Origin of the sequence: Alistipes communis (assembly GCF_006542665.1) — a bacterium.
GTDB classification, from domain to species: Bacteria; Bacteroidota; Bacteroidia; order Bacteroidales; family Rikenellaceae; genus Alistipes; species Alistipes communis.
Genome location: NZ_AP019735.1, coordinates 2,938,730 through 2,996,400 on the forward strand (window position 1 = coordinate 2,938,730; position 57,671 = coordinate 2,996,400).

At 59.8% G+C, this 57,671-nt stretch carries 49 protein-coding genes (2 of these 49 running past the window's edge); 25 read left to right on the plus strand and 24 right to left on the minus strand.

Annotated features, from left to right (window positions below; translation table 11 throughout):
• The 7 genes from FMF02_RS11985 to FMF02_RS12015 form a co-directional block, all read left to right on the plus strand.
• Nucleotides 1–545, plus strand: partial view of a LysM peptidoglycan-binding domain-containing protein gene (locus tag FMF02_RS11985; protein WP_162502308.1) — the 3' end only. Its footprint begins 1,255 nt before the window's first position; the window shows 545 of its 1,800 coding nt (coding positions 1,256–1,800); its start codon lies off the left edge, out of view; it ends in the stop codon at nt 543–545.
• Between the two features lie 7 nt (nt 546–552).
• On the plus strand, nt 553–1,200 hold the full coding sequence (locus FMF02_RS11990) for a redox-sensing transcriptional repressor Rex (protein ID WP_019129522.1): 648 nt from the start codon (nt 553–555) through the stop codon (nt 1,198–1,200).
• Nucleotides 1,201–1,211: 11 nt separating this feature from the next.
• Nucleotides 1,212–1,961: an FAD synthetase gene (locus tag FMF02_RS11995; protein WP_141413307.1), complete on the plus strand. Its 750-nt coding sequence runs from the start codon at nt 1,212–1,214 to the stop codon at nt 1,959–1,961.
• Nucleotides 1,958–2,365, plus strand: coding sequence for an acyl-CoA thioesterase (locus tag FMF02_RS12000; RefSeq protein ID WP_141413308.1), 408 nt, complete (start codon nt 1,958–1,960; stop codon nt 2,363–2,365). The genes FMF02_RS11995 and FMF02_RS12000 overlap by 4 nt, the downstream gene beginning before the upstream one ends.
• Before the next feature lie 95 nt (nt 2,366–2,460).
• Nucleotides 2,461–3,174, plus strand: coding sequence for a hypothetical protein (locus tag FMF02_RS12005; RefSeq protein WP_141413309.1), 714 nt, complete (start codon nt 2,461–2,463; stop codon nt 3,172–3,174).
• Nucleotides 3,175–3,305: 131 nt separating this feature from the next.
• Nucleotides 3,306–5,366 carry a molecular chaperone HtpG gene (gene htpG, locus FMF02_RS12010; RefSeq protein ID WP_141413310.1) on the plus strand — a complete coding sequence of 687 codons (2,061 nt, stop codon included), beginning with the start codon at nt 3,306–3,308 and terminating at the stop codon, nt 5,364–5,366.
• Between the two features lie 241 nt (nt 5,367–5,607).
• Nucleotides 5,608–6,126, plus strand: a complete 519-nt coding sequence (locus FMF02_RS12015) for a GNAT family N-acetyltransferase (RefSeq protein WP_141413311.1) — start codon at nt 5,608–5,610, stop codon at nt 6,124–6,126.
• A 73-nt stretch (nt 6,127–6,199) separates the two neighbouring features.
• Here the strand turns inward: FMF02_RS12015 and FMF02_RS12020 are convergent, their stop codons facing one another.
• Genes FMF02_RS12020 through dnaE form a run of 5 tightly spaced genes read right to left on the minus strand, consistent with a single transcriptional unit; the run spans nt 6,200 to nt 13,215 of the window.
• Nucleotides 6,200–7,423 carry a permease gene (locus FMF02_RS12020; protein WP_141413312.1) on the minus strand — a complete coding sequence of 408 codons (1,224 nt, stop codon included), beginning with the start codon at nt 7,421–7,423 and terminating at the stop codon, nt 6,200–6,202.
• A gap of 13 nt (nt 7,424–7,436) precedes the next feature.
• Entirely contained in the window at nt 7,437–8,000 is a 564-nt protein-coding gene (locus tag FMF02_RS12025; RefSeq protein WP_141413313.1) for a GNAT family N-acetyltransferase, read from the minus strand.
• 54 nt (nt 8,001–8,054) lie between these two features.
• On the minus strand, nt 8,055–9,050 hold the full coding sequence (locus FMF02_RS12030) for an aldose 1-epimerase (RefSeq protein WP_141413314.1): 996 nt from the start codon (nt 9,048–9,050) through the stop codon (nt 8,055–8,057).
• 3 nt (nt 9,051–9,053) lie between these two features.
• Entirely contained in the window at nt 9,054–9,368 is a 315-nt protein-coding gene (gene trxA, locus FMF02_RS12035) for a thioredoxin (RefSeq protein WP_026074717.1), read from the minus strand.
• Between the two features lie 31 nt (nt 9,369–9,399).
• Nucleotides 9,400–13,215, minus strand: a complete 3,816-nt coding sequence (gene dnaE, locus FMF02_RS12040; protein WP_141413315.1) for a DNA polymerase III subunit alpha — start codon at nt 13,213–13,215, stop codon at nt 9,400–9,402.
• A 460-nt stretch (nt 13,216–13,675) separates the two neighbouring features.
• Here dnaE and FMF02_RS12045 point away from each other — a divergent pair, with 460 nt between their 5' ends.
• On the plus strand, nt 13,676–13,909 hold the full coding sequence (locus tag FMF02_RS12045; protein WP_019129511.1) for a putative signal transducing protein: 234 nt from the start codon (nt 13,676–13,678) through the stop codon (nt 13,907–13,909).
• Here FMF02_RS12045 and FMF02_RS12050 read toward each other — a convergent pair.
• The 7 genes from FMF02_RS12050 to ettA all read right to left on the minus strand — a co-directional run bounded on the left by FMF02_RS12050 (nt 13,902) and on the right by ettA (nt 21,747).
• Nucleotides 13,902–14,642: a shikimate dehydrogenase family protein gene (locus FMF02_RS12050; RefSeq protein ID WP_141413316.1), complete on the minus strand. Its 741-nt coding sequence runs from the start codon at nt 14,640–14,642 to the stop codon at nt 13,902–13,904. The two genes, FMF02_RS12045 and FMF02_RS12050, sit on opposite strands and share 8 nt — an antisense overlap.
• Nucleotides 14,639–15,577, minus strand: coding sequence for a polyprenyl-phosphate transporter (locus FMF02_RS12055; protein ID WP_141413317.1), 939 nt, complete (start codon nt 15,575–15,577; stop codon nt 14,639–14,641). The genes FMF02_RS12050 and FMF02_RS12055 overlap by 4 nt, the downstream gene beginning before the upstream one ends.
• Before the next feature lie 424 nt (nt 15,578–16,001).
• A complete protein-coding gene (locus tag FMF02_RS12060; RefSeq protein ID WP_141413318.1) occupies nt 16,002–16,331 on the minus strand; it encodes a DUF3276 family protein in 330 nt (109 codons plus the stop codon).
• Nucleotides 16,332–16,474: 143 nt separating this feature from the next.
• Entirely contained in the window at nt 16,475–18,064 is a 1,590-nt protein-coding gene (locus FMF02_RS12065) for a S41 family peptidase (RefSeq protein WP_141413319.1), read from the minus strand.
• A gap of 86 nt (nt 18,065–18,150) precedes the next feature.
• Nucleotides 18,151–19,491, minus strand: a complete 1,341-nt coding sequence (gene hisS / locus FMF02_RS12070) for a histidine--tRNA ligase (protein ID WP_141413320.1) — start codon at nt 19,489–19,491, stop codon at nt 18,151–18,153.
• A gap of 2 nt (nt 19,492–19,493) precedes the next feature.
• Nucleotides 19,494–20,021 carry a hypothetical protein gene (locus tag FMF02_RS12075; RefSeq protein ID WP_141413321.1) on the minus strand — a complete coding sequence of 176 codons (528 nt, stop codon included), beginning with the start codon at nt 20,019–20,021 and terminating at the stop codon, nt 19,494–19,496.
• A gap of 52 nt (nt 20,022–20,073) precedes the next feature.
• A complete protein-coding gene (ettA, locus tag FMF02_RS12080) occupies nt 20,074–21,747 on the minus strand; it encodes an energy-dependent translational throttle protein EttA (protein ID WP_141413322.1) in 1,674 nt (557 codons plus the stop codon).
• 655 nt (nt 21,748–22,402) lie between these two features.
• Here ettA and rbr point away from each other — a divergent pair.
• Nucleotides 22,403–22,978, plus strand: coding sequence for a rubrerythrin (rbr, locus tag FMF02_RS12085; protein WP_019129500.1), 576 nt, complete (start codon nt 22,403–22,405; stop codon nt 22,976–22,978).
• Between the two features lie 55 nt (nt 22,979–23,033).
• Here the strand turns inward: rbr and FMF02_RS12090 are convergent, their stop codons facing one another.
• The 3 genes from FMF02_RS12090 to FMF02_RS12100 form a co-directional block, all read right to left on the minus strand.
• Nucleotides 23,034–24,134 (minus strand): CapA family protein, encoded by a 1,101-nt coding sequence (locus FMF02_RS12090; RefSeq protein WP_179952764.1) that lies wholly within the window; start codon nt 24,132–24,134, stop codon nt 23,034–23,036.
• Nucleotides 24,131–24,448, minus strand: coding sequence for a DUF4491 family protein (locus FMF02_RS12095; protein WP_026074714.1), 318 nt, complete (start codon nt 24,446–24,448; stop codon nt 24,131–24,133). Before FMF02_RS12095 ends, FMF02_RS12090 begins: the two co-directional genes overlap by 4 nt.
• Nucleotides 24,449–24,909: 461 nt before the next feature.
• Nucleotides 24,910–26,256, minus strand: a complete 1,347-nt coding sequence (locus FMF02_RS12100; RefSeq protein WP_026074713.1) for a DcaP family trimeric outer membrane transporter — start codon at nt 26,254–26,256, stop codon at nt 24,910–24,912.
• 180 nt (nt 26,257–26,436) lie between these two features.
• On the opposite strand from FMF02_RS12100, the gene FMF02_RS12105 reads away from it, so the two are divergent.
• The 6 genes from FMF02_RS12105 to FMF02_RS12130 all read left to right on the plus strand — a co-directional run bounded on the left by FMF02_RS12105 (nt 26,437) and on the right by FMF02_RS12130 (nt 33,636).
• A complete protein-coding gene (locus tag FMF02_RS12105) occupies nt 26,437–27,600 on the plus strand; it encodes a metallophosphoesterase (protein WP_141413323.1) in 1,164 nt (387 codons plus the stop codon).
• Complete coding sequence (locus FMF02_RS12110) at nt 27,597–28,682, plus strand: dihydrofolate reductase family protein (protein WP_141413324.1); 1,086 nt, start codon at nt 27,597–27,599, stop codon at nt 28,680–28,682. Before FMF02_RS12105 ends, FMF02_RS12110 begins: the two co-directional genes overlap by 4 nt.
• Nucleotides 28,683–28,785: 103 nt before the next feature.
• A complete protein-coding gene (locus tag FMF02_RS12115) occupies nt 28,786–30,228 on the plus strand; it encodes a TolC family protein (protein ID WP_229090214.1) in 1,443 nt (480 codons plus the stop codon).
• Between the two features lie 16 nt (nt 30,229–30,244).
• A complete protein-coding gene (locus FMF02_RS12120; RefSeq protein ID WP_141413325.1) occupies nt 30,245–31,231 on the plus strand; it encodes an HlyD family secretion protein in 987 nt (328 codons plus the stop codon).
• A gap of 12 nt (nt 31,232–31,243) precedes the next feature.
• The gene (locus FMF02_RS12125; RefSeq protein WP_141413326.1) at nt 31,244–32,422 is read left to right on the plus strand and encodes an ABC transporter permease; all 1,179 of its coding nucleotides are present in this window, start codon (nt 31,244–31,246) and stop codon (nt 32,420–32,422) included.
• A 2-nt stretch (nt 32,423–32,424) separates the two neighbouring features.
• Nucleotides 32,425–33,636, plus strand: coding sequence for an ABC transporter permease (locus FMF02_RS12130; protein ID WP_141413327.1), 1,212 nt, complete (start codon nt 32,425–32,427; stop codon nt 33,634–33,636).
• A gap of 89 nt (nt 33,637–33,725) precedes the next feature.
• Here FMF02_RS12130 and FMF02_RS12135 read toward each other — a convergent pair whose 3' ends face one another.
• The 4 genes from FMF02_RS12135 to FMF02_RS12150 form a co-directional block, all read right to left on the minus strand.
• Nucleotides 33,726–36,746 carry an outer membrane beta-barrel protein gene (locus tag FMF02_RS12135; protein ID WP_141413328.1) on the minus strand — a complete coding sequence of 1,007 codons (3,021 nt, stop codon included), beginning with the start codon at nt 36,744–36,746 and terminating at the stop codon, nt 33,726–33,728.
• 653 nt (nt 36,747–37,399) lie between these two features.
• The gene (locus FMF02_RS12140; protein ID WP_141413329.1) at nt 37,400–38,167 is read right to left on the minus strand and encodes a LytR/AlgR family response regulator transcription factor; all 768 of its coding nucleotides are present in this window, start codon (nt 38,165–38,167) and stop codon (nt 37,400–37,402) included.
• Entirely contained in the window at nt 38,164–39,540 is a 1,377-nt protein-coding gene (locus tag FMF02_RS12145; RefSeq protein WP_141413330.1) for a sensor histidine kinase, read from the minus strand. Before FMF02_RS12145 ends, FMF02_RS12140 begins: the two co-directional genes overlap by 4 nt.
• 14 nt (nt 39,541–39,554) lie before the next feature.
• Nucleotides 39,555–40,088: a gamma carbonic anhydrase family protein gene (locus tag FMF02_RS12150; RefSeq protein ID WP_141413331.1), complete on the minus strand. Its 534-nt coding sequence runs from the start codon at nt 40,086–40,088 to the stop codon at nt 39,555–39,557.
• Between the two features lie 592 nt (nt 40,089–40,680).
• Between FMF02_RS12150 and metK the strand changes: the two genes are divergently transcribed.
• The 4 genes from metK (at nt 40,681) to FMF02_RS12170 (ending at nt 45,219) form a co-directional block, all read left to right on the plus strand.
• A complete protein-coding gene (metK, locus tag FMF02_RS12155) occupies nt 40,681–41,985 on the plus strand; it encodes a methionine adenosyltransferase (RefSeq protein ID WP_141413332.1) in 1,305 nt (434 codons plus the stop codon).
• Between the two features lie 163 nt (nt 41,986–42,148).
• Nucleotides 42,149–42,364 carry a hypothetical protein gene (locus FMF02_RS12160; protein ID WP_019129482.1) on the plus strand — a complete coding sequence of 72 codons (216 nt, stop codon included), beginning with the start codon at nt 42,149–42,151 and terminating at the stop codon, nt 42,362–42,364.
• A gap of 272 nt (nt 42,365–42,636) precedes the next feature.
• Nucleotides 42,637–44,127 carry a trypsin-like peptidase domain-containing protein gene (locus FMF02_RS12165; protein WP_141413333.1) on the plus strand — a complete coding sequence of 497 codons (1,491 nt, stop codon included), beginning with the start codon at nt 42,637–42,639 and terminating at the stop codon, nt 44,125–44,127.
• Nucleotides 44,128–44,358: 231 nt separating this feature from the next.
• Nucleotides 44,359–45,219: a sigma-70 family RNA polymerase sigma factor gene (locus FMF02_RS12170; RefSeq protein WP_019129480.1), complete on the plus strand. Its 861-nt coding sequence runs from the start codon at nt 44,359–44,361 to the stop codon at nt 45,217–45,219.
• A gap of 116 nt (nt 45,220–45,335) precedes the next feature.
• Here FMF02_RS12170 and FMF02_RS12175 read toward each other — a convergent pair whose 3' ends face one another.
• The 4 genes from FMF02_RS12175 to FMF02_RS12190 all read right to left on the minus strand — a co-directional run bounded on the left by FMF02_RS12175 (nt 45,336) and on the right by FMF02_RS12190 (nt 49,443).
• Nucleotides 45,336–45,767, minus strand: coding sequence for a DUF4890 domain-containing protein (locus tag FMF02_RS12175; protein ID WP_244611578.1), 432 nt, complete (start codon nt 45,765–45,767; stop codon nt 45,336–45,338).
• Nucleotides 45,768–46,021: 254 nt separating this feature from the next.
• Nucleotides 46,022–48,187 carry a beta-N-acetylhexosaminidase gene (locus FMF02_RS12180; protein WP_162852321.1) on the minus strand — a complete coding sequence of 722 codons (2,166 nt, stop codon included), beginning with the start codon at nt 48,185–48,187 and terminating at the stop codon, nt 46,022–46,024.
• An 11-nt stretch (nt 48,188–48,198) separates the two neighbouring features.
• Nucleotides 48,199–48,681 (minus strand): pyridoxamine 5'-phosphate oxidase family protein, encoded by a 483-nt coding sequence (locus FMF02_RS12185; RefSeq protein ID WP_141413657.1) that lies wholly within the window; start codon nt 48,679–48,681, stop codon nt 48,199–48,201.
• Between the two features lie 135 nt (nt 48,682–48,816).
• Nucleotides 48,817–49,443 (minus strand): nitroreductase family protein, encoded by a 627-nt coding sequence (locus FMF02_RS12190; protein WP_019129476.1) that lies wholly within the window; start codon nt 49,441–49,443, stop codon nt 48,817–48,819.
• A 128-nt stretch (nt 49,444–49,571) separates the two neighbouring features.
• On the opposite strand from FMF02_RS12190, the gene FMF02_RS12195 reads away from it, so the two are divergent.
• Nucleotides 49,572–50,438, plus strand: a complete 867-nt coding sequence (locus tag FMF02_RS12195) for an AraC family transcriptional regulator (RefSeq protein ID WP_141413334.1) — start codon at nt 49,572–49,574, stop codon at nt 50,436–50,438.
• Between the two features lie 56 nt (nt 50,439–50,494).
• Nucleotides 50,495–51,277 carry a nucleoside triphosphate pyrophosphohydrolase gene (gene mazG / locus FMF02_RS12200; RefSeq protein ID WP_141413335.1) on the plus strand — a complete coding sequence of 261 codons (783 nt, stop codon included), beginning with the start codon at nt 50,495–50,497 and terminating at the stop codon, nt 51,275–51,277.
• Nucleotides 51,278–51,373: 96 nt separating this feature from the next.
• Here the strand turns inward: mazG and pheT are convergent, their stop codons facing one another.
• Entirely contained in the window at nt 51,374–53,848 is a 2,475-nt protein-coding gene (gene pheT, locus FMF02_RS12205; RefSeq protein WP_141413336.1) for a phenylalanine--tRNA ligase subunit beta, read from the minus strand.
• 166 nt (nt 53,849–54,014) lie between these two features.
• Here pheT and FMF02_RS12210 point away from each other — a divergent pair, with 166 nt between their 5' ends.
• From FMF02_RS12210 to FMF02_RS12225, 4 genes are all read left to right on the plus strand, one after another.
• On the plus strand, nt 54,015–54,668 hold the full coding sequence (locus FMF02_RS12210; RefSeq protein ID WP_141413337.1) for a carbohydrate-binding family 9-like protein: 654 nt from the start codon (nt 54,015–54,017) through the stop codon (nt 54,666–54,668).
• A 7-nt stretch (nt 54,669–54,675) separates the two neighbouring features.
• Nucleotides 54,676–56,172: a glycerol kinase GlpK gene (gene glpK, locus FMF02_RS12215; protein ID WP_141413338.1), complete on the plus strand. Its 1,497-nt coding sequence runs from the start codon at nt 54,676–54,678 to the stop codon at nt 56,170–56,172.
• A gap of 25 nt (nt 56,173–56,197) precedes the next feature.
• Nucleotides 56,198–56,935: an MIP/aquaporin family protein gene (locus FMF02_RS12220; RefSeq protein WP_141413339.1), complete on the plus strand. Its 738-nt coding sequence runs from the start codon at nt 56,198–56,200 to the stop codon at nt 56,933–56,935.
• Nucleotides 56,936–57,035: 100 nt separating this feature from the next.
• Nucleotides 57,036–57,671, plus strand: partial view of a DMT family transporter gene (locus FMF02_RS12225; RefSeq protein ID WP_141413340.1) — the 5' portion only. It continues 276 nt past the right edge of the window; only the first 636 of its 912 coding nucleotides appear in the window; the start codon lies at nt 57,036–57,038; its stop codon lies beyond the right edge, outside the window.

Sequence of the window (57,671 nt, forward strand, 5' to 3'; positions counted from 1 at the left end):
TGGGGTACGAAACGTTCCGCTACGAGCAGGGCAGCAACATCGGCAGCATCCTCTCGGCCCGCGACAGCGCCCTGCTCGTCGTATTGTCGGGCAAAGAGACCGAGGTCGACTCGATCCTCGCCGCACTGGCCTCGGCCAGCAGCAATATCATCGCCCGCGGCCACTCCGCACCGCAGTACGACGTCATCGGCGGCCCGCACTGGAACCGGTTCGACAACATCGACCGCAACCTCTTTTTCAAGAATCGGGTGACCTTCATCTCGACCTATCACGCCAAACGCGACGACGAACGCATCCGCACCTTCGACAACCGCTATATCTCCGCATTCGGTTCGCTGCCGACGCTCTACTCCTATCGGGGGTACGACGCGGCCGTCCTGTTCGGCTCGGCGATGTTCGACGACATCAACGGCTTTTTCGACGACGAGACCTTCACGCCGCTCCAGACGCCTTACCGCTTTACGCGGACGGCCGACGGCAACCGCGTCAACACCGAATGGGTGCGTGTCGTCTACAACGACAACTATACCATCACGCTCGAATAATCCGACCATGGCATCTTCCAATATCCCCGAAAAAACGATCGAACGGCTGAGCGAGTACCGCCGTACGCTGCTCTCCTGCCACAAGCAGGGGATTACCCACATCTTCTCCCACGTGCTGGCCGGCATCCACGGCATCACGGCGGTGCAGGTGCGCCGCGACCTGATGCTCATCGGCTTTTCGAGCGACACGAAGAAGGGCTATGACGTGAAGGTGCTCATCGATTTCATCAGCAACATCCTCGACAGCGACACAGTGACCAACATCGCCGTCATCGGCATGGGACACCTCGGCCAGGCCATCACCAAGTATTTCAACGGCCGCGGTCTGAAATTGAAGATCACCACCGCGTTCGACATCGACCCCGCGAAGGTCGGCCAGACGATCGACGGCATTCCGTGCCACCATATGGAGACATTCGAGGAGGTGGTCGAGGACAAGGACATCGACATCGTCATCGTCTCGTCTCCCTCGCGCGTAGCCGACGAACTGGTCGTCCCGATCGTCAACGCCGGCATCAAGGGCGTGCTCAACTTCACCTCGCGGCCGCTCAACTTCCCGCGCGGCATCGTGGTCGAGAACTACGACATCACCACACTGCTCGAAAAGGTCGCCTATTTCGTCAAGGAGAACGAGGAGAACCCGACCGACGACTGAACCGAGGCACGATGAAAGTTTTCCACGGAATCGACCGGCTCCCCGCATTCCGCCATCCGGCGGCTACTGTCGGATCGTTCGACGGCGTACACGGCGGTCACAGCGAGTTGCTCGCGGCCGTGCGCCGCTTCGCCCGCGAACGCGACGGCGAAAGTATCGTCGTCACATTCTCGCCCCACCCGCGCATCGTACTCGAAACACAGACCGATCTGCGCCTGCTCACGACGCTCGACGAGAAGGCCTGGCTGCTCGAACGGGCCGGCATCGACAATCTGGTCGTCATCCCTTTTACCCGCGAATTCAGCCGGACGGGTTCCGCCGATTTCATCCGCCGCGACCTGATCGGAAAACTGGGCGTCGAAACACTCGTAATGGGGTATAACCACCACTTCGGGCACAACAAGGAGGGCGACTACGGTTCGCTGCGCTCATCGGAGCGGCCGACGTTGCGGCTGTACCGGATCGAACCGTTCAGCGTCGGCGGCGAAAAGGTCAGTTCGACCGTCGTCCGGTCGCTCGTCGAACACGCCGAGATGGCCCGCGCCGCCCGTATGCTGGGACATCCCTATCTGCTGATGGCCGACGTCGCCCGCGGCTCCCTCCGCATCGACGACCCCTACAAGCTGCTGCCGCCTGCGGGCGAGTATCCCGTCACGGCTGACGGTGTACCGGCGAGACTCTTCATTCCTTCCGAAGGAGCGCCGCATCTGGACCGGCCGTTTACCAAAGAAAAGAGCATTATCGAATTTACCGCACTATGATTACACACGACACCAAAATCCGGGTCTGGTACAAGCATACCGACCAAATGGGGTTCGTCCACCACTCGAACTACATCTGCTACTACGAAGAGGCGCGCTCCGACCTGATGCGCTCGATGGGGCTCTCCTACGCCGACATGGAACGAAAGGGCATCATCATGCCGATCCTGGAGGTGCAGTCGGTCTACAAACGTCCGGCTTTCTTCGACGACTGCCTTACGGTGCGCATCCTGCTGCGCGAAATGCCTACGGCGCGCATCCGTTTCGAATACGAGGTCTACAACTCGCAGGGCGAACTGCTCAACACGGGCATGACGGCGCTGGGTTTTCTCCATGCCGACACGCACCGTCCGACACGCGCCCCGCAATGGTTCGTCGAGGCGCTCGCTGCGGCGATGAAGTAGGGAAGGAATCGCGATTTCTCTAAAAAAACTATTTGTTTTATTTTTTATGATAAAACATTTTACTATTTTTGAGAAACTCCCAAATCATGCCCCTTATGAAAAAGTATTTATGCGGATTAGCCGTTCTTTTGCTCCTTACTAATTGTCAAAAAGGATCGGAAGGAGATTCTCCCGTTGCGCCTTTTACCATCAATCTTTCTCAAAAGATGATCACTTGTTTTCCTAAAGACGTAAAAATATTCGATTTCAACGTAACGGGACCGGAAGCCACGAATTTGAAACTGGAGGTAGTTATTACTGAACCTTGGAAATATAAATTACTTAAGTTCGAACCTTCCGCAGACGGTGGATACAATGGAACAATTGAAATCACAGCACCTTCTAAGAAGTCAGAAGCAAGCAATTATTCGACGATAGATATTACCGTTCTATCCGAGACATATTCCTCCTGCGTCTCGGCATCTCTCATCGTCAATCCCGCACCACCTATATTTACTGCAACAAATCTCGAAACGGATTTCAAGGTCAACGAGCTGAGAGAGATCACTTTCTCTCTCAAAAGCGAAGAGAATGTTGGAGCTTTTGCATATCAACGTATGCAAGATAAGTGGAGGTTTTATGTAGGTCATAACAGTCTGTATTTCATTCGTAATCCCGATTATTCTATAACCTCCGGAAAAATGACTATTCAAGCACCGGATAAACCTTCGGAAACAGATTTAATACTTCGATTTGAAGGTCATAGACCGTATCAAGCTATGCAAGTCACCATCCACGCTGAAACGCTTCACTTAAAGTGTAACTATTAAGCAGGAGGTTGAGCAAGAGCTCAGTCTTGTTTTTGTCAGTCTCTGGCTGTCATTCTGGCAGGAAACGTGCGCTGGCACATAGTTTGATCTCTCCGCGAACGGAAAAAACAGACTAAAACCAGAATACGACTATGACAAACGGTAAAATCGGGGTGACGACCGAAAACATCTTTCCCGTCATCAAGAAATTCCTCTATTCCGACCACGAAATCTTCCTGCGCGAATTGGTGTCGAACGCAGTCGACGCCACGCAGAAACTCAAAGCACTGGCTTCGCGCGGCGAAATGCAGGGTGAATTGGGCGACCTGACGATCCGCATTGCGGTGGACACCGACAAGCGGCTGCTCACGATCACCGACCGCGGAATCGGCATGACGGCCGACGAGGTCGACCGCTACATCAACCAGATCGCCTTCTCGGGCGCCGAGGAGTTCATGGCCAAGTACAAGGATCAGGCGATCATCGGCCACTTCGGTCTGGGGTTCTACTCTTCGTTCATGGTCGCGGACAAAGTGGAGATCATCACCAGATCCTACAAGGAGGGCAGCAAAACCGTGCATTGGGAGTGCAACGGCTCGCCCGAGTTCTCGATGGAGGAGAGCGACGAGGCGCACGACCGCGGGACGACGATCGTCCTGCACCTCTCCGAAGAGGCCAAGGAGTACGCCGAAGCGGCCAAAATCGAGGAATTGCTGCGCAAATACTGCCGGTTCCTGCCCGTTCCCATCGCCTTCGGCAAGGTCAAGGAGTGGAAAGACGGCAAGTATGTCGATACCGACAAGGACAACATCGTCAACGACACCGATCCGCTGTGGATGCGCAAGCCGGCCGACATCACCGAAGAACAGTACAAGGAATTCTACCACGAGCTCTACCCGACGGGCGAAGAGCCGCTTTTCTCGATCCACCTGAACATCGACTATCCGTTCCACCTGACGGGCATTCTCTACTTCCCGAAGATCCGCAACAACTTCGAGATTCAGAAGAACAAGATCCAGCTCTACTCCAACCAGGTCTACGTGACGGATCAGGTTGAGGGAATCGTACCGGAGTACCTCACGCTGTTGCACGGCGTGATCGATTCGCCCGACATCCCGCTCAACGTCTCGCGCAGCTATCTCCAAAGCGATTCGAACGTCAAGAAGATCTCGAACTACATCACGCGCAAGGTGGCCGACCGCTTGCAGGAGTTGTTCAACACCATGCGCCCCGAATTCGAGAAGAAGTGGGACGACCTGAAAATCTTCATCCAGTACGGAATCCTCACCGATGAGAAATTCGCTGAAAAGGCGCAGTCGTTCACGCTGTGGAAGAATACCGACGGCAAATACTTCACGCCCGCCGAATACGAGGAGCTGGTCAAGGCCAACCAGACCGACAAGCACCAGACGCTCGTCTTCCTCTACGTCGACGACCCCGTCGCTAAACTCGCGGCCCTCGAAGCCGCGAAGGGCAAAGGCTACGACGTGCTCGAAATGAACGGCCCGCTCGACAACCACTACGTCAACTGGTACGAGTCGAAGCACAAGGAGCAGCGCTTCGTGCGCGTCGACAGCGACATCGTGGACAAATTGATCCAGAAGGAGGACTCGCTCAAAATGTCGCTCTCGGAGGCGCAGCAGGAGATTCTGCGCCCCGTCTTCGAAGCGCAGATGCCGCACGACGAGAAGATCCACTACAACATCGCCTTCGAGCCGATGGCAGCCGGCGAAGCGCCCGTCGTCATCACGCAGAACGAGTTCATGCGCCGCATGAAGGAGATGGCCGCCATGAGCGGCGGAGGCATGAGCCAGTTCTACGGTCAGATGCCCGATAATTTCACCCTCGTCGTCAACGGCAATCACCCGATCGTGATCGATATCCTCCAAAACGTCGAGAAGGAGTACGGCGACAAACTCAAATCGATCACCAAGAAGATCGATGCCGCCGTGCAAGAGGAGAAGCGGTTCGAGGAGACGATCGACAAGAAAAAGGAAGAGGAGCTCACCGCCGAGGAGAAAAACCAGCGCGAGGAGTTGTCGAAGAAGGTCGTCACGCTGCGCGACGAACGCAACGAACGGCTGCGCCAGATCGGCGAGAAGGATTCGCTCGTGCGGCAGATCATCGACCTGGCACTGCTCACCAACGGGATGCTCAAAGGCAAAAACCTGACGGAGTTCATCCAGCGATCGATCTCGCTGATCGAGAAATAAGCGGGCACGGCACTCGCAGCATCAAAAGGGGATATGTTCTTTCGGGACATATCCCTTTTTGGTGTGTCTACAATCGGAAAAGCACGGCATCGCTCAGCGATGCCGACAGTTCGCCGCCGCCCCATGCGGCGGACTGCAACTCGCCGAAGCTCGTGCAGTACCGGCCGCCAGCGTTGAACCGCACGGGTAACCAAACGTAAATCCGCTCCCCCCCCCAAAAAAAAATCGCTATCTTCGAAGCATGGAACTCACGATACGTCCGATTCGCAGGGAGGAATTCCCGCTGTTGGCCGATTTTCTCTACGACGCGATCTATCGCAGCGACCCGTCGTCGCCCCTGCTGCGACAGATCGTCGAACATCCGTCGCTGCGCATCTACATCGCGGATTTCGGCACACTTCCCGACGACCGCTGCCTGGTCGCGCAAGCGGAAGGGCACGTCGTCGGAATGGTCTGGGTGCGCTGCATTCGGGCCTACGGATATATCGGCGAAGGCATTCCCGAATTCGTCCTGTCGGTCGCGGCTCCCTGTCGGGGACAGGGCATCGGCACAAGGTTGATGCGCGAGATGCTGCAACGGCTCTCCGCAGCAGGGTATCCGGAAGCCTCGCTTTCGGTGCAGCGCCGGAATCCGGCCGTGCGTCTCTACCGCCGGCTCGGATTCCGCACCGTGAAACGGACACTCGAAGAATATATCATGGCCTGCGATCTCCGCGACACGGATTCCGCCGTTGCGAACCGAACGGCTGGAACAGAGTAGAACACTGCGTCCAAAATAAAGGCGTCCTGTGGCAGTTGCCGCAGGACGCCTTTCATCCGATCGGAAGAGGCTATTATGCGCGCCCCTTGTACTCGAAGCCCAACTCCTCGATCACCTTCCGAATCTCGGCGGCGTCCGCCGTCCCCTCGACGGCGACCGTTCCCGCTGTCAGATCGACTTCGACGGCCGTGACGGAGGGCAGCAGCGCGAGATTCTTCTCGACGCTGGCCTTGCAGTGGTTGCAGCTCATGCCGCCCACGCGATAAATCTGTTTGGTCATACTCGTATCGTTTTTTCTGTGAATGAACCGTTTCATCAGGGCATAGACCAGCAGAGCCGAGAGCAGTGCGCTCGACGCGACCTCCACCCACGAATAGCCCGCCTCGCCGTGGCAGGCCGCATGTACCGCCCCCGAAGGAACGAACCACGCTGCCGGCAGCAGATAGTCGATCGCCAGCCCGAAGCCCACGGCTCCCGCGACGATCGCCCCCAGGTAGGCCGCCAGCGTGCGGCGTCCCAGCACCTTGCCGATCACCAGAATCGACGCCGTGTTGGTCGCCGGTCCCGCCATGAGCAGTACCAGCGCCGCACCGGGCGACAACCCTTTGAGCATCAACGCCGCCGCAATCGGAATCGATCCCGTGGCACAGAGATACATCGGAATCGAGAAGAGCAGCACGACGGCCATATTCAGCAGCGGCTTGTCGGCGAACGAGGCGAAAAAGTTGTCGGGCACCAGAATCGTAATCAGCCCTGCGACGAGCAATCCCAGCACCAGCCAGCGGCCGATGTCCTGGATCATATCCACGAATCCGTAGCGCAACGCCTCCACGAACCGGCTGCCGCTGCGACGAACCTCGCAGTCGCCCTCCGCCGGAAGGATACCGTCGGTCTCGCTGCGGGTCAGCCGATTGACCGTCCACCCGCCCGCCAGCGCCGTCACGAGCGCCACGACGGGCCGGATCACGGCGAAGGGAAGGCCCAGTACCGAGTAGGTCGCCACGATCGAATCGACGCCGGTCTGCGGCGTGGCGATCAGAAACGACGTCACGGCACCCTTCGACGCCCCCTCGCGCCGCAGCGACATCGCCGTGGGAATCACGCCGCACGAACACAGGGGCAGCGGCACGCCAAAGAGGGCGGCCAGCGCCACCGAGCGGAAATCGGGCTGCGAAAGGTAGCGCGCATAGAGCCTGCGCGGGACGTAGGCGTGGATGACTCCCGCCAGCAGGAATCCCAGCAGCAGGTAGGGAGCCATCGTATTGAGCAGGTAAAGAAACGGCGTTATATATTCCATGATCGTTGCAGTTTTAAGGTCTAACGAAAAATCGTCCCTCGAAAGTATCCCGTGCAGCCGCATAGAGCACATGCCGCCGCAGGAGATGCCCGACGGGCAAGGCCGGATGATCGAATCCGCCGAGGTTGCGCATCCCCAGCCGCCGCATCACCCGCTCCGAACGAAGGTTCACCGCCGCCGTAAAGGAGTACACCCGCGGCAGTCCCAACCGGCCGAAGGCATCGTGCAGCACGGCCCGCGCCGCTTCGGTGGCATAGCCCTGCCCCCAGACCTCGGCGACGAACCGCCATCCGATCTCGATACAGGGTGTAAACGACGCCTCGAAGGCCGCACGGTGCAGCCCCGTCAACCCGATCAACCGTCCGTCCCCGCGTCGTTCGACGGCATACAGTCCCCGACCGGACTCCGCCCATTCGGCGACGATCCGATCGAAAAAAGCGTCCGACTCCGCCCGCGACAGCGGGTGCGGGAAAAACTCCATTACCCTCCGGTCGGCATTCATCGCGGCCAGCGGCTCCCTGTCCTCCGGAAGCCACTCCCTCAGCCGCAACCGCTCCGTCTCCAAACGATACACCATGTCCAAATCCGCTAAGGGAACGGGTACGGTTTTCGTGCCGCACCGTGTTCCGAATTATTTCACATACAACCGGTAACGGATCGACCACTTGCCGCCCGGCGGGATCGAGCGGAATCCCCACCGTTCGCGGTCGGGCAGATTCGGCGCATCGGTGGCCCACGACTGCGGCTCGGGACAGCAGTAGGGCACCTGCCCGCCGTTGTTCCAGAGCGTCCAATAGAGCGTCTGGGAGTCGACCTCGTAGAAAACCCGCACTCCCGTACGGCGATTCTCTACCACGGCACCGCGGAAAGGCCGGCCGTCGACCTCAATCTCGCGCACCGAAAAACCAGCTTCGATCGCCTCGCAGCCGGTCGCCTGCAACCCTTCGGGAGCACGCAGCCGTGCAAACCGTTCGTCGAGCGGCAGCAGCCGTCCGGTCGGGAGATTGCGTCCGTTCAACTCGAAACGTTCGCCCACGGCCATACGGAGCCGGTAGTCCGCCGCATCGCCGCCGGCGAAGGGAACGTTGAGCGGCGTGTGGAATCCCACGCCGACAGGCATGGGAAGGTCGCTCTTATTGCCGAACATCACCTCCTGCTCCAACCCTTCGGCCGAAAGCCGGTAGGTGATCTTGCACTTGAAGGCGTGCGGGAAATCCCGATAGATCGCATCCGAGGCCGCATTCGAATAACAGCGTGTTTCGATCAGCACCTCGTCGGGCGTCTCGACGGCCTTAGACACCGCGAACGACTGGCTTTTGAGGATGCCGTGATGGTAGTTGTTCTCCTCGGGACGGGTAATCGGGAAGCGGTATTCGCGGCCGTCGAACCGAAACCGTCCGTCGGCGATCCGGTTGGGCGGAAAGAGGATCGGCACGCCGTAGACATGGGGACGCCGAAGGAACTCGTCATGCTCCCGTTCCGACGGCGTGCGCAACACCTCCACTCCCAATCGCGTATGGGCCAGCCGCACCAGATTCGCCCCCACCGACGGAACGAGCAAGGCCGTGTAGTCCCGCTTGGTGAACTCCACGGCCTGCGTCCCGTGCCATTCGCACGAACGGATCATCGCTCAGAGCAGTTTCGACAATTTGTCGACGATCTCCGCCTTGGTCGTCGCACCCACGATTCTGGCGACCTCCTGTCCCTCCTTCAGAAAGACGAGCGTCGGGATGTTGCGCACCTTATAGGTCGCCACGATGTCGTCGCTCTTCTCCGCATCGCATGTGCAGATCAACACGCGGCCTTCGTACTCTCCGGCCAACTCTTCGACAATCGGTGCCACCATGCGGCAGGGACCGCACCATTCGGCACCGAAATCGATCAAAACAGGGAGTTTCGAGGCGGCGACCTCGCCGTAATTTTCAGTTGTCAGTTCAATTGCCATAATTTACCTAATTTTTAATTTGTTGTTTTGATTATATAACAGTATACTTTATATCATTGTCTTCGAAGAACGACACCAATTCCTGCGTAAGGCTCACCTTGTAACTCTTCGAAAAGAGATTGAGCGACACCTGTGCCTGCCGGTCGTAAACGTTCAGCCGCAGCAGGGTATTGCCCTTCGCCTCCTTGACCGAACGGCCCATCCGTGCGATCAGGTCGCGCGTGATCTCCTCGACGGCCAGCTGCACGTGCACCTCCTTGACGGCCTCCTGCAACTCCGACAGCTGCATCATCGACGTGATGCGGAATTCCAGCTCCTGGTCGTTGTAGGGGCGCGGCTGTACCCGTCCCCGGATAAAGAGGAAATAGTCGCTGAAAAGGTATTTGCGGAAATTCTCGTAATCCTTGCCGAAAAGCGCGAACTCGTGCGTGCCGTTGTAATCCTCCAGCTTGAACTTTCCCCACGGCTTTCCGGTCTTGGTCGTCAAGTTCTGCACCGCAACGACCATGCCTGCCACGGCGATCTCCTTGCCCTTCAACTCGTCGAGGTGATCCAGGTCGCCCACCTGCGTCTTGCACATGTTGCGGATGATCACCTTGTAGTCGTCGAGCGGATGGGCCGAGAGATAGAGTCCGATCACCTCGCGTTCCTTGTTGAGCTTTTCGAGCTGCGACCACTCGGCGCAGGCGGGAATCACCGGCGGCGTGATGTCGGTCGTTCCGGTATCGCCGCCGAAGAGGCTCTGCTGGGCGTTGTTCTTCTCGCTCTGATAACGCTGTCCGTAACGCATCAGCTGCTCGATATAGGTCACGCCGTTGTTGTCGCGCTGATCGACACCGAAAAACTTACAGCGGCTGAATCCCGAAATCGAATCGTACCCTCCGGCATAGGCGATATTTTCCAGGCACTTGCGGTTCACGAGCGAATAGTCGACCCGTTCGATGAAGTCGTAAATGTCCTTGAAGCGCCCGTTCTTCGTCCGTTCGGCGATGATGCTCTCCACGGCCGCTTCGCCGACACCCTTGATCGCCGCCAGCCCGAAGCGCACGTCGCCCTGCTTGTTGGCCGAGAATTGCAGCATCGACTCGTTGATGTCGGGGCCGAGCACATTGATGCCCATACGCTTGCACTCGTTCATGTAGATCGTCAGCTGCTCGACGTTCGTCAGGTTTCGGCTCAGCACCGCCGCCATGTACTCCGAGGGGTAGTTGGCTTTGAGGTAGGCCGTCTGGAAAGCCACCCACGAATAGCAGGTAGCATGCGATTTGTTGAAGGCATAGGAGGCGAACTTCTCCCAGTCGCCCCAGATCTTTTCGAGCACTTTCGGGTCGTGGCCGTTGGCCTGTCCGCCCTTGATGAACTTGGGCTTCAAGGCGTCCAGCTTGTCTTTGAGCTTCTTGCCCATCGCCTTGCGCAACGTGTCGGACTCGCCGCGCGTGAAGTTGGCCAGCAGACGCGACAACAACATGACCTGCTCCTGGTAGACCGTCACGCCGTAGGTGTCTTTCAGATACTTCTCCATGACGGGAATATCGTAGACGATCGGACTGCGGCCGTGCTTGCGGGCGATGAAATCCGGGATATAATCCATCGGGCCGGGCCGATAGAGCGCGTTCATGGCGATCAGATCCTCGAAGGTCGACGGCTGCAACTCGCGCAGGTATTTCTGCATTCCGGGGGACTCGAACTGGAACGTCCCGACGGTACGGCCCTCGCAGAAGAGCTTGTAGGTAGCCGGATCGTCGATGATCGAGAAGTCGTCGATATCGATCTTCCTGCCCGTCGTGAGGCGGATGTTCTCCACGGCATCCTTGATGATCGACAGAGTCTTCAACCCCAGGAAGTCCATCTTGATAAGTCCCGTATCCTCGATCACCGAACCTTCGTACTGCGTGACGAGCATCTTTTGCCCCGTCTCCTTGTCGTCGGCCGTCGAAACGGGTACCCAGTCGGTGATGTCGTCGCGGCAGATGATCGTACCGCAGGCGTGAACACCCGTACCGCGCACGTTGCCTTCGAGCATCTGGGCATAGCGCATCGTGTCGCGCAGAACGGGGTTGTCCGACTCCGCCGCAGCCTTCAATTCGGGGACATACTCGATTGCATTCGGCAGGTTGAGCTTCTTGTCGGGAATCTTGTCGGGCACCAGTTTGCAGAGGCGATCGGACTCCGCGAGCAACAACTTCTGCACGCGCGCCACGTCCTTGATCGCCATCTTGGTGGCCATCGTACCGTAGGTGATGATGTGGGCGACCTTCTCCTTGCCGTACTTCTGCGTCACCCAGTTGAGCACGCGACCGCGGCCGTCGTCGTCGAAATCGACGTCGATATCGGGCAGCGAGATACGGTCGGGATTCAGGAAACGCTCGAACAGCAGATCGTAGGCGATCGGGTCGATCTGCGTGATCCCCAGGCAGTAGGCCACGGCCGAACCGGCCGCCGAACCGCGGCCAGGGCCGACCGACACGTCCAGCTCCTCGCGTGCGGCGCGGATGAAGTCCTGCACGATGAGGAAGTAACCCGGAAAACCCATCGTCTTCATGATGTGCAGCTCGAAATTGAGCCGCTCCTGTTGTTCGTCGGTAAGCTGCTCGCCGTAACGCTTGCGCGCACCGTCCATCGTCAGCTTGCGCAGGTAATCGGCCTCCAACTTGATGCGGTAGAGCTTGTCGTATCCGCCCAGTTTTTCGATCTTCTTGCGGGCCTCCTCCTCGCTGAGCACGACGTTGCCGTTCTCGTCCTGCGTGAACTCGTCGAAGAGGTCTTTCTCCGAAAAACGCTGCCGGTAGCCCTCCTCGGTTCCGAACTCGGCCGGAATTTCGAAGGTAGGCATGATGGGGGAGTGGTCGATGGAATAGGTCTCGACCTGTTCGCAGATTTCAACCGTCGTAGCCATCGCTTCGGGTACATCGCCGAAGATCGCCGCCATCTCCTCGCGGGTTTTGAGCCACTCCTGCTTGGAGTAGAGCATTCGCTTGGGATCGTCAAGGTCCTTGCCGGTCGAGAGGCAGATCAGCCGGTCGTGCGCCTCGGCGTTGTCTTCGTCCACGAAGTGCACGTCGTTGGTACAGACCAGACGGACGCCGTGTTTCGCGGCCAGTCGGCGCAGATGCTCGTTCACTTTGAGCTGCATCGGATAGGCTTCGTGGTTGGCCCGCTCGACGGTGGCCTTGTGCAGCTGCAATTCGAGGTAATAGTCGTCGCCGAAGAGTTTTTTGTGCCACAGGATCGCCTCCTCGGCCTTCTGCATGTCGTCGGCCGTAATCGCGCGGGGCACCTCGCCCGCCAGGCAGGCCGAACAGCAGATCAGCCCCTCGTGGTATTTCTCCAACTCGACGCGGTCGGTACGCGGACGCATGTAGAATCCTTCGGTCCACGCTTTCGACACGATCTTGATGAGATTGTGATACCCTTTGAGATTCTTGGCCAGCAGGATCAGGTGGTAACCGCTCTGATCGGGTTTTCCCTCCTTGTCCTGCATCCGCCGCCGCGCCACGTAAACCTCGCTGCCGATGATCGGCTTGAACGCTGCCTTGCGTTTCAGGTCGGCCAGTTCGGCCCGGCAGCGGGCGATCTCCGCCGGATCGGCCGGCGCCTGCGAGCCGTCGACGAGCGCCGCCAGACGCGCCTCGGCTTCGGCGGCCTGCGCTTTGTATTTTCCCTTGACTTTCTTGACGTAGTTATAAAATTCCTTGATACCGAACATGTTGCCGTGATCGGTCAACGCGATGCCCGGCTGTCCGTCCCGCATGGCCTTGTCTACCAGCTTCTGAATGCTGGCCTGGCCGTCGAGAATCGAATACTGTGAATGGACGTGCAGATGCACGAAATCGGGAGGGGTTGTCATAACGTCGTCTTCTTTTTACCAAAGATACGGTTAAGCCGAGCGCAATGCAAATTTATTTGCAATTGCCGAGGCGGAGTATCTTCGGCGTCAGCCAAAGTACGGTTAAGCCGAGCGCAATGCAAATTTATTTGCAATTGCCGAGGCGGAGTATCTTCGGCGTCAGCCAAAGTACGATTAAGCCGAGCGCAATGCAAATTTATTTGCGATTGCTGAGGCGGAGTATCTTCGGCGTCAGCCAAAGTACGATTAAGCCGAGCGCAATGCAAACTTTATTCGCATCTTACGGGGCACCGTATCTAAGGCGCAGTCAAAGGTACGCATTTAATGAAAAAAAGACAACCGTCCGCCAGACGAATTATCAACAATCCGTCGACCGCAGCCGCTTACGAATTGTCTGGCAATATTTTTGGATTTATCGCCGAAAGAGTTTATCTTTCGTGCAACCTAAATCTACGGAACTATGGATAACAATGAAGAACTGGTGGTAATTCGGGAATACGACTCGATTACCCGGGCCGAAACGGCTAAATCGCTGTTGGAAAGCGAAGGCATCTTCGCCACGATCCGCAACGAATACATGTCGGCCATCTATCCCGTCGGAACGATGCCGGCCCAGATCGTCGTCCGCGAGGAGGACGCCGAATGGGCGGCGGCCCTGCTCCGCTCGATGGACGGAGAAGACGCCGCTAAATAACGCCGTTCCAGATGCGCCACGACGCCTCGGCCTGCGCTTCGAGCATGGGAAGGCCGTTGAGCGTGCGCGCTCCCTGCCGCTCGCCGCGCAACAAGAACTGCGTCCGTTCGGGATTATAGACCAGATCGAACAGGTAATGCGCCGCCGTCAGCGCCTCGTAGGGCAGCAACGGCGCTTCGTCGACATGCGGAAACGTCCCCACCGGCGTAGCGTTGACGATCAGCCGGTGTCCGGCAACGACCTCTGGCCTCAGATCGTCGTAAAGGAAGTTCCCCCGTGCCGGATCGCGCGAAACGACCGCATAGGGGATTTCCGCCTCCGCGAGCGCATACTGCACCGCCTGCGAAGCTCCGCCGGAGCCCAGCACCAGCGCCGCTTCGGGAAGATCGTCGCCGAGCAGAAGGCGCAGCGAAAGGCGAACCCCCTCTATGTCGGTATTGAAACCCGTCAACCGCCCGCCGTCGCGGCGCACGCAATTCACGGCCCCGATCCGTGCGGCCTCTTCCGACACGTCGTCCAGATAGTCGAAAATCCGCTGTTTGTAGGGAATGGTCACATTGAATCCCTGCAATTCGGGTTGCGCCCCCAGCAATTCGGGCAACGCCTCGATCGAAGGCAGCTCGTAAAGCGCATAATCGCACCCCGTAATCCCCTCCCTGCGGAACTTAGCCGCGAAATAACCGGCCGAGAAGGAGTGGCCGAGCGGCCGGCCGATCAACCCGTACCGTTTCATGCTTCGCCCTTTTTGGCGGCGATACGATTGCCGACGTACTCGATTCCCCAAATGAGCAGGAATCCGCAGGCGCAGAGCGCCACAGCCCATCCCACCTGCGCCTCCGTACCGGTCAACTCCGTAAAGGTCGCAGGCAGCACGTTGCGTTCGACGAGCGGATGCGCCGCGCCGTGACTGTCGAAATAGCTTTCGAGCGTCTCTTTCCACGGCCACACCTTGTTGAGCGATCCGACCATGAAGCCCATCAGCAGGGAGATCGTCACGTCGTGATAACGCCGCAACAGCCACGACAGCACGTGCGAAAAGCTCACCAATCCGGCGACCGCCCCCGTCGCGAACAGCGCCAGGATACCGATGTCGAACGACGAAACGGCATTGAGAATAAACTGGTATTTGCCCATCAACAGCAGAATGAACGCACCTGATATGCCGGGCAGGATCATCGCGCAAATGGCGATAGCACCCGACAGCAGAATGAACCACCACGTTTCGGGCGTCTGCGACGGCGACGCCACCGTAATCCACCACGCTACCGCGATGCCGCACAACAGCGAAACGACCGATGCGGCATTCCAGCGCGTAACGTCGCGCGCCACCAACAGCGCCGAGGCGACGATCAGTCCGAAAAAGAAGGCCCAGATTTCAATGGGGTGGTGCTCCAACAGGTAAGTCATCGCCCGCGCCAGCGAAAAGACCGCGACAAGAAGTCCGGCGAAAACCGCCGCCAGGAAATTTCCGTTGATCTCACGCCAGAACTCCCGCAGACGCAGTGCGGCCAACAGCCGCAGCGACGGGCCGCCCAGTTTTTTGATCGACTCGATCAGTTCCGTGTAAATACCCGAAATAAAGGCGATCGTACCGCCCGAAACGCCGGGAATCACGTCGGCCATTCCCATAGCGCAACCTTTGAGCGCCAACAATAGATAATTCGTCATTGGATCTGCTTGCAAATTATGGTTTCGTCCGCAGGAACACGCAGGCCGGAGACCTCACGGGAGCGATCCGACCGAACCTGAACGACGCGCATGCGGAGGGTTTTCCTTGCGCAAAGATAATCGAATTCCGCAATATAACGCCGCCTGCTGGCCGACTTCGAAGTTAATTTATCCTTAATTTTAAGGTTTATCCCTCTTCACGACGCACGCCGGCCGCTCCGCCCTTCTCCGACGACGGCGAAACGACGCGAGTCCCGGCCGAATGGAGTCCGCCGTGCGGGACGGCAGCATCGCCCGGCGATGCCGCCGATCAACCGGAAACCGGATTCCGAAGTAAAATCGCGGATAAGCGTGTTCATACCTCGACGCACCGGTCGTTCGAACCCGTCGCACAAAAAAATGTCGTATTATATACGACATTTTTTCATTCCGAAACGGGAACTTCCGTTTTCTGCCTTGCGGAGGCTTCGTCCGCCCTTTGACACGCAGCGATAAAATCCAGCACCTCCCGCAACGTTCTGTCGAAACGGGCGAAATCTTCCTTGTAAAGAAAAATCTTATGCCGGTCGAAAACGACCGAACCATCGGCGACGGTCGTCTTCCGACTTTCGGTAATCGTCAGGTAATAGTCATTGCCCCGCGTCGCACGAACATCGAAAAAATAGGTTCGGCGACCCGCCTTCACGGCCTTCGTCAGAATATGTTCGCCGACCTCTTCACTCTCTTTCCGCGGTATATCCGTTCGAGAAAACATGATCCAGGTGTTATTTAGGTTTCAACTGTCGTAACCCGCGCCCGCCGGATGCGCGCCGATCGAATTCCGGCGGTTATGTATTGCACGGTAGACGAAAATAATAAAAATATCCGGAATATCCAAACGAATCTTCCGAAATTCGCTTATTTTCTTTTCGAAAGGATATGTTTTCCCTGTTCCGACCATGCCCCGAGCAGTTCGACCGCGCGCCGGAACATCGATCCGTCGGCCGCATTCATCACCCGATAGAAGCCTTCGCGCGGGAAAAGCCGCTCGGCGACCAGTGCCTTGATCTGCAATTTCAGGAGCCCGTCCGACTGCGCCGCCTCATCCCCTGCGGGTTCGATTCCCTGCGCCGCAGCCATCTCCGCCAGTTCGGACATCATTGCGGGCGATACGGCGAATCCGGCATCGAACCGTTCGAAATCGGGATAGCGGGCCGTCAGCTGCGGCCGTTCCCGGTCCAGATAGCGCAGCACCAGTTCGTTGACTACGCCATGACGCATCAGCGCCAGCCAGTAACCGGTCTGCCCGACGGTATCGGCTTCGACCCGAACGTCGGGACGGATGCCGCCTCCGCCATAGACCGGCCGATGCGTGCGCAGGGTCTCGAACTGCGGCGTTTCGGCCGCTACGCTGTCCGCCTGCACGCCGGTCAGCCGCTCGCGGTGCGCGGCATAATACTCCTCGCGGTGTCCCTTCTCATAGGGTCGCTGAATAACCCGCCCCGAAGGGGTGTGATAACGCGCCACCGTGACGCGGATCGCCGAGCCGTCGCCCAACCGGAACTGACGTTGCACCAACCCCTTGCCGAAGCTCGGACGACCGACGACCACCGCCCGGTCCCAGTCCTGCAACGCCCCGGCGACGATCTCGCTGGCCGAAGCCGAGTTCTCGTCGATGAGCACCACGACCGGCCCGCGGAGAAAAGCGCCGTCGACCGGCGCCGTATAGGCGCGGGGCGGCACCGCGCGCCCCTCGGTCGAGACGATCCGGCTGCCGCGCGGCAGGAAGAAGTTGGCCATCGCGACCGCCTGATCGAGCAGGCCGCCGCCGTTGCCCCGCAGATCGAGGATCAGCGAACGCACGCCCTTCATCCCCTTGAACGCCTCGACGAACTCCTGCATCGTCGTCCGCCCGAAACGGTTCACCTTGATATACCCCGTCTCCGCATCGACCTTGTAGGCCGCGTCGACCGTATGGAGCGGAATATCGCCGCGCGTCACGGTAAACGCCAACGGCTCCTTCACGGCATGACGCGACACCTCCAACCTCACCTGCGTGCCCGACGGGCCGCGCAATCGTTTGGGCACCTCGGCCCGGCTCAGCCCGACGGCCCGCTGCCCGTCGATCCCCACGATCCGGTCGCCCGGCAGCAGTCCCACCTGCGCCGAAGGGCCTCCGGCGATCGTGTTGACGATCACCACCGTGTCGTTCAACACATTGAATTCGATCCCGATACCGCCGAAACTGCCGTCGAAGCTCTCGTCGACGCCCTTCATCTCCTCCTCCGAAAGATAGGCTGAATGGGGATCGAGCCGCATGAGCATCCCGCGGATCGCCTCCTCGACCAGCGGCGCCGTATCGAGCGAATCGACGTAGGCGGCATCCACATAGCGATAGGCCTGCACGAGTTTCTGCAACTGCGCGGCCGCCGCATCGTCGAACTGGGCGCGCACGCTCCACGGAGCCGTGCACAACACGCCGACGATCAACGTAATTAGACGTTTCATAACTCTCCTTGATTCATACGACGCAACGGAGCCGCGAGGCCGAGCCGAACGCCTCCGCCGCACGACTCCGTTGCAATCCGGTCGTTCTATTGCAAACTTGCGGCCAGCTCCGCGAAGGGCACCTGCCGCTGTTCGCCGGTGCGCATATCTTTGAGCGTCACCGTCTGCCGCGCCAACTCGTCGCTGCCGACGATGGCCACGTAGGGGATCGAACGGCGGTTGGCATACTCCATCTGCTTCTTCATCTTGCCCTTTTCGGGATAGATCTCGGCGGCGACGCCGGCATCGCGCAACGCCCGCAGCAGGCCGAGCGACGCAGCCTCCTCGTCGGCCCCCAGATTGACGAAGAGCACCTTCGTCGAGAAGTTCACCTCCTCAGGGAAAAGTTCCAGCCCGACCATGACGTCGTAGATGCGGTCGGCACCGAACGAGATGCCCACGCCCGAAGTGTCGGGCATACCGAAAATACCCGTCAGGTCGTCGTAGCGGCCGCCGCCGCAGATCGAGCCGATGGCATAATCGTTGGCCTTGACCTCGAAGATCGCCCCCGTATAGTAGTTCAGACCCCGCGCCAGCGACAGATCCAACTCGACGGCGAGCGCGATACCCAGCCGCTCGACATAACCGAAAACCGTCTCCAACTCCTCGACGCCTTTCAGCCCCGTCTCGGAACCGCTCAATACATCGCGCAACGCAGAGAGTTTCCGACGGTTGTCTCCTCTCAGTTCGAGTATCGGTTGAAGTCTGTCGATCGCCGCATCGTCGATACCGCGTTCGCGCAGTTCGGCCTTCACGTTGTCGATACCGATCTTCTCCAGCTTGTCGATCGCCACCGTGATGTCGATCATCTTGTCGGCATGGCCGATCGTCTCGGCGATACCGTAGAGAATCTTGCGGTTGTTCATTCTGAGCGTCACGGCGATGCCCAACTTGCGGAAAACGCGCTCGACGATCTCCACCAACTCCACTTCGTTCAGCAGCGAACGCGAGCCTACGACATCGACGTCGCACTGGTAGAATTCGCGGTAGCGGCCTTTCTGCGGCCGGTCGGCACGCCAGACAGGCTGGATCTGATACCGCTTGAACGGCAGGACGATCTCGCCCTGATGCTGCACGACGTAGCGCGCGAAGGGCACCGTGAGGTCGTAACGCAGCCCCTTTTCGCAGATTTTCGACGCCTGCCGCAGTTCGTCGGGTGCAAGTCCCGCCGCATAGTCGCCCGAATTGAGAATCTTGAACAGCAGCTTGTCGCCCTCGTCGCCGTATTTTCCCAGCAGCGTGGAGAGGTTTTCCATGGCGGGGGTTTCGAGCGGCGCGAAACCGAAGGTGCGGAACACCTGCCGGATCGAGTCGAAAATATAGTTGCGGCGCATCATCTCGGCGGGCGAGAAGTCGCGCGTCCCCTTGGGAATCGAAGGTTTCTGCATGATTACTTTATTTGTTTCACTATCTGTTGTTTTTTATCCATATAGGCCGACCAGCCTCCGCTTTCTTTCACCCGCAGATACGGAGACAGAGGCGCCAACCGCCGACGCAACTCCTGATCGTCGCGCCCGAAAAAAGCCTTCACGATCGGAATAATCCGATCCATTCGTTCCGTTTCGTACATCTCCACACGGCGGAAGAGGCGGTCGATTCCAAGAAAACGTTTCTGCACGGGATAGATGTAACCTACCCAATAGCTGACCTTCCGGCTGCCGGCCAACCCCACCGAAATGAACACGGAGCGGTCGGTTTTCAAATCGGTGACGGAAACCGTTGGCGACAGCGTCGGGTTCCGCTCGGCCAGAACGGCCTGATCGTACCACGGGAAACGTTCGATCTCGGCAAGGAACCCATCGAGATCCGTCTCGCCCTTTATATCGGACTCCTCCTGCGCCATGCCAGCCGTCTGCACATCCCAGCAGAAAGCGTCGATACAGGGATTCTCCCGAGCGCACGATAAAAATGCAAACATCCCCATAGCCATCAACGCATATTTTCGCAATACGCACGACACAGCCGACGGATTACTCCATCAATTTCTTGTATTTCACGCGGTGGGGCGTCGTGTCGCCGCCCTGCGCACGCTTCCACTCCTCGAACTCGCTGTACGATCCCTGATAGAAGACCACCTTCGAGTCACCCTCGAACGAGAGGATATGCGTGGCGATACGATCCAGAAACCAACGGTCGTGCGAGATGACGACGGCACAGCCGGCGAAATTCTCCAAGCCCTCCTCCAACGCACGCAACGTGTTGACATCGATGTCGTTGGTCGGCTCGTCGAGCAGCAGCACGTTGCCGCCTTCCTTGAGTGCGAGGGCCAGATGCAGGCGATTGCGCTCGCCGCCCGACAGCACGCCGCACTTCTTCTCCTGATCGGCTCCCGTAAAGTTGAAGCGCGCCACATAGGCTCGCGCCGGCACCTGGCGGTTGCCCAGCTGAATCCACTCGCTGTTCTGCGAGATCACCTCGTAGACCGTCTTTTCGGGATCGATCGACTTGTGCTGCTGGTCGACGTAGGACAATTTGACGGTCTGCCCCACGGTGAAGGTTCCCGCCGTGGGCTGCTCCAGCCCCATAATCATACGGAAGAGGGTAGTCTTGCCCGTACCGTTGGGACCGATGACGCCCACGATGCCCGCGGGCGGCAGCGTGAAGTTGAGATTCTCGTACAGCACGCGGTCGCCGAAGGCCTTCTTCACGTCGTGCGCCTCGATCACCACGTCGCCCAGACGCGGGCCGTTGGGAATATAAATTTCGAGCTTCTCCTCCTGCTGCTTGGCGTCCTCGTTGAGCATCTTGTCGTAGGCCGACAGACGCGCCTTGCTCTTGGCGTGACGGCCCGCGGGCGACATGCGCACCCACTCCAACTCGCGTTCGAGTGTCTTGCGGCGCTTCGACGCCTGCTTCTCCTCCATCTCCAACCGCTTGGATTTCTGTTCGAGCCAACCCGAATAGTTGCCCTTCCACGGAATACCCTCGCCACGATCCAGTTCCAAAATCCAGCCGGCCACGTTGTCGAGGAAATAACGATCGTGCGTCACGGCGATCACCGTACCCTTATACTGTTGCAGATGTTGTTCCAGCCAATCGATCGACTCGGCGTCGAGGTGGTTGGTCGGTTCGTCCAGCAACAGTACGTCGGGCTGCTGCAACAGCAACCGACACAACGCCACGCGACGGCGTTCGCCGCCCGACAGCACCTTCACCGACTGGTCGGGATCGGGACAACGCAGGGCGTCCATCGCACGTTCCAGCACGCTGTCCAACTCCCAGCCGCTCGCATGGTCGATCTGCTCGTACAACTCGCCCTGCCGTTCGATGAGCCGCGCCATCGTGTCGTCGTCCATCGGCTCGCACAATTGCTGGTTGATCTGCTCGTACTCTTTGAGCAGCGCCACGGTCGCGGCACACCCTTCCTCGACCACTTCACGCACGGTCTTCGAATCGTCCAGCTGCGGTTCCTGTTCCAGATAACCCACCGTGTAGCCGGGTGAAAAGACCACCTCGCCCTGAAAGTTCTTGTCCAGTCCGGCGATGATCTTCATCAGCGTCGACTTGCCCGAACCGTTCAGACCGATAATGCCGATCTTGGCTCCGTAAAAGAAGGAGAGGTAGATGTTGTTGAGAACCTTTTTCTGGTTGGTGAAAGTCTTGGAGACCCCCACCATGGAAAAGATGATTTTTTCGTCTGCCATAGAGTCGTGCGAGGAAGACGGAACAATTAATATAATCAGGCGATTCGCCTGCCGGAACGGAATCCGTCTTCCTCACATGAACGGCGTTTACAAACGCCGACTCCGTTCCGACATTCCCTGTTTCGGCGGGAAAACCGTTTGCATGTCGAACCGTTTCGGCATTCCGGACGGTTCGGGACGACAAAGATACGAATAAGCGAGAGCAATGTCAAATTTTATTTGAACATTGCCGAGCGGGAGTATCTAAGACGAAGTCAAAGATACGAAAAGTCGAGCGCAGAAGCAAACATTCATGTTTGATTATGCCGAGACGGAGTATCTTCGGCGCAGCCAAAGTACGAATAAGCGAGAGCAATGTCAAATTTATTTGAACATTGCCGAGCGGGAGTATCTTCGACGAAGTCAAAGATACGAAAAGTCGGGCGCAGAAGCAAACATTCAGGTTTGATTATGCCGAAACGAAATATCTAAGCTGTAATCTAAGATACGGAAAACCGGCATAAATATACCGACACAAGTCGGCAGATCGCAAGATAAGCCGATCCTATACCTCTATAAAAATAAAGAATCGCTATTCCTGCCGAACATCCGACAATTTTTCGTATCTTTGTTAACGAAAAAACAGAAACCACTTAACACATTAATAAATTCAGTTATGAAAAGCATCAAAGGAACCAAGACCGAGCAAAATCTGCTCACGGCATTCGCAGGCGAATCGCAGGCGCGCAACCGGTATACCTATTTCGCAAGCGTAGCCAAGAAAGAGGGTTACGAGCAGATCGCCGGCATCTTTCTCGAAACGGCCGATCAGGAAAAGGAACACGCCAAGAAATTTTTCAAGTACCTCGAAGGCGGCTGCCTCTCCATCACGGCCAGTTTCCCGGCCGGCGTGATCGGCACCACGGAGGAGAACCTCAAAGCCGCTGCGATGGGCGAGAATGAGGAGTGGACGGAGATGTACCCCGAATTCGCCAGAATCGCCGACGAGGAGGGCTTCCCCGAAATCGCCGCCACGTTCCGCATGGTGATCGTCGCCGAGCACGAGCACGAGGATCGTTACCTCAAACTGCTGAGCCGCTTGACCGACGGTAATTTCTTCATCCGCGACCACGAAATCTGGTGGCAGTGCCGCAACTGCGGTTACATCTGCAAAGGCACCGAGGCACCGAAAATCTGCCCCGCCTGCAAGCATCCTCAGGCCTATTTCGAGCCGAAGCGGGAGAACTATTAGGCCATCCGAGAGTGAAAATAGAAGCGGACCCTCTTTTGAGAGTCCGCTTCTATTTTCACTTCCGCTCATCGAGCAGCCGGCGAGTATCCTGCATGAACCGGTCATAAGCCGCACGTGCGTGGGGCGGCATCGCAAGCGTATCGGCCACTTCGGGCGGCAGAATCCGGTAGTCGGGCAGGGCAACCCACACCGGAACGGCCTGTGCGGCATAGTGCATCGTCGGCACGCCCGCCGCAATGCGCTTGACGACTTCCACTTCGGCCAGCAGTCCGCCGTCGCAGTAACGCCGCCGCTGGTTCGAGACGAAATTTCCCAACGAGTAGAAGACGGCACCCGTCGAATCCTGCTCGAAGGGCTGCACGACGTGCGGATGACTGCCGACGACCAGATCCGCGCCGTGCCGTCGCAGGAACCCTGCCAGCATCCGTTGTTCGCTGTCAGGCCGGCGTTCGTACTCGTTGCCCCAATGCACGAAGGCGATAACGCAATCGACCGAACCGCGGTCGACGGCCGCCAGATCGCGGGCGATGACCGTCGTATCGATTCGGTTGACCGTCGTGCCCGTAGGCACTGGCAGACCGTTGGTGCCATAGGTATAGTTGAACAGTGCGAAGCGGATGCCGTTCGCCGCGAGCCGCAGCGGGTGGTCGGCACCGTGCCGCAACGAGTCGACGAACGTTCCCGTGTGGCGCAGACCCGCATCGTCGAGCGCGGCGAGCGTCGCGCCGATACCCCGCGCGCCGCCGTCGCAACAATGGTTGTTGGCCGTGACGGCTACGTCGACACCCGCCCTGCGCAGAGCACGAGCCAACGACGACGGGGTACGGAAACAGGGATAACCCGTATGGGGAGCGGCGGCGGAGAGGGTAGTTTCGAGATTGACCACGACCAGATCGGCCGCATCGAAGCGGGGCTTCACGAGACGGAACTGTCCGAAGAAATCGTGCGTTCCGTCGGACCTCCGTGCCGCGGTCAACTGCGGCAGATGGGCCATCACGTCGCCCGCGAAGAGCAGGCGCGCACGGAAAATGCGTTCGTCGGGCGGAACCGTCGCCGGAACGACACGCTGCATCCGCACGCTGCGCAGATACCCTGCGCTGACGACGACCGCAGCGATCATCGACAACAATACGGCACAGGTACCCAACCGCTTCATCGGCCGCCCCGTCGGTTTTTCTTTTCGCGTTTCGGAAACCAGCCTTTCGCCACACGTTCGCGCTGCTCGAACAGTTCGCCGATCCCCCACAACGACGATGCACCCCACACGGCCAGCAGGATCGAGAGAATCAGGTTTTCTACCCACAGCGACGCCGCGAGCGCCGCGACGCCCGACACGGCGAAAGCCCACCAGCATCGCACGCCGAAATAGTACTCGCCCTTGATGACGAACGGGTGAAAAACGCCGATAATGAGAAAGGTCGCCGCGCCGACGACGATTCCCACGAGATGATATGTCTCCAAAAATTCCATCATGTCGACAAAGATAGTGCAAGCCGAGTGCAAAAGCAAACGGAGTTTGCGGTTTTGCCGAGGCGCAGCCTATCTGAGCGGAGGCTCGTCCTCCGCAAAGTGTGCAAGCCGAGTGCAAAAGCAAACTTGTTCGCGGTTTTGCCGAGGCGCAGCCTATCTGAGCGGAGGCTCGTCCTCCGCAAAGTGTGCAAGCCGAGTGCAAAAGCAAACTTGTTCGCGGTTTTGCCGAGGCGCAGCCTATCTGAGCGGAGGCTCGTCCTCCGCAAAGTGTGCATGCCGAGAGTAGAACCAGAAGCTAAAAAGGCCGGAATCCGTATCGTTTCCGACCCGATCTTCCGACCGTCGAATAGCGGAAACGAAACCGGCGATCCCGTAAAAAGGATCGCCGGCCATACCGACGCGACTGCCGGAGAGGCCCCGCGCACCGAAGGGAGGGAACCCGCACCGCAGGCAATCGTCGTTTAGAAATTGTACTGCACCTGCATGCTCACGCGGTTGGCATGGTTCTTCATGCCGTCCCTGTTTTCGCGGCTGCCGTAAAGGTATTCGGCGGCGATGCTGCAACGCGAGGTGAAGTTATAAAAGATATTTCCGAAGATATACTGGCCGTTACGATACTGGTCGCCCGAGAAATAGCCGTGCTTCTGCTGGATATGCGCTTCGGAATAACCTCCCGATATGAAAAGACGCTGCGGCAGGATATTGATGCGCGCCGCGCCGTACCAGCCCCACATCGGCATGGTCTGCACCTTGGCCGGATCCTGCGGATCGGGGGTGAAGTCGTAGCCCAGTCCCGACAGGTCCTGAATGTAGTTGGTAATGCCCTCGCCGTAGACGCCGTTACCGTAAATCGTCAGCACGCGGGCCAGATTGATGCAGGTGCTCGCCTGCACGCCCCAACCCAACAGGGAGGTATTGTTCCCCGTGGCGGCATTGTGCAGATAGAGATCGCGCACGACGCCCGTCACGCGGAAATGGCTGTCGCGTTTGGCCCCCCAGGCATACTGGAAATAGACCGGAAAATCGGGCACGCGCTGCGGAATCGGATCGAACGTCTCGCCGAACGTGCCGCTCACGCTGGGCAGCTCGGCCGCCAGACCGAATTTCAGATGATCGTTCGCAAAGGGAACTTCGTAGCGGATCATCGTGGCGAAGGTGAAGTTATAGGCGTTCGGCCCCTGGAAGTCGATCGTCGTGGGGCCTGCGTCGAGATCGCAGAAGGTCGTCACGTCGCGGCCGAAGGTAAAGCCCTTGAACGACACGTAGGCTTCGCGCAGGCGCGGCGTATAGCTGCCCTGCGCACCGCCGCGAAAGTCGGTGGAGACATAGACTACGACACGGCCCAGCGCACGGGTGTTGGCGATACCTTTAAGATAGATGCGCGAGGTAGAGGCATCCATCGACAGCCGCTGCCGCGAAGCGTAATCGCCCGGAACCGGAATCGACGAAGGGATGAAATCGGTGGCCGACGGCGTTCCGTCGAAGTCGTAACTGGTACGCAGGGCGATGAACCCTCCGAGCGCCAGCGAATACTTGTTCTGTTTGTGCGCGAAGAGGAACTGCGGCCGCCCGGGCTGCTGGAAACCGGTGCGGTGCGTTTGGTTGTAATCGTCGACGGCGTCCATCATCGCCATCCGGTTACGGGCCGCACGAGCTCGCCACTCGCAGGGAATGAGCGTATCGGTCTCCTGAACCGAGATCATGTAAACCGTAGGCGAACTTCCGTCCCGGGCGGAGGATGCGTTAGGCTGCGCCGAAGCCGCAACAGTCAGGAACAACGCAACGATGAAAAGTCGAACTGTCTTCATAAGCTTTTGTGTGTGTTTTTGATTTAAAACCGTTTATTAATGTTGGATAACAGCCAGTTAATATTCGCTGCTACCGAAAGCAAGATATATGCCAAAGAATTTGACCCGATTCTTGAATCGACGCGGTCGGATATTCCGTCCCTTTTCGTATATTTGCAACGTCTTCATAATCTATCAGCTATGATGTGGATGCCGCTTTTCCTGATTCTGTTGCCGCTCGCCGCCGACGGTTGGCATTTCCGCCGCCACCGCAAAGCGTACCGCTACCGGAACCTGCTCCTGACGCTCGTCGCGGCGGGCGATCTGCTGCCGCTTGCCGGGATCGTCCTCTTCTGGCTGATGAAGGACAACACCGGCGGCGTGGTGACGGCAGCCATGTGGATTTTTTTCGCCTATCTGCTACTCACGCTGCCGCGCATGGCCTACTACATCGTGCGCGCATTCGGCAAAGGCCGCGCGACGCGCATCCTCGCACCGATCGCCGCGCTCGGTATGGCGGGTGTACTGATTCACGGTGCCGTGTCGGGCCGCCGCACGCTGGCCGTACACCGCGTCACGCTCCGCAGCGACCGGCTGCCGGAGGCGTTCGACGGGCTGCGCATCGCACAATTCACCGACCTGCACATCGGGACGCTCGTCGACCCCGACCGCGAGATGAGGGCGCTGGTCGACTCGCTCAACGCTCTGCGGCCCGATCTGGTGATCTTCTGCGGCGATCTGGTCAACATCCGCTACACGGAACTCGATTCGACGGCCATGCGTCTGTTGGGCGGCATCCGCAGCCGTTACGGAACCTTCTCGATCACGGGCAACCACGATACGGGCAACTACGTCCGCGATACGCTCTCCCTGCCGCCGGCGACCAACATCGCCGCGCTCGTCGAACGCCAGCGGGCGATGGGGTGGCGCGTACTCGACAACGAAACGGTCTACCTGCGGCGCGGCGACGATTCGATCTCCCTGTCGGGTATCTCCTACGACCGCTCGCTGGCCCGCCAGCGCCACGATCGCACGCTGCCCGGCTACGATTTCGGCACGACCTACCGCGACGTGCCGCAAGACCTCTACAACATCACGGCGGCGCACATTCCGCAACTCTGGGAACAGATTCTCGATGCGGGCTACGGCGACCTGACCCTTTCGGGGCACGTTCACAGCATGCAGTGCAAAATACGGCTCTTCGGCCGCGCCTTCTCGCCCGCGCAACTGATGTACCGCCATTGGAGCGGCCCCTACGAGAAGCAGGGGAGGACGCTCTATGTCAACGACGGCATAGGATATGTAGGATTTCCCATGCGGATCGGTGCGAATCCCGAAATAACCCTGTTCGAATTACGACGATGAACGTGTACGCTTCGGTCGCCCTGTCGGGCGACGGCTATATGGACGATCGGTCGCCCCGGCGACTGATTCTCTCGACGCCCGCCGACTGGCGCGAGGTGATGCGCCTGCGGGCGTGGGCCGACGCGATCCTCGTGGGGGCGGAGACCGTGCGCCGCGACGACCCGTCGCTCACCGTGCGCGACGAAGCGCTCCGCCGGGAGCGCCTTGCGGCAAACCGGCCGGCCGACCCCGCGAAGGTCACGCTGAGCCGTTCGCTGCGACTCGCCCCCGCGTCGAACTTCTTCACCGCAGGCTCGGGTGCACGGATCGTCTTCACCGACAACGCTGCCGCATCGCCGCTCGAAACAGCGGCCGAAATCGTCCGTATCCCCGACCTTTCGGCGGCGAGGATCCTCACCGAACTGGAAAAGCGGGGCTTCGAACGGCTGCTCGTCGAGGGAGGCCCGCGCACACTCGGCCTTTTTTTTGCGGAGGGGCTCGTCGACACGCTCCGCATGGCCGTCAATCCCGCCGTCCGCGTCGGCGACCCGCACGCCCCCCGTTTCGAACCGCCTTTCGATCCGGCACGCTTCCCGCAGCAGCGCCGACGGCTGGAAGGAATGGAGGTGACGACCTACACGCTGCATCCCGACCGCACGGAGGAGGATCTGCATTACCTGCGGCAGGCCATCGCCCTGAGCCGCCGCTGTACGCCCTGCGCCACCTCCTACCGCGTGGGGGCGGTCATCGTGACCCGTTCGGGCGACCGTTTCACGGGGTATACCCATGAAACATCTCCCACGCACCACGCCGAACAGGAGGCGATCCTCAAAGCGACGGCCGCCGGAGCCGATCTGCACGGCGCGAGTATCTACTCCTCGATGGAGCCGTGCTCGACGCGCAGCAGCGAACCGGAGAGTTGTTCGGAACTGATTCTGCGCCACGGCTTCTCGCGCACGGTTTTTGCTCTATACGAACCGTCGTGCTTCGTATGCTGCGAAGGAGCGGTGCGGCTGCGCAAGGGCGGCGTCGAGGTGCGCGTCTATCCGCAGTTGGCAGGCGAAGTACGCGCGATCAACGGCCACCTCGGTCTCCACGAATAGAGAAAAAGTGGACTAAACGGACTAAAAATGTCCTTTTTGTCCTTACAAAAACACATTTGAAGCGGATAATCTCTATCTTCGCAACATCATAAGTATAAAAGATATGAAAAAAGTCACGCTGGTTATGCTCGCCCTGACGGCCGTCATGCAGCTCCCCGCACAGGAACAGGGGCGGACGCTGTCGCTGGAAGAGGCACTCGAAATGACGCTTTCGGACAATCCGGCCATTCGGGCCGCCGAGTTCAACCGCCGCGCCGCACAACAGGAGCGCCGCGCTGCCATCGGTCTGCGTATGCCGCAGATCGGCATCACGGGCAGTTACGCCTATCTGGGTAAGGACATCGAAATCGATCTCAACAATATGAAGACGCCGGTGCAGAATCTCGCGGGACAGATTCTCCAAAGCGGCATGATCCCGTCGGACTACATCCCCTCCATTTCGCAAATGTTGAGCGGAGCGATGGCGGCCAGCTGGGCACTGCCGCTGCAAGACCGCAGCCTGGGATTCGTCGGCGGCGACGTGACGGTTCCGCTGTGGATGGGCGGCAAGATCAACGCCGCCAACCGTGCGGCGCGGATCAACGAACAGACGGCCCGATCGCAGGGAATCCAGCAGCGCAATGCACTGGTATCGGAACTCGTCGAACGCTACTACGGGCTGGCGCTCGCGCGGCAGGTCGTCGTCGTACGGCAGCAGGTGGTGGACGGCGTGCGCAAGCACCTCGAAGACGCCGCAGCTCTCGAAGCACAGGGCATGATCTCTCGCAGCGAAAAGCTCTACGTCGAATTCAAGATGTCGGAGGCCGAACGCGACCTGCAAAACGCGCAGTCGCAGGTCGAGACGATCGCCGCCGCGCTGAACAGCACCATAGGCCAGACAGACGACTACCAGCCCGTCACGGCGATGTTCATACTCGAACGCATCGAACCGCTCGACCATTTCCGGACACTGGCCGCCGAACGCAACCCGCTGCTCGATCAGGTCGACCAGAAACGCCGGTTGGCCTACGAAGGGGTACGCGCGCAGCGTTCGTCGTTCCTGCCGCAGGTGGTGGCCATGGGCGGCATGTCGTTTTACGACTATCAGGTATCCAAGGTGCTGCCGCGCTGGGCGGTCGGCGTCGGCGTGAACTTCAAGCTCTTCGACGGCCTGAACCGCGAATACAAATATTCGGCGGCCAAACAGACCGTACGGCGTGTCGAAGCGTTGCAGGACAAAGCCGGAAACGACATTTCGGTGCTCGTCGAGAAGCTCTACAACCAGATGGAGAACTACCGCACGCAGATGGCCTCGATCGAGGCTTCGCTCGCCTTCGCCGAGGAGTATCTCAAAACCAAGAACGCGGCGTTTCTGGAAGGGATGAGTTCGTCGACCGACCTGATCGACGCCGAACTGAATCTGGCCAAGGTAAAGACCGAGCGCATCGAAGCCGCCTATCGCTACGACGTGTCGTTGGCGCAACTGCTCGAAGCCGCCGGCATCAGCGACGAATTCACCGCCTACATGCGCCGGCAGGACGCCCGCCGCATCACATTCGAGAAATAGTAAAAACGAAAGAGATATGAAGAAGAAAAACATCATCGCTGTCCTCGTCGCCGTCGTCGTCATCATCGCGGCAGTCCTATTGGTGAGCCGTTATTTGAAGGCCAGGACGCCGATCCTCCTTCAAGGCACGACGGAATGTACGACCTACAAGGCTTCGTCGAAAATCGCCGGCCGCATCGTCGACATGAAGGTCGAGGAGGGGCAGCGCGTCGAGCGTGGCGAACTGTTATACACGCTCTCCACGCCCGAACTGGACGCCAAACTGCAACAGGCCGAAGCGGTGCGGAGCGCAGCGTCGGCAATCGACCAGAAAGTGCTCTCCGGCGCCCGCGTGCAGCAGATCGAAGCGGCGCTCAACATGTGGCAGCAGGCGCAGGCCGGACGCGAACTGGCCCAAAAGACCTTCGACCGCGTGAAAGCGCTCTACGAACAAGGGGTCGTGCCGGCGCAGAAATTCGACGAGGCGCAGGCGCAGTACAACGCCATGACCGCGACCGCCTCGGCCGCCAAGGCGCAGTACGACCTGGCGGTCGACGGCGCCTCGAAGGAGGAGAAAGCCGCCGCCGCGGCACAGGTGCGGCAGGCCGCAGGCGTCGTATCGGAGGTGGAGAGCTACCTGAGCGACGCGATGGTCTATTCGCCCGTTACGGGCGAAATCTCGACGATCATCGCCGAGCAGGGCGAGCTGGTGGGCAGCGGTTATCCCGTGGTCGCCATCCTCGACATGAGCGACATGTGGGTGACGTTCAACATCAAGGAGACGCTGATGCCAAAGATCCGAATGGGCAAGCGCCTGCGCGGCTATGTGCCCGCACTCGACCGCGATGTCGACTTCCACATCACCTACATCGCTCCGCAGGCCGATTTCGCCACATGGGCCGCGACGCGCACGCAGGGCGGATTCGACATCCGTACCTTCGCCGTCAAGGCCAAGCCGCTGGGCGCCGAAGAGGGGATGCGCCCCGGCATGAGCGTTCTGGTCGACTGGGACGCAATCGAGTAGCCGATCGGAGCCATGCGCAACTACTTCAAAGAAACCGATCAGGTCGTGCGGCGCGAACTGCGGCGCATCGTCCGTCAGCCCATGTACTGGGTGCTGATGGTGGTGCTTCCCGTCGTGTCGTTCGCCTTCTTCGCCGTCATCTTCGAGCGGGGCGTGGCGCGCAACATCCCGATCGCCGTACTCGACGAAGACCACACGACGCTGTCGCGCAAGGTGACGCAGATGATCGACGACACGCCGACGGCGATGGTCTCCTACGAGGTGCAGAGCATGGAGGAGGCCCAGCGGCTCATGCGCGAAGGACGTATCTCGGCCATCGTCCACATTCCGGCGTTTTTCGAGAAGAACATCCTCAGCAACAGCCAGACCCATATCGAATGTTCGGTGAGCGGCACGAACATCACCGTCAACGGACTGCTGTCGAAAGACCTGCAAACGGCCGTCACGACCTTTCAGGCAGGCGTGCAGCTGCAACTGCTCATGAAGCAGGGGTTGACCGAGAAACAGGCGATGGCGCAGATCATGCCCGTGCGTTTCGTCAAGCACGTACTGTTCAATCCCTACATCAATTACAGCTATTACCTCTCGCCGAGCTTCATGCCCATGATGCTGATGATCTTCGCCATGCTCGTCACGATCTTCGCCATCGGTACCGAACTCAAAGCGGGCACGGCGCGCGAGTGGCTCGACACGGCGGGCGGGTCGGTCTTTGCAGCGCTTGTCGGAAAGATGCTGCCGCTCGTAGTCATGATGCTGCTCATGACGCTGACGATGTTCCTGATCCTGTTCAAAATCGTAGGGGTACCGCTCAACGGCAGCCTCACGGCCCTGCTCTTCGGCTGCATGCTGTTCGTGCTGGCCTACATGGCCATCGGCGTACTGATCGTCACGCTGCTGAGCAACCTGCGCCTGTCGCTCTCGATCGGCGGCGGTTATTCGGTGCTGGCCTTCACCTTTTCGGGACTTACCTTTCCGATGATGGCGATGTACCCGTGGGTGCAGGCGTTCAGCAAGATCTTCCCCTTTACGTTCTATACCGACATCTTCATCGATCAGGCGCTTCGCGGTGCACCGGTCGTCGATTCGCTGTGGGACATGGGGTATATCGCACTCTTCATCGTACTGCCGATGCTCTGCCTGCCGCGCCTGCGCAAGATCTGTTCCGATGAAAAATACTGGGGGAGGATGTAACGATGGGACGAATCAAAGAGATACTGCAAGCCTACCGAACCGAACTGGCTTCGGTCATCCGCAACGAATACAAGGCGGTCTTCACCGACGGCGGCGTACTGCTGGTCATGGTGCTGGCCATCTTCATCTACTCGACGCTCTATGCGTCGGCCTATGCTCCCGAAGTGCTGCGCAACGTCCCGATCGGCGTGATCGACGAGAGCCAGACCCCGTCGAGCCGCGAACTGATCCGCACCTTCGACGCCGGCCCCAATACCTACGTGGCCTACGAGCCGAGCGGCATGGAGGAGGCCGAAGAGCTCTTCTTCGCTCGCAAGATCTACGGCGTGGTCTACATTCCGCAGGACTACGAGAAGCAACTGCTGGGCGGTTCGTCGGCCGCCGTATCGCTCTATGTCGACGCCAGCTACTTCCTCATGTACCGTCAGGTGTTCCAAGAGCTCGTGACGGGCATCGGACAGACGGGGGCCATGGTACAGTTCCAGCGGCTCATCGCCAAAGGCGCCGACATCCCGCAGGCGACGGCCGCGACGCAGCCGGTCATCTACCAGTCGCACAACCTTTTCATTCCCTATCTGGGCTACGGATCGTTCATCATGCCCGCGATCATCATCGTCATCATCCAGCAGACGCTCCTGATCGGCATCGGCATGATCGGCGGCACATGGCGCGAATTCGGACTCTACCGGAAACTGATCCCCGCCAACTGCAAGCGCATGTACACGCTTCCGATCGTGCTGGGAAAGGCGTTGGTCTACATCTCGATCTACGCCGTCACGCTGCTCTACATCATGACGGTGTATTACAAACTGTTCCACTATCCCTCCAACGGCTCGACGGAGGCCGTCGTCGGACTGCTCGTGCCCTATCTGCTGGCCTGCATCATGCTGGGTATCGCCATTTCGACGCTGTTCCGCTACCGCGAACAGTCGCTGCTGCTGCTTTTCTGGACATCGATTCCCATCCTGCTGCTCAGCGGCGCTTCGTTCCCGCGCGAAGCCATCCCCGAATGGCTCTACACGCTGGGGCAGGTCTTCCCGAGCAGCAGCGGCGTCAACGCCTTCATCCGGATCCGGACGATGGGCGCTTCGCTGCGGGACGTGATGCCCGAACTGAGGATTCTGTGGGCGCAGGTCTTCGTCTACGGAGGGTTGGCCTGCATCGGCATCCACGTGATCCTGACACGCCAGAAGCAGGACGAAGGCGGGCAATAAAACCTCGCCGAAAAATCGACGAACCCCTGCCGCGAACCGCAGCAGGGGTTTCCGTGTTCGGGAGCGAACTTTTCAACCGACGTTCCGGATCAAAACATCGGGCCTCTGCCGCCCGGAGGAGGCCCCATAGGCGGACGGCCGACACCCCTGCGGTTTCCGCCCAGCGCCCCCATGCCGTCGTAATCCTTGATGTCCTTGGAACCGCGCTTGCCGAAATTGCGCAGGTTGTAGACGAACTGCACGGTATAGTAGCGTCCGATCACGCTGTTGATCGAATTCTGGGTATATCCCGAACCGGTCGTGCGCGAGAAGGCCGTATTCTGGTCGAACAGGTCGTTGACGCCGAACATCACCTCGCCCCGACGGTTGCGGAAGACCTTCTTGCCCAGATAGACGTTGCACAGCACGTAGGAGTTGTCGTAATCGTTCGTGAAGCCGATATTCTGCTGGTAGGAAACATTCCCCGTGAAGGTGAAGCTTTTCAGGAAGACGAACTTCATCGCCGCGGTCGCCACATGGTTGAAATAGCGGTTCTTGTTATCGGAATCATTGACGACCAACGAGTTTTTCGCGATGTTGTAGGCACCGTGCCACGAAAGGGTGAAATCGACGTTCTCGGAGATGTTGCTGCCCAGCACGGCGCGGAAATCGTAGCTCAGACGGCTGGCGTCGTTGCGCTCGCCGCCGACGATTTCGCCGTTGTTCAGATAGACGCTTCCGTCGGTCGCCTTGCGCGCCACCAGCGTCGGCGTAAGCGTGTAGTTGACGCCCGCCATCACATTGAGGTTGCTTTTCAGGAACGAGACGGGCAATCCGTAGCTCAGATGCGTGCGCAGGTTCCAATAGCCGTCCATGTTGGTATAGGTGGAATAGGTGTGCGGATTGTAGGTTTCGGTCACGGGATCGCCGCCGCCGTCGACTTCGCCGGTCGGAACCTCCACCTCCACGTCGTAGGCCATGCTCGACGTGATGTAGTTCGACGTATTCTGCATCGAGAACATCCACATGAACGTACGTCCCTTCTCGACGTTGGAGTTCACGTAATGGAACCGCACGTTGTTCGAGTAGGAGGGACGCAGATGGGGGTTACCTTTCGAGATGCTCTGCGCATTGGAGATATCGTAGACGTTCTGCAACTCGCCGATACCGGGATTGTCGGTCGAGGAGTTGATGAACAGCCGGATCGAATTCTCCTTGTTGATGTTGAGCTGTCCCATCAGGAAATAGGTCAGGTTGTTGAATCCGTGCGACGTCTTCGCATCGTCGCCCGCCCCCATGACCTTCGTCGCCGAGAGCACCTCGCCCGTCAGCTGGGCGCGCTGGTAGGAGACATTGGCCACGAAACGGTTCTTGCCCTTCACGATACGGAAACCCGGCCCGATGCGATGCGTCAGATAGCCCGTGTTGGACGATTGCGACAGGCTCGGATCGGGTTCGACGCCAGCCGTTTCGAACCGGTCGTCCGGCGTCACGTAGACCTTCTTGTCGCTCTCCTGATAGTTATAGGCCACACGGTATTGCAGGCTCAGCTGCGCATACTGCGAAACCGGTTCGGTATAGGTCACGTCGCCGCGCAGGTTGTAGCTGAACGACGGCGAATGCGCACGCTGGTAGCGCAGCAGCAGGGTATCCGTAGGAACGACGATCAGATCGGGATCGATACCCCGCGCCTGGTTCGAATAGCTGTCCGTATCTCCTCTGTTGTTCCGATAGCGCACGCTGCCGTCGAGCGTCAGCGTGCGGCCGTCCTTGCCCAGCTTCGTGCGATAGGAGAGGTACTGGTTCAGATTGACTCCCGTGCGGTCGCCGTCGCTGAAATTGTCCACCACGCGCAGACCGCTCTCTCCCCACTGGTGGCCATAAGTCGTGCTGTAAGGATCGTAGCTCTGGAAACTGAGCCCCGTGCGCGACATGAGTGACTGGTTCTCCGAAATACGCCATTCGAGACGGGCATTGAGGCGGTGGTTGCCGTTCGTATTGTTCGAATAGCCGTCCGTATGCAGCGTATCGATCGGCGACGGAGTTTCGTACCACTTGTCTATCGTCGAGTAGTTCTTGGTCGTCGTACGGTTGAAGAAATAACTGGCCTGCAACGTCACCTTGTCCTGCCGGCCGGTCTTTCCCCAACTGTCGGAGTAGTTGACGCCGAACGAGTTGACCGACGCCACGCCGCTCTGAGGCCGCACCATCAGCGCCCCCACGCCGCCGCGGCCGCCCGAACCTCCCGACACGCCCAGAATGTCCTCGAACGAAAAATTCTGCTGGTTGACGTTGTTGAACAACCCGATCACCGACACGCGGCTCGACCCGTGGAACAGATTGACGTTGCCGCCCACGTTGTACTTGTGGTTCGACGTCGTTCCTTCGGTTTCGGGCTGGTAGCCGTAACCGGCATAGAGCTTGCCGAACTGGCCCTGACGCATGTTGGGTTTCGTGACGATATTGATCGCCTTGTACCCCTCGCCGTCGTCCATACCCGAAAATTCGGCCGCATCGCTCAACTTGTCGTAGACCTCGACCTTGTCGACCGCCTGTGCGGGCAGCGACTTGATCGCCGAAGTTACGTCCTCGCCGAAGAACTCCTTGCCGTCGACGAAGACCTTCTTCACGGTCTCGCCCTGTGCCTCGACCTCGCCGTCGGTAATGGTGATGCCGGGCATCTTCTTGAGCAGCCCTTCGACATCGGCGTCGGCCGTCACCTTGAAGGCTCCGGCATTGTAGCTCACCGTATCGCCCTTCTGCGACGTACGCATCGACTTCACCTCCTTGACCACGGCCTCGATCTCGGTCGACGAAGGCGCCAGCTCGAGCGTGCCGAGCGACTTTTTGGCGACCGACAGTTTCAGCTCCTTTTCAAGCGTTTCGTAGCCCAGAAACGAAACGGAAACCTTGTAGGTGCCGTAGGGAACCGTCGCCTCGACGCGCCCCTTGTACCCAGTCGTGAAGTAACGTTTCTGCGCCGCAGGATCCGCCGGCGCAAACTCCACGACGGCACCCGGCACGCCCTCGCGCGTCGAGGCGTCGATCACGGTCGCCGCCACGCTACCCGACTGGGCATAAATTTCCATCGCGGTGAACAATGTCACAAACAGTAAAATCGTTCGTCTCATCTTCTCTTTTATCTTTCTCCCGGGATCGTTCCGATCGCCGATCGGCAAATCTTCGCGAAGATAGCCAAAATCCGGCAAACCGCCGCGAATACCCCATCTATATTTGTCCGCTCCGGCGTCCGAAACACACGGACCGGCCTTCCAAAAAACAGGGTGTCAAGAGACTTGACACCCCTTTCACCAAATCAATTCTGAAGCCCTATTAAAATGTGAAGTGGTTTATCGAACGACGGTAGGACGCCGGATGCGCCCCGTCCGTTGCGCCGCACGCCGCGGCGAAGATGATGCACAGGGTCCGCCGACCGCTGCTTCTCCCATTGTTGACGGTGTACGTCGTTTAACACACGCTTCATAGCCGACCTCTCGGCGACAGCCACTTTTTCCAACCTTCTACGACGTACGTCGGCGGCCCTGCGCTTCATCCGAATCGTTTCCTTCCGACGAGCCCGTCCGGCCGCAACTCCGCCGCAGCGGCATCTCCTTCCGTCCATCGGACAGGAGGCCCCTCCGGCCGCAAGAGACGGCATCAGTCCCCGAAACGCTATGTCGGCAATCGATCTCATCGTCGGATTTATACGAAACAAAGATAACGCCCCGAACGGCTTTCCGGTGCCGAAAGCGGGGTCAACGGGCAAAATCGGCGGGTGAACCGACTAATCGGCAGGGTGAACCGACGTAAGCCAACGCTTGAATTCGGGAACCCGGGCCTTGGAGATGACGATCCGTTCGGGTGTTTCGACGCTCAGACGCAACGCCAGCCGGCTGCCGAACCAGACCGCGATCTCGGCGACGGCCTGCCGCGCGACGATGAACTGGCGGTTGGCACGGAAGAAATCGCTCGCCGGCAACAACGTCTGCAACGTTTCGAGCGGCTTGTCGAGCGGATACTTCTCACCGTCGAGCGTACAGGCCGTCACCCGCTCGTCGCTCGTGTAACAATAGGCGATCCGCTCGCGTTGCAGAGGAATGAACTTGTCGCGCACGCGCACCAGGAAAACCTGCTGTCGCTCGTTGGCACGCTCCGCCAGCCGTTCGACCCGCTCGCTGTAACGGCTGCGTTCCAATCCCGAAAGCCGCCGCAACTTCTCCAGCGCACGGCGCACCTCTTCCTCCTTGATCGGTTTGAGCAGGTAGTCGATGCTGTCGACCTTGAAGGCTTCGAGCGCATAGCGGTCGTAGGCGGTCGTGAAAATGACGGGAGCCGTGAGCGAAACCCGTTCGAAAATCCGAAACGCCTCGCCGTCGGCCAGATGAATATCCATAAGCACAAGATCGGGCTGCGGATGCGTCCCGAACCACTCGACGCTCTCCTCGACCCCTTCGAGCACCGCCGTGATCTCCACGGCCGGCGCCACACGGTGCAGGATCGACTGCAAGTTGACCGCAGCGGCGGTTTCGTCCTCGATGATTACGGCTTTCATTTCGTGCGGGGTTTCAGAAGCGACATGCAGACCGAGAAGATCTCCTCGCTGCGGTCGATGCGGATGCCGTGGCCCGTGATGAGCTGCCAACGGCTGTCGAGGTTGTGCAGGCCGATTCCCGTACAAGGTTCGGCGTCGAGCTTCGGCAAGAGGGGATTCGACACGACCAGCTGGCCGTTTTCGACGCGGATCGAAACACGCAGCGGGCGGCGTTTGGTTATGGCGTTGTGCTTGACGGCATTCGACAGCAGCTCCTGCAACGTCAGCACGGGCAGTCGGTAATCCAAGTATTTCGGGGCGACATCGACATCGAAAAAGAGCTTGTCGGCATAGCGTATCTTGAACAGGTATCCGTAGGCTTCGGCGAAACGCAACTCCTCCGCGAGCGTCGTCAGCATGTTCTGGCCGTTGCGGATGATATAGCGAAACGAGAAGGAGAGCTGGTCGATGTAGGTGAGTGCCTTCTGTTCGTCGCCCTCGCGCACGAGCATCGCCAGCGAATTGAGCGAATTGAAGAAGAAGTGGGGGTTGATCTGGCTCACCAGCATGTTGTAGCGCGTCGTGAGGTTCTCGCTTTTGAGTTGTTCGTTCTCGACCTCCATCGCCTGACGCTGACGAAGCAACCGGCTGATCTGCCCGTACAGGAGTACGACGACCAGCGTGAACGAACACTTCATGATCAGGTTATAGTCGAGCCAGCTGCCGCTGAGCGCCAATATCGTCAGCTCGTGCGTCCGCCAACGCACGACAGGGGCGATGAAATAGAGCCCGACGGCAAGCCCCGCACACAGCAGACCGCGTTTGAAAAATCCCGACATCGGCCGCACGCGGTCGCCCAGCCGCAGGAGCGAAAGCAGCAGGAAAGCCAGCACGAAGAAATAGAAGAGCTGCAACGCGAAGATCACCCCCTCCTGCGGACGTTCGAAGATCACTCCGTAATCGAACGGCTCGCCGTTGCGTTCCAGCACTTGTCCCAGCACGAGCCGTCCGCCCGAACGGTGCGATTCGAGCGCGTCGGCCAACAGATGGTCGCCCGACCGCAACCGCAGGAAGCGCGCCGAATTGCGGGGGATATAGACGCTGTCGCGCGCCGGTGCGACCTCCGCGAGTCCCGTAGCGGCGGCATCGCCGTCCGAAAGCCTCTCCGGCGAAACGTAAAGCAGATAGCCGTGCCCGTCGGGCGAAATCCACACGTCGCCTTCGACGCGGACAATCTCCCGATCCGTCCGCAGCTCCCGGCTGAAAGGCGGATGCCGATCGTCGCTCTTTTCGACCACGAGCAACAGCACGTAGGAGAAATTGACCACCAGTGAAATGGCCACGGCGATCAACAGGTTGACGACGATTCCGCTGTATTTCGACGGTCGGGACATTCGCTATCGGACAGCTATTTGCCCTCCTCGTACCACGAGGCGTACATACGGTAGTCGCGGGCGATGCGCAGGATGATCTCTTCGCGTTGTTCGGGCGTAATCTCCTTGACCTTGCGGGCCGGGACGCCGGCATAGACCGAATCGGGTTCGAGTTTCGCGCCCGACAACACCAGCGCGCCTGCGGCCACGATGCAGCCCGACGCCACGACGGCGTTGTCGAGCACCGTGGCCCCCATGCCGATCAAGCAGTTGTCCTCGATGATCGCACCGTGGATCGTGGCGTTGTGACCGATCGACACGTCGTTGCCGATATGCGTCTGCGAAGGGTGGGGCGCGCCGTCGTAGAGCGTATGGATCACCGTCCCGTCCTGGATGTTGGTCCGGTCGCCGACGGTGATCGAATTGACGTCGCCGCGCAGGACGGTGTTGAACCAGATCGAACTGTCGCGGCCGACGGTCACGTCGCCGATCAGCACGGCCGTTTCGGCCACGAACGTCCCTTCGCCCACACGAGGCGTATGCCCCCGTACCTCTTTTATATATGCCATATCGATTCCTCCTTTTCGTACTGCGGATGCGGAAACGCCCCGCACCCTCTATCTTGCAAAAATAGGAACTCCGCACGAGAATTCCAACTCTTCGGGCGGCGAAGCGGTGAAAAAACTTTCGGCCTGAATCCGTCACGCAGCTCCGCGCGGTTCGCCGCCGGCGGCAGACACAGCACGAGCCGCAGCGGATCGCAGTCCGCCGCATGGGAAGGGGGGGGGTACACGAAGCAGGGACACCCTTACGCAAAATGCGAATAAATTTGCTTTTGCGCCCGACTTTTCCTATCTTTGCGCGTCGCAATTCCGCAAGGGAGCGCGGCGATGGAATGTGGAAAGATTTGACTGATTGCAAACCACAATAAAAAATCGCTAAAACAGCTTCGTTTTTTATTCCCAACAGCCAATTTTTCCCGTTTCGATACGTTTAACTCAGCGAACGATCTTCCGCCCACAACGGAAGACTCGAAAGGGTTGTCCGATCGAAGGACCGGCCTGCATGTGACAGGCCACGGAGTGAGTCCGGCAAGTCCCGCGTCGAGGCCCTCGACAATTGACAAATCTTGCCGGACTCACACGTTAAATTGTATTGAAAATGGGTTATCTATTCACGTCGGAATCGGTGTCGGAAGGACACCCCGACAAAATCTCGGATCAGATTTCGGACGCCATCCTGGACGAATTCCTGCGTCACGACGCAAGCGCCAAGGTCGCCTGCGAAACGCTCTGCACGACGGGACTCGTCGTCGTGGCGGGCGAAGTGCGCTCGGAAGCCTACGTCGACGTACAGGGCGTGGCGCGCCGGGTCATCAACCGCATCGGCTACACCCGCAGCGAATACCAGTTCGACGGCAATTCGTGCGGCGTGCTCTCGGCCATCCACGAACAGTCGCCCGACATCAACCAGGGCGTCGTACGCGCCGCCGAAGAGGAGCAGGGCGCGGGCGACCAGGGCATCATGTTCGGTTACGCCTGCAACGAGACGCGCGAGTACATGCCCGCGACGCTCATCCTCTCGCACGTCATCCTCAAGGAGCTGGCCGTCATTCGCCGCGAAGGCGAAACGATGACCTATCTGCGCCCCGACTCAAAATCGCAGGTGACGATCGAATACGACGAAGCGACGGGCCGTCCCCTGCGCGTACATACGATCGTCGTCTCGACACAGCACGACGACTTCATCGCCGCCGGCAACGGCATCGACGAAAAGGAGGCCGAGCGGCGGATGCAGGAGCGCATCCGCGAGGACGTGCGCACGATTCTCATTCCGCGCGTCAAGGCACGTCTCGAACGCGCCGGCGACAAACTGGCGTCGCTCATCGGCGACGACTACATCCTGCATGTGAACCCTACGGGCAAATTCGTCATCGGCGGCCCCCATGGCGACACGGGCCTCACGGGACGGAAGATCATCGTCGACACCTACGGCGGCCGCGGTGCCCACGGCGGCGGTGCCTTCTCGGGCAAGGACTCCTCGAAAGTGGACCGTTCGGCAGCCTACGCCGCCCGCCACATCGCCAAAAACATGGTGGCTGCGGGCATAGCCGACGAGGTACTCGTCGAACTTTCGTACGCGATCGGCATTGCCCGGCCGTTGTCGGTCTATGTCGACACCTACCGGTCGAAGCGTCCCGCAGCGATCGACGGCATGACCGACGGCGAGATCGCACGCCGCATCGAGCGGTTGTTCGACCTGCGTCCGGCGGCGATCGTCAAACGGTTCGGCCTGACGAACCCGATCTTCGAGGCGACGGCCTCCTACGGCCACTTCGGCAATCGTCCGTATACCCGCACCGAAAAGCTTTGGCGCGACGGACACGAAGTCGAACGGGAGATCGAGTATTTCGGCTGGGAGAAACTCGACGCCGTAGAACTGATCCGCAAGGAGTTCGGACTTTGACCCTGCGCCGCAGAAGGCGTAAAAACGGGACGATGGCTTTGCGGCCGTCGTCCCGTTTTCCATTTCGTACGAATGATTCCGACAAACCTTGCAGAGTAGCATGAAAACAGGGTGCATGGTACCATTCTTGCGGCGAAACGACGAACCTTAAACAAGCAACGACATGAGAAAAATCAAGCTGCCGACCGACCGCACCGTTTTCTCCACGGACAACAACGGCTATGCCGGCAACGAACGCGACGAGACACTGGTCGACCAAAATCTGTGGGACTCCGAAATCGCTGCGGACGACCGCATCCCCGACGGAATCGGCGAAATCGGCGAAGACGACCGTCCCGTCTACGACGAGGAGGGGTATACGCACGCACCGGGGGAGTGACGCCCCCCGAAAGCAGACGCCGGAAACCGTTCCCGCACCACGGCGTCGGCCGCATCGCCACACTAAGCGGCGCCTTTTCCAGAACATCCCGCACGGACGCGGACAATCCCGCCCCTCCCGGCAGAGGCCCCGTCCTGTATATCCCATGCGCGTTTTTTCAACCGGCGATAAAATATTTCACGGCAAGGCACGTTAGTATGTCAGAATTTGGAAACGAAGGAATTTGCCCATGATAGAATTCGCCTAAAAGTTTAACGTAATTTTCAGAAGCGATGAAAAAGACTCTTTTATTTTTAGGAATGATTGCAGTTTCGGCCGTCACGAGCGGCGTAACGGTGTGGACGGTAGACCGCTCGCACACCGACAAAATCGAATATATCGAACGCGAGGTCGAACGTACGCCCGCCCTCGGTTCGCACTTTACGGCCTACGAAGCCGATAAATATCCCGATCTGACCTATGCGGCCGAGAATGCGGTCAAAGCGGTCGTGAACATCGAAGCGATCCAGCAGGTCGACGTCTCGTCGGGCTACGGCGGAGGCGCCTACGACCCCTTCTTCGAATTCTTCGGCATTCCGCAGGGCTACGGCCGCCGCGGCGGCCAGCCGCAGACGCAGGAGCGCCGTGCCGGCGGTTCGGGCGTCATCATCTCCGACGACGGATATATCGTGACGAACAACCACGTGATCGAAGACGCCACGAAGCTGCGCGTGAAGCTCAACGACGGCCGCAAGTTCGACGCCAAGGTGATCGGCACCGACCCCACGACGGACGTGGCGCTCATCAAGGTCGAGGGCAAGGATCTCCCGACCATCCCGTTCGGCAACTCCGAGGGGCTGCGGCTGGGCGAGTGGGTGCTGGCGATCGGCTCGCCGTTCGACTTGCAATCGACCATCACGGCAGGGATCGTGAGCGCCAAGGCGCGTCAGCTCGACGTGATTCCCGACCAGTTCCGCATCGAGTCGTTCATCCAGACCGACGCGGCGGTCAATCCGGGCAATTCGGGCGGCGCACTGGTCAACACGCGCGGTGAGCTGGTGGGCATCAACACGCTCATCAAATCGCAGACGGGAAGCTACATCGGCTATTCGTTCGCCATTCCCGAATCGATCGTCAAGAAGGTCGTCGTCGACCTGAAAGAGTACGGCGTCGTGCAGCGGGCCCTGCTGGGCATCTCCTATCGCTATATCGATCAGGACTTTATCGACCAGATGGGCAAAGAGACCGGCATCAAGGAGTTGGGCGGCGTCTACGTTGCGACCGTCTCGGAGGACGGTGCGGCTTCGGCGGCAGGCATCCGCAAGGGTGACGTGATCGTAGCCATCGACGGCGTAAAAATCGACAATGCCTCGGCCGTACAGGAGCAAATCGCGAAGCACCGCCCCAACGATAAGGTAAAAATTACGGTAAAAAGAGACGGGGCAGTGAAACTTTTTGATGTGACCCTGCGTAATAAGGCTGGTAAAACGGAGTTAATCACCCGCGAAGCGGTCGATGTGACCGCCGCTCTGGGAGGCAAGTTCCGCGATGCCGGCACGAAGCTCTGCCAGGAGTTGGAGATCAAGGGCGGCGTGCAGGTTGTAGGCATCAAATCGAACGGAATTCTGGCCAGGGCGCGAGTGAAAGAGGGTTTCGTCATCACGCACATCAACGATCGTCCCGTCTACTCGCTCAGCGACATGGAGCGCATGAGCGACAAGATAACGTCGATCGACGGTATCTATCCCAACGGCCGTGCGGCCAGCTACATGCTGGTCGAATAATCCGAAGAGGCCGAACCGTCCGCGCACGCCGTGCGCGAACGACCGCCTCGCAGGAAGATTCGGTTACACGCCTGTCGGGATTTCGGGAAAAGAGAGAGAGTGAGTGAAGAGAGGGTCCCGGAAACCCGACGGGTTTTCCATAACGACGATTTGCCGGGGAGGAGTACGAGGCTTCTCCCCGCGTCGTGTGAAACGGAAGAACGAATTAGTATTATTAGGTTTAGTTAGAGTATGCGTCAATTAAAAATTACAAAATCCATCACCAACCGCGAGAGCGCCTCGCTCGACAAATATTTGCAGGAGATCGGCAAGGAGGAGCTCATCACGGTGGAGGAAGAGGTGGAACTGGCCCAACGAATCCGCAAAGGCGATCAGGAAGCGCTCGAAAAGCTGACCAAGGCCAACCTGCGTTTCGTGGTCTCGGTAGCCAAGCAGTACCAGAACCAGGGACTCAGCCTGCCCGACCTGATCAACGAAGGGAACCTCGGCCTGATCAAGGCCGCCGAGAAGTTCGACGAGACGCGCGGTTTCAAATTCATCTCCTACGCCGTGTGGTGGATTCGCCAGTCGATCCTTCAAGCGTTGGCCGAACAGTCGCGTATCGTGCGTCTGCCGCTCAATCAGGTCGGATCGCTCAACAAGATCAACAAGGCGTTCGCCCGTTTCGAGCAGGAGCACGAACGCACGCCGTCGCCCGAAGAACTGGCCACGGAACTGGATCTGCCGCGCGAGAAGGTGACCGACACGCTGCGTGTGGCGGGCCGCCACGTTTCGGTCGACGCGCCGTTCGCCGACGGCGAGGACAACTCGCTGCTCGACGTGCTGGTCAATCCCGACTCGCCCAACGCCGACCGCGGACTGATCAGCGAATCACTCTCGACCGAAGTCGATCGGGCGTTGGAGACGCTCACCGAGCGCGAACGCGACATCATCAAATATTTCTTCGGCATCGGCTGTTCGGAAATGACGCTCGAAGAGATCGGCGAGAAGTTCGACCTCACGCGCGAACGCGTCCGCCAGATCAAGGAAAAGGCCATCCGCCGTCTGCGCCACTCGTCGCGCAGCAAACTGTTGAAATCCTATCTGGGATAACTTCCCGTACAGCGGTTGCCCGCATGAAAGACCTGCGGCTGCAAGATTCGATCTTGCAGCCGCAGGTCTTTTCCGGCCGAAGGATCCCGCCCGATCCTTCGGTCCTCGCCGTGCGACTATTTCTTTTCGCGGCGAACCTTCGGCGCCTCGCCGCATTCGGGTCGGCACTCCGGCCCTTTCGCGTGCGCTTTCTTCCCGACCCGCGGAGCGTGACCGCGTCCCAGACGACTCTGCATCTGCGACCAGCGCATGAACTGCTCGGTGGAAAGGATCGATTTCATCGCCTCGGCCTCCTTCATTTTGGCCGCACGCGCCTGCTCGCGCAGCGCTTCATCCGCTTGCAGCCGTTCGAGCATAGCCTCATAGGCCTGTTCGGCCTGCTTTTCGGTCAGTTTCAACTGTGCGGTCATCCGGTCGGTCGCCTTGCGTGCCAGCTGTTCGGTCGTCGGACGCTCCCGGGGAGGCGCCACCGACTTGTTCTCCTGCGCGAACGCACTCGTCCCCGCCATCAGCAAAAGGGCCATGACGGCCGTCATCATCTTTTTCATCGTCGTAAATAGTTAAAATTATACATCGCTCCGACCGGAGCCGAATCCGGTCTGCGGAACATTCCGATAGCAAAGATAGGACGAAGCCGCACGATACGGACCGCGGGGCGGCCCAAACGGCAAAACTGCGGGATCAACCGCCTCCGAGGCGGGGCGAACCGGCCGCCGATCGCTCCGGCGCGGACGGACGGCCGCAAAAAAGCGGCGGGAATCCGTTGCTGGATTCCCGCCGAAACGACGACGCGCCTCTTCGTTCACTTGACGACGGGCGACTGCACCGTCACGAAGGGGCAGCCGTTGCCTTCGCAGGTCGAGACGACGCGGATCGCACGGATCGGCTTCGACGGCCGGCGAATCGTCAGCCCGCCTTTCTCCAACTCGCCGACGCGCTCGAACGTCTCGCCGTCGGCACTCGATTCGACGTATCCCGTCGTGAAGGTGAAACGGGGCAGTTGCAGGTTGCCCGTACGCACCGCCAGTTCGCGGCACGCGAGCGGCTCGGCGAAATCGTAACGGATCCAGTCGCCCTTCCGGCAAGTGCGCGCCGTGCGGGCGATACCGCGGTACTCCTCGGCACGTGCGTAGGGGAACTGCTTGCTCTCACCCATCGACGTGGTGATCTTCACAGCAGGTTTCAGCGTGCGGTAATAGGCCGGTGCGCCCACCTCCGGACTGCGGCCGCTGCGGTAGCTGCTGCGGAAAAGGTAAAGTTCGGGACGCTCCGTCCGAATCGGACCGGTGTAAGGCTGCGGCTGCGCGCCGTCGACGGTGAAGGTCAGTTGCGAATCGTCGTCGACAGCAGCGGTCAACACGCCGCCCTTGTAGCTCACACGGGGCGGCATCAGGCGGAAGCGAATGCCCTGCGCCCCCATGCGATCGTAGTGCGACCGCAGACGGCGGTAAAACTCCGTCCACTCGCGCACCCCTTCGCTCCAACCCAGTTCGGCCAACGCGCAGGCGCGCGGAAAGGTCATGTAGTCGAGATAATCGGGTGTTTCGGGATTGTGCGAAACGTACAGTTCGCTGAAAAAGGCCCCTTCGACACCCAGTACGTTGGCCTCCTGCGCCGGCGTGAATCCGCAGCGGGCGAAATCGAACGAATAGGTCTTGCGCACGTCGAAAATCGCCGCCCAGTCGTGCCCGTCCTCATGGGGCGACTGGCGCATGTCGAAATAGAAATACTGGCCGGGCATCACCACCGTACGGTAGCCCGCCGTCGTGGCATCGAGGCAAGCCTTGACGCTCTCCCAGCCGTGGACACGGGTGCTGCGGGCCAGCTCCCCGCCCTCGATCGCCTCGTTCCACACGGCGGGACGCTTGCCGTTGGCTTCGAGAATGCGGGTCAGCCTTCCCAGAAAGTACTGTTCCAGCGCATGTCCGTCGGCCATTCCCTCGCGCGCCATGAGTGCCCGACAGTTCGGACACTTCTCCCATTGGCTCATGTCGACCTCGTCGCCGCCGATATGGAGGTACTCCGACGGGAAGAGCGCCGCCAGCTCGCCCAGAATATCGGCCAGCAGCCGGTAGTTCTCCTCGCGCGAAGCGCACCACACCGAGCGGTAGTCGTAACCGGCCGTCGGACGCAGGTCGGGGGTATAGTCGCAGAGAATCTCGGGATGCACGCGCGCGAAGTTGCGGCTGTGCCCCGGCAGGTCGAGCTCGGGGATGATCTCCACGTTGCGCACGGCGGCATAACGGATCAGGTCGCGCATCTCGTCCTGCGTATAGAACCCGCCGTATTTCTCGTCCCATTTGCCGTAGACGGGCATCACGGGCGAATCGCCGCCGCGCCAGGCCCCGATCTCGGTGAGTTCGGGATGCGACTTGATCTCCAACCGCCACCCTTCGTCATTCGACAAGAGCAAATGCAGCTTGTTGATTTTCAAGTGAGAGAGCAGGTCGATATGGCGCTTCACGCGATCGGCGTCCATCCACGTGCGAACCACGTCGAGCATCATGCCGCGGTAATGGAAGCGCGGCGCATCCTCAATGCGACAGGCGTCGACGGTCAGCGGCAGGGTGGCCTGCCCCGTATAAACCTCCGGCGGCAAGAGTTGCAGCAGGGTTTGGAGGCCGTTGAAAACGCCTCCGTAGTCGGCCCCGACGACCTGCACCCCTTGGGGCGTCACGGTCAGCCGATAGGATTCGTCGTCCATCGTCCCGTCGAGCGAGAGCCGCAGCGCAGCCCCCGCCGTCCAGGTGCGGTCGTCGAGCCGCTGCAAGGGAATGTAGTCGGCGATGTACTCCGCCAGCGGTTCCAGACCCGAAGCATAGACGACGGGAATACCCGTCGTAAACACGAATTGCCCGTCGAGACGGGTCGCCTCCTGCGGCCGCGGAATCAACGTCCCGGGCGCCGAACGGACGGTCGCGCTCAGCGTCAACGCCGCAAGCAGGATAAAGAGTGGTCGTAATTTCATTCTGTCAAGGATTAGTGAACTCGTTTCGTTTTTCCGCTCCACGCCACGACGTCGAGCCGGACGATCTCGGTACGTGCGAACGACGCTTCGGCATACCGCAGCCCCGTCGTCTTATGGGCAGGGGAGTACTTCTCCAACAGCAGTTCCAGCGCCCTCATGCGCTCCCCGGGCGGCAGGCCGCGGCGGGCGCGGCAGTCGAGCACGATGCTCTCGTAAGCCGTCGTGAACTGCGCCGGACACACCTCCGTAGCCCCCACGACGCAGAACGACACCCTGTCACGGCGGTCGATGCAGCGGAGCTTGCGCCCGTCGGGCGCACAATGGACGTAGAGCGAGTCGTCGCCGTCCCACACGTAGTTGACGGGGATTCCGTAAGCGCCATCGCCATCGACGAGCGACAGGACACCGAACCGGCTGCCCGCGAGCAGTTCGCGGGCACGCGCTTCGTCGAGCAGTCGGTCCTGTCGCCGGACGGCGGAGTTGTCGTAAGGCATCGTTCGCATCTTTCGGTTGACAAAGATAACCTTTTCCCGGGAAAAAATGCAAAATCGCCCCACGCTTTCACCCGGTATTCCGACAGACGGGCCGGCCACAGCGGGAAGGGCGGCCGCGGCATCCGGTCAGGAGGACTACCAGACGTTCCGGTGAATCCTATCTGCCGTCCTGATCTCTTTCTGCCTGCACACGTGTGCATTTTCAGCGGCATAACCGACAGCGAGGAAACAGGTGAATTCGTATTCCTCGGGAGCGCCTACGAGCCGTTTCACATGTTCCGGCTCGTTGCCGATGGGAATCCGGAACGCGCACGACAGCCCCTCAGCCGTCGCCGCCAGCAGGATATTTTCGACCGCCGCCCACGCCGAGGCGAAATAGTTGAGCGAACTTTGATCCGTCGGCCTGCACAGCGGGCAATCCTTCTGCCGGAAAAACGGCAGTACGAGGCAGTCGCTCTCGATGAGCATCCGCCGCTGTTTGGGCAAAGCATCGACGAACATGGCGCGTTCGTCCTCATCCATCGCTTCGGCCGCCTCCAACCCTGCTTGCTGGATATTTCGGGTATTTTCCGTTACCGGCGCTACGAGCCGTGCGATGTTCTCCCTCCCGCGCACGACAATGAACTCGAACTGCCGCAAATGGTCGTTGGTCGGAGCCTTGAAAGCCGCCGACAGAATTTTTTCCAGCACTTCGTCCGTGACGATTTTATCGGAAAAGTCACGAATGGTTCTTCTTCTCTCCAATACCTCATAAAATTCCATGACAACAAATATTTTTAAGTTCCGACTTTTGTTTACGGATACAAAGTTACGCCCGTCTATTGTTGTCGATTTGTGCATTCGTTTCATATATTTGTCATATATTTGCAATCAGGCAAATCAGAGTTTTCATGGAAGACACGGCCATTCCCTACGAATTACCCGAAGCGGAAAACCACTCGTTCTTCTTCATAGACCAGCGAGTCGAAACCCGTACCGAAGCAAAATTGCATCGACACGATGCATGGGAGTTGTATTACGTCGTTCACGGATACGGCAGCCGGACGGCGGGCGACACATGCCAGCCCTTTACGGCCGGCGACGTAGCGTTGATACCTCCGTCCATGCTTCACCGGTGGGAGTATGCGCCCGAGTCGGCGGATACCGACGGGCGGATCCGCTATCTGATGGCTGCGTTCGACCACTCGCTGGTGAAGCGGTGTATGGAGGCGTTTCCCGAAGTACGGAACCGGTTGGCCGGCATCCCTTTCCCGACCGATGCGTTGAAATTCGGGCCGGAAAGCTCCCGCATCATCCGCAAACTGCTATCCGAGATGACCGGCATGGACGAATTGGAGCGCCTGAGCGCGATGCTCCGCCTGCTGCCGACCGTTTTCACGTCGCCGGATCACACGTTCGCCGGTCGGCCGATGCGCATCGAGCGGGACGTGAGGCGGATGCAGCAGATCGCGGCATACGTCATGGCGCACTATGTCCACGCCATCTCCTTGAAGGAGATCGCTGCGGAAGTGGGAATGAACCGTTCGGCGTTCTGTTCGTATTTCAAACGGTGCAAGGGAATGACCTTTTCGCAGTTCGTCACGCAATACCGTTTGAACACGGCTTGCGAACTGCTGAAACATTCGCAGAAGCAAGTGTCGGAGATCTGCTACCTGGTCGGGTTCAACGACGTTCCGCATTTCAACCGCATGTTCAAAAAGGCCAAACGCATGTCTCCCAAAGCGTACAGGAACGCAGAATCGATAAAAAGCCCTTGACTGTCCTGTTTTCCGGTGAAAAACCCTACCTTTGCATTCGAAAACGATTATTGCCAATGGAACAGGACAAACGTGCCGCGGCAACGCTGCGACTGTTGAAGATCATGGACGAATTGCGCGCAAAGTGCCCGTGGGACCGCAAGCAGACCTTCGAGACGCTGCGCGGCAACACGATCGAGGAGACCTACGAACTGGCCGACGCCATTCTCGACCGCAACATGGAGGGCATCCGCGAGGAGCTGGGCGACCTGATGCTGCATATCGTCTTCTACTCGAAACTGGGCGCCGAAGCCGGAGCGTTCGACTATGCGGATGTGGTCGACGGCCTGTGCGACAAGCTGATCTACCGTCATCCGCACGTCTACGGCGACATCCACGCCGGCACGCCCGACGACGTGAAACGCAACTGGGAGGCGCTCAAACTTCGCAAGAAAAACCGTCGCAGCGGTACGCTGGGTGGAGTTCCCGTCAGTCTGCCGGCGATGGTCAAGGCGCTGCGCATCGGCGAAAAGGCCGCCGGTGCGGGATTCGACTGGGAGCGACGCGAAGATGTCTGGGCGAAAGTCCGCGAAGAGACGGCGGAAGTCGAGACCGAAATGCGCCGCGGCGATCACGAAGCGATGGAAGGGGAGTTCGGCGACCTCTTCTTCGCGCTGGTCAACGCCTGCCGGCTCTACGGAGTCGATCCCGAAGCCGCACTCGAACGCACCAACCGCAAGTTCATCCGCCGCTTCACCGCGATGGAGGAAGCCGCCGCCGGACAGGGGCGTATGCTCTCCGATCTGACGCCCGACGAACAGGAAGCGCTCTGGCAGAAAGCCAAGCAGGAGGAGCGGTAAAAGCGACCCGTTTCCGTTCTCCCGAACGGATGCTCCGATACGAAAAATCGGTGCGGGAATTCTTCTTCCCGCACCGATTTTTCGCTCCGCCCGGCACTACCGCACGACGGCACCGGCCTGCCGTTCGAACTGCGCCTGCAAGTTGTTCATCACCCGCTCGATGGCCTTGTCGGTCAACGTTTGGCTCTTGTCCTCCAACACGAAACTCAACGCATAGGATTTCTTGCCTTCGGGCAACTTGTCGCCTTCGTAGACATCGAACAGCGAGACGCTTTTCAGCAACTTGCGCTCCGTGGCCAGTGCAATGGCGCGCAACTGCGCGAAGGTCACCTGCCGGTCGACCAGCAGCGCCAGGTCGCGCTTCACCTCCGGGAATTTCGACAACTCCTCGAAAGCGATGCGGTGCTTGCGCGTGGATTTCACGAGCGCATCGAAATTCATCTCCAAATAGTAGACCTCCTGTTTAAGGTCGAACGCACGGCGGATCCGCGGCGCCACGACACCCATTTGCAACAGCTCCCTGCCGTTGCCCGCCGACAGCGAAATGCCGTCGCCGAAGAGGTCGCTTTGCAGCGGCTCGCATTTCAGGGCGTAAATATCCAGCCCGAAGCGGCGCAGCAACTTCTCCGCCACGGCGCGCAACGTGAAGAACGACGACGCCTGCGGTTTGGCGTTCCACGACTGCGGCACGGCGGCACCCGTCACGGCGATCGCCAGCCGGTACTGTTCGGAGTAGGCCGAAAGCGGCTTTTCCGCATCGCGTGCCGCCTCGTCGTAGAAATAGCAATTGCCGAATTCGTAGAGTCTGAGGTTGCCGTTGCGCCGGTTGGCGTTGAGCTGCACGGCCTCCATCGTATTGAACAGCAACGTCTGCCGCATCACGTTCAGGTCGGCGCTCAACGGATTGAGAATCCGCACGCAACGGGCGGCGGGGTAGGAGGTCAGCCCTTCGTAATAGGACTCTTTGGTGAGCGAATTGGACATGATCTCGGTGAAACCGCCCGCCGTCAGGTAGTCGGCCGCAAGATTCATCAGCCGGTTGCGGTCGGGCTTCGCAGCATAGGAGAGCGTCGAGCGCACCTGTACCGGGATTTCGACGTTATTGTATCCGTAGATACGCAGCACCTCCTCCACCAGATCGGCTTCGCGCTGCACGTCCACGCGGTAGGGCGGCACCGCCACACGCCACACGCCCTCGCGCTCGCGCTCGCCGAGAATCTTCACGTCGAGCGCATCGAGGATCGTGCGGTAGGTCTGTTCGGAAAGCTCCTTTCCGATCAGGGCATTCGACCGCGCGGGCGAGAAGTCGAAGACGAAATCGGCGGGTTCGCCGGCACTCACCTCGACGATGTCGCTCGAAATCCGGCCGCCGGCCAGCTCCTTGAAGAGCAACGCCGCACGTTTGAGGGCATAGACCTGCAAACGCGGGTCGACGCCGCGCTCGAACCGCCACGACGAATCGGTATTCAGTCCGTGCCGCTTGGCGGTCTTGCGCACCCACACGGGATTGAAATAGGCGCTTTCGAGGAAGATGTCGGTCGTATCGTCGCCGACACCCGACGCCAGCCCGCCGAAGACGCCGCCGATGCACATCGGACGTTCGGCCGAACAGATCATCAGGTCGCGGTCGCTCAGTTTGCGCTCCACGCCGTCGAGCGTCACGAACGGCGTTCCCTCGGCGCAGGTTTTCACGACGATCCTCCGCCCCTCGATCTTACGGGCGTCGAAGGCGTGCAGCGGCTGGCCGAGCTCGAAGAGAACGTAGTTGGTGATGTCCACCAGATTGTTTTTGGGATGAATGCCCGCCGCACGCAGCGCGTTCTGCATCCAGTCGGGCGAAGGGCCGATCTTGCAGCCGGTGATCGTCACTCCCGTGTAACGGGGTGCGGCCTCGGCATTTTCGACCGTGACGCCGATCTCCAACGCATGATCGTCGACCGCGAACGCCGACACGTCGGGCCACAACACCCGTGCCTCCGCATCGCCCTTAGCGCGCAGATAGGCCGCCAGATCGCGCGCCACGCCGATATGCGAAGCTGCATCGACGCGGTTGGGCGTCAGACCGACGCCGATCAGGTAGTCGTCCTCGATATGCAGATACTCCTTGGCCGGCATCCCGACCGGCGCATCGGCGGGCAGCTCCATGATACCGTCGTGCGACGCGCCGATCCCCAGCTCGTCCTCGGCGCAGAGCATTCCGAGCGACTCCACGCCGCGGATCTTGCTGCGCTTGATCTTGAACGCCTCGTCGCCTCCTTCGGGGTAGAGCACGGCACCCACCGTTGCGCAGAGCACTTTGAGTCCCTTGCGGCAGTTGGGGGCGCCGCAGACGATCCGCAAGGGCTCCGGAGCGCCCACGTCGACCGTCGTTACGTGCAGATGATCCGAATCGGGATGCTTCTCGCAGGAGAGCACTTCGCCCACGACGACGCCTTGCAGGCCGCCGCGCACGGTCTCGATCTTCTCGAACGACTCCACCTCCAGACCGATGTCCGTGAGGATAGTCGCCATCGCCTCGGCCGACAGGTCGGCGGCGATGTACTTTTTCAGCCAGTTGTAAGAGATATTCATATCGTTTCGAATTTTCTTTCCGATGAAATATAACGGACAAAAATACGAAAAAAATCGGCGAAAACGCTCGGCACGGCCAGAAAAATCGACTGCAAGCAATTCATTCTCTACCGCAGTTTCAAGTTTCCGATTTTTTTCTTATCTTCAACCAACAAAAACGAAAATCATGTATCGCATCCCCCGCATCGACTGCAACGTCGCATGTCCCGCATCGCTCGAAGAGGCCTTCGCACGCACCGTGCGCGAAACGGTCGCCTGCAACAACTGGCCGGCCGATTTCCCCTATGCCCCGCAAGTCGGGTTCCGCATCTTCCACACGGGCGCCGATCTGCTGCTGCGGTTCGACGTCGCGGAACGCTGTACGGCGGCCCGCACGCTCGACGACAACGGCCCCGTATGGACCGACTCCTGCGCGGAGTTCTTTTTCCGCCCCGAAGGGAGCGACTCCTACTACAACTTCGAATGCAACTGCATCGGCACGCTGCTCGTCGGGCACCGGCGCGACCGCACGCAGGCGGAACATGCCCCCGCCGAAGTGCTGCGCACCGTGCGGCGACGCGCGACCTATCCGCACGCTCCGCTGCCGGAAACCGAAGGCGACAACCGCTGGACGCTGACGCTCGCAATCCCCGCCGCCGCACTGTTCCGCGACCGGATCGCAGGGTGGGACGGCGTGCAGGGTGCGATGAACCTCTACAAATGCGGCGACGACCTCTCGTGCCCGCATTACCTCTCATGGCGGCCGGTCGGAACGCCTGCGCCCGATTTCCACCGCCCCGAGTTCTTCGAACCGGTATTTTTCGAACCGAAAAAACAATAAACGTCCGATGAAACCCAAGTACATTCTGGCGCTCGACCAGGGGACGACCTCCTCGCGCGCCGTCCTGTTCAACTCCCGCTGCGAGATCGTCTCGATGTCGCAGCGCCCCTTCAACCAGCAGTTCCCGCAACCGGGATGGGTCGAACACAACCCGCTCGAAATCTGGTCGACGCAGTCCTTCGTCATGGAGAACGTCGTCAACAAGGCCGATATCGAATGGAGCGACATCGAAGCGCTGGGCATTACCAACCAGCGCGAGACGACCGTCGTATGGGACCGCCAGACGTCGGAACCCGTCTACAACGCGATCGTGTGGCAGGATCGCCGCACGGCCGACTACTGCGACGTGCTGCGCGAACGCGGTCTGACGGAGCGCATCCGCGAAAAGACGGGATTGATTCTCGACGCCTACTTCTCGGCGACCAAAATCCGCTGGATTCTCGACAACGTACCCGGCGCACGCGCGCGCGCCGAGCGGGGCGAACTCTGTTTCGGCACGGTCGATTCGTGGCTCGCATGGCGGCTTTCGGGCGGGCGGCTCCACATCACCGACGTCTCGAACGCCTCGCGCACGATGCTCTTCGACATCCACACCCTCGACTGGGACGACGAACTGCTCGACCTGTTCGACATCCCGCGCTCGATGCTGCCCGAAGTCGTACCCACGAGCGCCGTATACGGCACGACCGACTGCCCGCAGGTACCGGTGCCGATCCCGATCGCCTCGCTGGCGGGCGACCAGCAGGCCGCGCTTTTCGGGCAGCAGTGCATCGCCCCCTTCTCGGCCAAGACGACCTACGGCACGGGATGCTTCATTATGCTCAATACGGGCGACCGGCCCCACGCCTCGGCCAACAACCTGCTGGCCACCGTGGCGTGGCAGCTCGGCGGCAAGACGACCTATGCGCTCGAAGGAAGCGTCTTCGTAGGCGGTTCGGTCATCCAATGGCTGCGCGACGGGTTGAAACTCTTCTCCTCGTCGGCCGATTCGGAACCGCTGGCCGCATCGGTCGAAGATACGGGCGGCGTCTATCTGGTACCGGCGCTGACGGGACTGGGCGCTCCCTACTGGGACCCCTATGCCCGCGGCACGATCGTCGGCATCACGCGCGGCACGACCTCCGCGCACATCACCCGGGCGGCGCTCGAAGCGATCGCCTTCGAGGTCGACGACGTGGTACGCGCCATGGCGGCCGATACGGGACACACCTCGACCGAGATGCGCGTCGACGGCGGTGCCGTGGCCAACAGCCTGCTGATGCAGTTCCAGGCCGATCTCACGGGCGTGCGCATCATCCGCCCCTCGGTCATGGAATCCACGGCGCTGGGGGCAGCCATGTTCGCCGGTCTCGCGGTGGGATTCTGGCATTCGACCGACGAAATTTGCGCCCTGCTCAAACCCGACCGCACCTTCTCACCCGAAGCCGCTCCGGCACTCATGGAACAACGCCGCAAACGCTGGCACGAGGCCGTGCGCCGCAGCCGGCATTGGATCGAAGAGTAACGACAACCGTAAAAAACGACTCGTCATGACACCTGTTCTGGCCGAATTCATCGGAACCGCCGTGATGCTGCTTCTAGGCACCGGCGTCTGCGCAAACGTTTCACTGGCCCGCACCAAAGGCAACGGCGCGGGGTGGATCGTCGTCATCGTCACCTGGGCGATGGCCGTCTTCACCGGAGTGGTGATCGCCGGTCCGTACAGCGGCGCACACCTCAATCCTTCGGTCACGCTGGCCTTCGCCGCGACGGGGCAGTTCCCGTGGAGCGACGTGCCGGGCTACGTGCTCGCCCAGATGCTGGGCGGTGCGGCGGGCGCGCTGGCCACATGGCTCTTCTATCGTCCCCATTTCGATCTGGAAGAGAACCCCGACACCATTCGCGGCGTTTTCTGCACCGCCCCCGCCGTCCGCAACCCGGCATCGAATCTATTGAGCGAGATAATCGCCACATTCGTATTGATTTTCACTATTTTCTATATCACGGAAGGACACCTTTCGTCGACCGAAGGCAACGTCCCTATCGGGCTGGGATCGGTCGGTGCGCTTCCCGTAGCGCTGGTCATCCTGGTCATCGGCGGCGCATTGGGCGGCACGACGGGCTATTCGCTCAACCCCGCCCGCGACCTTTCGCCGCGCATCGTCCACGCGCTGGTCCCGATCCGCCACAAGGGCGGCAGCGACTGGCGCTATGCGTGGATCGCCTCGGTCGGACCGCTGCTCGGGGCGCTGCTCGCCGCAGGAGTTCAAGTGATGATCCGCTCCTGAAACACGAAAGCCGGAATCGAGATTCCGGCTTTCGTGTTCGAACGGGCAGGTATTCCACAGGCATAGTTTTTGTTTCCGGAGGAGGAAAACGACAAGCCGGATGAGCAAATTCAAACCCCACATCGCCCTGTTGGTGTGCAACATCCTTTGGGCGATGGACTATCCCTTCTACAACATCGTACTGCCCGAGTACGTCCACCCGATGGCCATGGTATCGGGCTCGCTGATCGCAACGGCGCTGCTTTCACTCATTCCGCTCGCCTGGGAGAAATCCGAAAAGGTGGCGCGCACCGACATCCGCAGACTGATCGGGGCCGCACTGCTCATCGGCGTGCTGCGCAAGGTCTTCATCATGTACGGACTCTCGATGACGTCGCCCATCGACGGATCGATCATCGACACGATCGTTCCGCTGCTCGTGCTGGTCGTCTCGGTGTTGTTGGGAATGGATCGCTTCACGAAACTCAAAGTCGCCGGTCTCGCGCTCGGCATGGCGGGAGCCGTCGCCGTCGTACTGACGGGCATCTCGGCCGCCCACACCCATTCGCACCTGTGGGGCAACATCCTGATTCTGCTCTGCGCCTGCGTTACGTCGCTCTACATGGTCTGGTTCAAACGGCTGATCGCCAAATACCGAATCACGACCGTCCTGCGCTGGCTCTATTGCACCGCCGCGATCGTCGCGCTGCCGTTCGGACTGCGGGCGATCATCCACACCGACTACGCCGCAATCGCG

Excerpts from the sequence above, each read along its gene's own strand:
- FMF02_RS12015 (WP_141413311.1), top strand. The coding sequence starts at position 5,608 with ATGGAACTCACGATACGTCCGATTCGCAGGGAGGAATTCCCGCTGTTG.
- FMF02_RS12095 (WP_026074714.1), bottom strand. The coding sequence starts at position 24,448 with ATGGAATTTTTGGAGACATATCATCTCGTGGGAATCGTCGTCGGCGCG.
- FMF02_RS12060 (WP_141413318.1), bottom strand. The coding sequence starts at position 16,331 with ATGTTTTCTCGAACGGATATACCGCGGAAAGAGAGTGAAGAGGTCGGC.
- FMF02_RS12120 (WP_141413325.1), top strand. The coding sequence starts at position 30,245 with ATGAAGAAGAAAAACATCATCGCTGTCCTCGTCGCCGTCGTCGTCATC.
- FMF02_RS12065 (WP_141413319.1), bottom strand. The coding sequence starts at position 18,064 with ATGAAACGTCTAATTACGTTGATCGTCGGCGTGTTGTGCACGGCTCCG.
- FMF02_RS12020 (WP_141413312.1), bottom strand. The coding sequence starts at position 7,423 with ATGGAATATATAACGCCGTTTCTTTACCTGCTCAATACGATGGCTCCC.
- ettA (WP_141413322.1), bottom strand. The coding sequence starts at position 21,747 with ATGGCAGACGAAAAAATCATCTTTTCCATGGTGGGGGTCTCCAAGACT.
- FMF02_RS12045 (WP_019129511.1), top strand. The coding sequence starts at position 13,676 with ATGGATAACAATGAAGAACTGGTGGTAATTCGGGAATACGACTCGATT.
- FMF02_RS12100 (WP_026074713.1), bottom strand. The coding sequence starts at position 26,256 with ATGAAGACAGTTCGACTTTTCATCGTTGCGTTGTTCCTGACTGTTGCG.
- FMF02_RS12165 (WP_141413333.1), top strand. The coding sequence starts at position 42,637 with ATGAAAAAGACTCTTTTATTTTTAGGAATGATTGCAGTTTCGGCCGTC.
- FMF02_RS12030 (WP_141413314.1), bottom strand. The coding sequence starts at position 9,050 with ATGATCCGTTCGTGCGAATGGCACGGGACGCAGGCCGTGGAGTTCACC.
- FMF02_RS12005 (WP_141413309.1), top strand. The coding sequence starts at position 2,461 with ATGAAAAAGTATTTATGCGGATTAGCCGTTCTTTTGCTCCTTACTAAT.
- FMF02_RS12150 (WP_141413331.1), bottom strand. The coding sequence starts at position 40,088 with ATGGCATATATAAAAGAGGTACGGGGGCATACGCCTCGTGTGGGCGAA.
- rbr (WP_019129500.1), top strand. The coding sequence starts at position 22,403 with ATGAAAAGCATCAAAGGAACCAAGACCGAGCAAAATCTGCTCACGGCA.
- FMF02_RS12195 (WP_141413334.1), top strand. The coding sequence starts at position 49,572 with ATGGAAGACACGGCCATTCCCTACGAATTACCCGAAGCGGAAAACCAC.
- FMF02_RS12210 (WP_141413337.1), top strand. The coding sequence starts at position 54,015 with ATGTATCGCATCCCCCGCATCGACTGCAACGTCGCATGTCCCGCATCG.
- trxA (WP_026074717.1), bottom strand. The coding sequence starts at position 9,368 with ATGGCAATTGAACTGACAACTGAAAATTACGGCGAGGTCGCCGCCTCG.
- dnaE (WP_141413315.1), bottom strand. The coding sequence starts at position 13,215 with ATGACAACCCCTCCCGATTTCGTGCATCTGCACGTCCATTCACAGTAT.
- FMF02_RS12000 (WP_141413308.1), top strand. The coding sequence starts at position 1,958 with ATGATTACACACGACACCAAAATCCGGGTCTGGTACAAGCATACCGAC.
- FMF02_RS11990 (WP_019129522.1), top strand. The coding sequence starts at position 553 with ATGGCATCTTCCAATATCCCCGAAAAAACGATCGAACGGCTGAGCGAG.
- FMF02_RS12125 (WP_141413326.1), top strand. The coding sequence starts at position 31,244 with ATGCGCAACTACTTCAAAGAAACCGATCAGGTCGTGCGGCGCGAACTG.
- FMF02_RS12130 (WP_141413327.1), top strand. The coding sequence starts at position 32,425 with ATGGGACGAATCAAAGAGATACTGCAAGCCTACCGAACCGAACTGGCT.
- FMF02_RS12075 (WP_141413321.1), bottom strand. The coding sequence starts at position 20,021 with ATGTTTGCATTTTTATCGTGCGCTCGGGAGAATCCCTGTATCGACGCT.
- htpG (WP_141413310.1), top strand. The coding sequence starts at position 3,306 with ATGACAAACGGTAAAATCGGGGTGACGACCGAAAACATCTTTCCCGTC.
- FMF02_RS12105 (WP_141413323.1), top strand. The coding sequence starts at position 26,437 with ATGATGTGGATGCCGCTTTTCCTGATTCTGTTGCCGCTCGCCGCCGAC.
- FMF02_RS12025 (WP_141413313.1), bottom strand. The coding sequence starts at position 8,000 with ATGGTGTATCGTTTGGAGACGGAGCGGTTGCGGCTGAGGGAGTGGCTT.
- hisS (WP_141413320.1), bottom strand. The coding sequence starts at position 19,491 with ATGCAGAAACCTTCGATTCCCAAGGGGACGCGCGACTTCTCGCCCGCC.
- FMF02_RS11995 (WP_141413307.1), top strand. The coding sequence starts at position 1,212 with ATGAAAGTTTTCCACGGAATCGACCGGCTCCCCGCATTCCGCCATCCG.
- FMF02_RS12090 (WP_179952764.1), bottom strand. The coding sequence starts at position 24,134 with ATGAAGCGGTTGGGTACCTGTGCCGTATTGTTGTCGATGATCGCTGCG.
- FMF02_RS12135 (WP_141413328.1), bottom strand. The coding sequence starts at position 36,746 with ATGAGACGAACGATTTTACTGTTTGTGACATTGTTCACCGCGATGGAA.
- FMF02_RS12110 (WP_141413324.1), top strand. The coding sequence starts at position 27,597 with ATGAACGTGTACGCTTCGGTCGCCCTGTCGGGCGACGGCTATATGGAC.
- FMF02_RS12190 (WP_019129476.1), bottom strand. The coding sequence starts at position 49,443 with ATGGAATTTTATGAGGTATTGGAGAGAAGAAGAACCATTCGTGACTTT.
- mazG (WP_141413335.1), top strand. The coding sequence starts at position 50,495 with ATGGAACAGGACAAACGTGCCGCGGCAACGCTGCGACTGTTGAAGATC.
- FMF02_RS12185 (WP_141413657.1), bottom strand. The coding sequence starts at position 48,681 with ATGCCTTACGACAACTCCGCCGTCCGGCGACAGGACCGACTGCTCGAC.
- FMF02_RS12160 (WP_019129482.1), top strand. The coding sequence starts at position 42,149 with ATGAGAAAAATCAAGCTGCCGACCGACCGCACCGTTTTCTCCACGGAC.
- FMF02_RS12055 (WP_141413317.1), bottom strand. The coding sequence starts at position 15,577 with ATGACGAATTATCTATTGTTGGCGCTCAAAGGTTGCGCTATGGGAATG.
- glpK (WP_141413338.1), top strand. The coding sequence starts at position 54,676 with ATGAAACCCAAGTACATTCTGGCGCTCGACCAGGGGACGACCTCCTCG.
- FMF02_RS12175 (WP_244611578.1), bottom strand. The coding sequence starts at position 45,767 with ATGAAAAAGATGATGACGGCCGTCATGGCCCTTTTGCTGATGGCGGGG.
- metK (WP_141413332.1), top strand. The coding sequence starts at position 40,681 with ATGGGTTATCTATTCACGTCGGAATCGGTGTCGGAAGGACACCCCGAC.
- FMF02_RS12180 (WP_162852321.1), bottom strand. The coding sequence starts at position 48,187 with ATGAAATTACGACCACTCTTTATCCTGCTTGCGGCGTTGACGCTGAGC.
- FMF02_RS12050 (WP_141413316.1), bottom strand. The coding sequence starts at position 14,642 with ATGAAACGGTACGGGTTGATCGGCCGGCCGCTCGGCCACTCCTTCTCG.
- FMF02_RS12170 (WP_019129480.1), top strand. The coding sequence starts at position 44,359 with ATGCGTCAATTAAAAATTACAAAATCCATCACCAACCGCGAGAGCGCC.
- FMF02_RS12115 (WP_229090214.1), top strand. The coding sequence starts at position 28,786 with ATGAAAAAAGTCACGCTGGTTATGCTCGCCCTGACGGCCGTCATGCAG.
- FMF02_RS12220 (WP_141413339.1), top strand. The coding sequence starts at position 56,198 with ATGACACCTGTTCTGGCCGAATTCATCGGAACCGCCGTGATGCTGCTT.
- FMF02_RS12140 (WP_141413329.1), bottom strand. The coding sequence starts at position 38,167 with ATGAAAGCCGTAATCATCGAGGACGAAACCGCCGCTGCGGTCAACTTG.
- FMF02_RS12145 (WP_141413330.1), bottom strand. The coding sequence starts at position 39,540 with ATGTCCCGACCGTCGAAATACAGCGGAATCGTCGTCAACCTGTTGATC.
- pheT (WP_141413336.1), bottom strand. The coding sequence starts at position 53,848 with ATGAATATCTCTTACAACTGGCTGAAAAAGTACATCGCCGCCGACCTG.